Genomic DNA, 57,671 nt, shown 5'->3' on the forward strand with positions numbered 1-57,671 from the left:
TCTTCACTTAAATCAAGCATATGAGAAGTAAATAAAGGTCGTCCAGTTTTTGCAAAGTGTTCAGCTCCAGCTTCAATTAATCCATCAATCCAAGGTAAAAGCTTTTTAGCTGCGTGATCTGTATGTAAAATTACAGGTATTCCATAAGCTTTTGCCATAGTATGCACATGGTTAGCACCACTTATTCCACCTAAAACTGCAGCATCACTAGTTTTTAAACCTTTACCAGCATAAAATCCTGCTCCACCATTTGAAAATTGAATAATTACAGGAGAATTAACTTTAAGAGCTGCTTCTAAAACAGCATTTACAGAATCCGTTCCTACAACATTTACTGCTGGAATTGCAAAATTATTTTCTTTAGCATAAGCAAAAAGTTTTTTTGCTTCGCTACCTGTTAAAACACCAGCTTTTACGATATCTAATACACCCAAATTAATCTCCTTATTTGATTACGATTTTTGCATCTTTTCTTAAATCTTCAACTAACTCTTTGATTTTTTTATTAAGTGCATTTCCAATTAAAACTTGATTAATATTTTTTTCTACTTCAGCATAAGTGAAAGTTTTTGAAGGAAATTTATCTTTTAAATATATTACATGATATCCAAATTGTGTTTTCACAGGAGTTTTTGTATAAGTACCTTTTGCTAAAGTTTTAACTGAGTTTCCAAATTCTGGAACCATTTGTTCAACTGCAAATCTACCTAATGCTCCCCCAACTTTAGCAGAAGCTGTATCTAAAGATTTTTTTGATAATTCTTTAAATTTTTCAACTTTATTTGGAGCTTTGTCTAATTGAGAAATAATGTCTTTTGCTTCAGCTTCTGTTTTTACTAAGATATGACTTGCTTCAAAAGTTTCAGGTTCTACAAATTTTTCTTTATTTTTTTCATAGAAATCTTTTTTATCTGCTTCTGTAACCTTAACTTTATCAATTTCATTTTTTTGCCAAACTTCAAGAGCTAAATTACTTTTTATTCTTTTCATAGCTTCTACATATTTTGTATCTTTTTCAATTCCATCATCAATAGCGTGTTGTGCTATTAATTTCATATTTATAATTTGATCCAAAATTTGTGTTTTTGCTTCTTGAGGTACCTTATCAAAATCTATATTTGGATTTTGTAAAGCCATTACGATATCCTGTTTTGTGATGTTTTCACCATTCACTGTTGCGTAAGTAACATCTGCAGCATTTAAAACTGTCGCTAATGCAATAGATGCAACCAAACTCGAAACTATTTTTTTCATTTTATTCCTTAGAAATTAATTTTGTGATATTTTATCTTTTCATAGTTAATAAATAGTTGATTTTTATATGTAATTATTATTTTTTATTCAATAATTTTATAAATTTTATTATTTAACTTAAAAAAGCTTTAAATTTTCGATTTTTTATGTTATACTTCCGTCGAAAAATTAAATTTAACTTAAATTTAAGGATATTTATGAGAATCTTAATTATTGAAGATGAAATTACATTAAACAGAACATTGCAAGAAGGTTTAACAGACTTTGGTTACCAAGTAGATACTGCAGAAAATTATAAAGATGCAGAATATTTTATTGATATTAGAAATTATGATTTAGTATTAACTGATTGGATGTTACCAGATGGTGATGGAATTGAATTATGTAAAATTGTAAAAAATAGAAGTTCAAGAACTGCTGTTGTTATTATTTCTGCAAGAGATGATAAAGAATCAGAAATTGAAGCACTTAAATCTGGTGCTGATGATTTTATTAAAAAACCATTTGATTTTGATATTTTACTTGCTAGAATTGAAGCAAGATTAAGATTTGGTGGAACAAATGTAATCGAAATTGATGATTTAGTTATCAATCCAGATGAAGAAAAGATTGAATATGCTGGTGAAGAGATTGAATTAAAAGGAAAACCTTTTGAAGTTTTAACTCACTTAGCAAGACATAGAGATCAAATTGTTTCTAAAGAACAATTATTAGATGCTATTTGGGAAGAACCAGAATTAGTTACTCCAAACGTAATCGAAGTTGCGATTAACCAAATTAGACAAAAAATGGATAAGCCATTAAATATCTCTACTATTGAAACTATCAGAAGAAGAGGATATAGATTCTGTTATCCAAATGTAGCAGAGGATAGATAACAATTTTTAAATTATGGAAATAATGGAAAATAAAAGTATTTATAAACAGTTTTATAATAAATTGATTATAGCAACTTCTATTTTCATTATTGTTCTTTCTTTTATTTTTTATGAATACGCTAAAAACTCTTTTTATAATGATATTCAAGACAATTTACTTCGTCAAGCACAGCAAATAGAAAAAAATTATATTTCTCCAGATAAATTTACTCCAGTGAGAACTGACATTCAAACTATAAACTTAATAAAAAGCCAGAAATTCAAAGGTATTAATTTTTCTAATTTTAATAATAATGGAAAATACTATATTGAATTATTATATCCATTTGATTTAAAAGCAGGAGATTTTTTACAAATAACTAGAAATATAACTTTAGAAAGAGATCTATTATATTCAATAATATTCAAAAATCTTTTTATACTCGCTATTCCTGGATTTATTTTGATGCTTTTATACTCTTTTGTAGTTTCAAGAACTTTATTAAAACCAATTATACAAATAAATAAAAAATTAGCAAATATGGATGAAAATTCTTTATCAAAAATTGATAAAAAAGATTTACCAATTGAGTTTCATTCTTTAGCAAATTCTATAAATTCTTTAACTCATAGAATTGGAACTTATGTAAAATTTAAAAAAGAATTATTTGTGGGAATTGCTCATGAATTAAAAACTCCACTTGCCGTTATGAAACTAAAAAATGAAGTTTTATTGAAGAAAAAAAGGGAAGTGAATCAATATGAAGAAGCTTTAAAACTTACTATAAAAGAGATAGATGATATGAATATTATGATTTCGTCTATTTTAGATATAGGAAGAACTGAAGGTGCACAATTTGAACAAGCAACAGATTTAGATTTAGTGGAATATATTAAAAATAAAACAAATGATTATAAAATGCTAAGTGCACAAAAGAATATTGATATTTCTTTTTTCTCAAATGTAAATAAACTTGATGCTTCTATTCAAATAACTCTTTTTAATCAAATATTACAAAATTTTGTACAAAATGCCATAAAATTTACTCCAAATAATAAATCAATATCTATAAAATTAAGAAAAACAAAAGATGAAATAATTTTAACTGTTACAGATGAAGGTATCGGTATAGAGGGAAATACAGATTTATTTGCACCATTCAAAAAAATAGGAAATCAAAGTGGTGTAGGATTGGGACTTTATTTAGCAAAAATTGCTGCAGAAGCACTAAAAGCTAGAATTTCTATAAATAATAGAAAAGATGACAAATCAGGATGTGTTGCAAAACTTATTTTAAGCAACACATCAAAAAACAATTAATTAAATAAAGATTTATGCTCAATCTTTGTACATTTATTTTGTACGACATTAAGTCCTGATTCTTTTGCCTTTAAAGCAGCTTCATTGTTTGCTAGACCTAATTGAAACCAAACAGTTTTAACATCACCTCTTTTTATTGCTTCATCAACAATTAAAGCAATTGCATCAGGTTTTCTAAAAATATCAACCATATCAATACTAAACGGTATTTCGCTCAAGCTTCTATAAACTTTTTCTCCTAAAATAGTATCTTCTTTTGGATAAACAGGAACTATTTTAAATCCAACACTTTGTAAATAAGCTGCAACTATATTTGAAGCTTTAGTAGGATCTGGTGAAAGCCCAGCTACTGCTATTGTTTTTGTATTTTTAAAAATTTCTAAAATTTCTTCACTTTTTGAATTAATTGTCGGGAATTCACACTCCATTTATTCTCCTTTATGATAAATTATCTAACTTTTCTTGTACATATTTTTTTACTTCTAAAATATCTATTGATTCTTTAAAATCTTCAAACTTACAACCACTCGCATTTACGTGACCTCCACCATTTGCAAGTTTTGCAGCAAGAAGAGAAACATCAAGTTTTCCATCAGCTCTAAATGAAGCGTTTCCTTTTTTATTTATATCAATAAAAAAATCATAATCACTATTTGCTCTTAGAAAAGTATTTGCTGGAATTGAAATAGAGCCTAAACAGTAAGTTAGAAGCCCTTTTTGTCCTTTATAAAAAATTGTTAACTCATCTTTTATATCAGCTAAACATTTTACAAGATAAACAGCACTTAGATTGTCTAAAGTATCATCAATATCATCAAGTTTTAAAAACTCTTTTTTCATAAAATGTACTTCATTATCAAGTTTTATATGTCCATTTTCTTCATCCAAAAACTTTATAGCATTTTTAAGTAAATAAAATTTAAACTCTCTATTCAAATTTGCAAATAAAATATTATTTATCTCTTTAACTTTAGTTATCATAGACATTAACACTTTTCCAAATTCAAAATTCTTTGTTTCATTTTCAAGCCAAATATCAACTGCGTTTATAGCTTTAACTAAAGGAGCTAAATAACTAATTGGAGCATTAAACTCCTCAACCATATAGTCATAAACTATTTGTGTTGCACATCTTTTATCATCTAAATAATACCAAGAAAATTTCTCAGAACTTTTTTTACCAGTTATGTGATGATCTAATAATTGTAATTTTATATCAAATCCATCATTCAAAAGCTCATTTATATCTTTATCTAATTCTTCACTTTCTTGTAAAGTTAAATTTAAATCGCTAATAATAAAAAGTATTTTTTCATCTTTACAATTTTTTATATCATCAAGTACTTTTTTTATAGATAATTTTACTTCTAAACCATAATTTGCATTATAAAAAATAGCATCTTTAAAAAATTCATTAGTTACTAGTTGACAACCATAACCATCTAAATCTGTATGTGAAATATGAAATAACTTCATTATGCAATATCTTTTAGAGTTAATTTTGATAAAAAATCATTTACTTTAAATTGTAGATTATTTAATAAAGGCCAAATTGTACAAAATTTTGCTTTATTATTTGGACAACTTTGTAAAGATGGTGAACACTCAAAAACCATAGGCATTCTTTCTTCAGCAGCTTCAACTATTTCCAAAACTGTAATATCTTCCAAAGGTTTTTTTAATAAAAATCCACCATTTACTCCTCTATGAGATATTACAAGTTCGTGTTTTGCTAGATTTTGCATAATTTTTGCTAAAAATGATTTTGATATATCTAATTCTTTTGATAAAACATCAACATTCTTTGGTTCACTGCTTTTTGCAATAGATATCAAAGAAAGTAATGCATACTCACTCTTTTTTGTTAATAACATATTATAAATTCCAATCTATTTTATTTTGTCTTTATTTTACAAGAACTATTATTAATACTTCTTATTGAGGCAAAAAAAAAGGGATTGTAGAAAACTACAACCCCTTTTTTTAATAAGAAATATAAAATTATTTAGCTCTAATTCCTAAAGCACTTACAATATCAGTAAATCTAGCATAATCTGTTCTTTTTAAGTATGCTAATAATCTTTTTCTTTTTCCAACCATTTTTAAAAGACCTAATCTTGAAGAGTGATCTTTTTTAAACACTTTTAAGTGCTCAGTTAAAACCTTAATTTGTTCGCTTAATAAAGCAATTTGAACTTCTGATGAACCTGTATCACCATCTTTTTTTCCGTATTTTGCAATAATAGATGCTTTTACTTCCTGATCTAAAGCCATTTTGACCTCCTAATAGGTATATGTGAATTTTTCATTTACAAAAATGAAACTGGATTCTATAAAAAAAATACTTTATTTTCGTTTAATCAATTTAATCTTTGCCAAGCTTCATCCAAGGATTTAACTCTGTTAGCAAATAAAAGAATTAAAGCAATATTAAACTTCGCAAGTTTTAATGTATTATTATCTGGATTTTTTATGATATTTAATGATTCTTCTAAAGTTATATTATTAAACTCTTCTCGATAGTCTATACCAAAATCTTTTAAAGAAAAACTACTTTCAATGATATTTTTGTCTTCTTTCATCCAATATTTACCATCTTTAAAAACTTCTGGACTTCCCTCACTACCTTTTAAAACTACGACCTTTTTAAAGTGAGAAGAGAAAATATCTAAATATTTTTGAACATAAGGTTTGTGAAAAGCTGTAGTCACTCCATATTCACTTAGACTTGGATTTAAAAGTCTTTCTACTGTATTAAAAGCTGTTCTCAAACCTAACTCTTGTCTTAAAGCTGTCATATCACTTAATTCTTTTAAATATTCTACCCTATTAAAATAATGAATATATTGACCTTGATCAATATGTAAAAAAATATCTTTTGTTGTTATTCCAACTTTTGCAGGTTGTAAATAATCACCTGAAATAACTAAATTTAGTCTTTTTACATCTTGGTTATTTTTATAAAAATTTTTTAAAACTTCTTCATATAATGGAAATAAAAATGGATTTTCACATCTTCCATCAAAAGAGTATCCAAGTTCGATAGAATCTTCTATTTTTTTAAATTTCATAAATTTTCTAAGTGCTAAAATTGCACCTTTTAATTCTTCATTTGTTTCATATTTTGTTCTCCAACCTATCAAAAATGCTGCAGCTTGAGCAGGAGTTACTTTATTTAATAATATTTGTTCTATTGCGTCAGCAGTTTCATCTATAGTTAAATCTTTATTTCCTTTTGGACCTGTTGCTACAGCTTTTATATATTTCTTAAAATTCATCACATTCCTTATAATATAGGGGTTTATTAATATTTTGAAAGCATAATATAGTATTACTTAAATCACTATATACTTTTAATATATTCAATTTTATAGTTTTTATTTATTAAAAATTTTTAGATATAATTATTTAAAATGATTTATATAAGGAATAATTATTATGGCAAAAGTATATTTAACAGGAGCAGGTCCTGGAGATGTTGAACTTCTTACTTTAAAAGCCGTAAAAGTTATTCAAAATGCTGATATTTTAATCTATGATAGACTAGTAAATCCTGAAATTTTAGAACTTGCAAAAGAAAAATGTGAACTAGTTTATGTGGGAAAAGAAGATAAAAAACACACTCTTCCACAAGAAGAAATAAATGAATTAATTTATCAAGCTTCTTTAAAATATGAAAATGTAGTAAGGCTAAAAGGAGGAGATCCTTTTGTTTTTGGAAGAGGAGCAGAAGAAGCTTTATATTTAAAACAAAGAGGAATAAAATTTGAAATAATTCCAGGAATTACTTCAGCAATAGCTGTTCCAGCATATGCTGGAATACCTGTAACTCACAGAGGGCTTACAACATCATTTAGAGTTGTAACAGGACATGAAAATCCAAAGAAAAAGATATCTCAAATAGAGTGGGAAACTTTTTTAAATGATGAAACGATAATTTTTCTAATGGGCTATCACAATATTGAAATAATCTCTTCAAAACTTCTAGCCTTGGGAAAAAGAAAAGATTATCCATGTGCAGTAATTTCAAAAGGAACAACAAAAGAACAGCAAGTTGTAATTGGTACTTTGGAAAATATTGTGGAAAAATCAAAAAATCTACCAACTCCAGTTATGATTGTAATAGGTGAAGTAGTAAATCTAAAAAATCAAATAGCGTGGTTTAATATTTAATAACAAAAAATATTGAGTTATTAAAAAGCATAATTTATTTAAAACTCTTATACTTAGCTTTATTATGATACAATTATTTAACATCTAAAAATTATTTTATTGCTCTCTTAAAAATAGTAAGAGAAGGAGAACGTATGAAGTCTATTATCGAACCAAAAAATCTTTTAAAACTTATATCTGAATATTCCCCTGATATGTTATGGATAAAAGATTTGGAAGGTCGATATTTATACGCAAATACTGCAATTTGTGATGGCTTATTAATGGCAAATCCAGATGAAGTTTTTGGAAAGGATGATGCTTTTTTTGGGAAAAGAGTAAGAGAAAATCATCCTAATGAGTTAGAATATCACACTTTTGATTCATGTTCTAACTCAGATAAAGAAACTTTATCAGCCATGAAGCCCTTAAGATTTATAGAACAAGGTAATATAAAAGGTAAATTGACTTATCTTGAAGTGGATAAAGCTCCTTTTTTTGATGGAAATGGAAAATTAGTAGGAGTTATAGGAACAGCAAGAGACATTACTGAAAAAATCTTGCTAAAAGAAAAAAATGAAAAATTAGCTTATTATGATCAACTAACTGCACTACCAAACAGACAAAAAATTATTCTAGATATAAACACAAACTCTCCAACGGCCTGTATTGTTTTTAATATAGATGATTTTAAAGAGATAAATGACTTTTTTGGAACAGAAAATGCTGATAAAATTTTACAAGACATTGCAAGTAGATTTTTAGATTATAAATATATTGTTTATAGAATTGATGGTGATGAATTTGCTATTTTATTTTATGAAAATTTATCAATAGAAGAATTAAAATCTCAAGCACAAAAAATATTAACTTTATTTGATGAAGAACCTTTTCATGTTGAAGATCAAGTTATTTCAGTTGGTTTTTCTGTAGGTATTGCCAGAGCTAAAGATAATTTATTAACAAAAGTTGATATTGCAGTAAATAATGCAAAAAATTCTTCATCTGACATATCAGTTTATGAAGAGAGTGAAAATATAGAAAAAAAATATAAACAAAATTTGGAAATGGCTACTTCAATAAAAGAAGCCATCTTAGAAGATAGAATAGTTTGTCATTATCAACCATTAATTGATATTATATCAGGAGAAATTTACTCTTTTGAAACATTGGTTAGAATGATAGATAAAGATGGAAATATAGTTCCTCCTGTAAAATTCTTAGATTTCTCAAAAAAAGTAAAACTCTATTCAAGTATTACAAAAAAGGTTGTAAAAGAAGCTTGTCAAACTTTCAAACATAGAGATGAAAACTTTTCTATTAACTTAAATATTGCAGACATAAAAGATAAAGAGACTGTTAAAGAAATAATTAGAAATATCACTGAAACAAATACAGCATCAAGAGTAACCTTTGAAATTTTAGAATCAGAAGGTATTGAAAACTATGATGAAGTGATTAGTTTTATCAATCAAATTAAAGCATTAGGTGCAAAAATTGCAATTGATGACTTTGGTACAGGATATTCAAATTTTGAACATCTTTTAAGACTTGATGTAAACTATATAAAAATCGATGGTTCACTTATAAAAAATATAGCATCTGATGAAAAACATAGAATTATTGTTGAAACAATAGTAAGTTTTGCTAGAAGGATTGGTATTAAAACTGTTGCAGAATTTGTTGCTGATGAACAAATCTTAGAAATAATTAAAAAAATTGGTGTTAGTTGTGCTCAAGGTTATTATATAGGTAAACCTGAAAAACTGTAAATTTTATGAATAAGTTATTTTTTTTCTTATTGTTTTTGACAATTTCCCTTTGGGCAGTAAACTTAGAGATTCAAAAAGCTTTTGCTGTTGGGATTTTTCATGAAAATGAAACTGGTGAAAATGTACAACATACAACCACTACAACTCAAGATTATAATGGAACTTGTTATACTAAAATAGTAATTTTAGGAAATTACAATAAAAATACAAATGTTCAAGTTAAAATTGGTGATTCAATTGGAGTTTATCAAAGTTATATTCCAATTTACAACAAATTAACTAAAAAAATCTTTGGATATGAGTTAACATTTAAACATCAAAATGTATCAAAAGGATATTTTGAAGTAAAAGTAAATAATAAACTTTATGATTCAAAAGTTTTTGTAAAATAATTTAAATTTTTATCTGAATAATTATTCATTTTTTAAGTCTATTTAACTTATAATGTTTTATGTCTCTTAATATAAGGATATACAGTGGAAAAAAACAAAAAAATAATTATCTATGGAGCAATTTTAAGTGCTATTATTGCTACTGGATTGTTTTTTTACACAATGTATACTTCTTCAATGTTATCATATCTTTCTAGTGATCCTAAAGCCTGTATTAACTGTCATGTTATGCATTCAGCTTATACAACTTGGGATAATAGCTCACATAAAAATGTAGCAAAATGTATAGACTGTCACCTTCCAGTGGGAGATGAAGTCGCTAAGTATACTGCAAAAGCAATCGATGGATGGAATCACTCAGTTGCATTTACTTTAAATACTTACAAAAACAACATTAGAATAAGTGATAATGCAGCAGAACGTGTACAAGCAAACTGTGTAAGATGTCATGCTGGAGTGAGTGAAACTGTGCAAAAAAATGCGAGTTCTTATCACAACAAGGGAAATTTCGATAAAGATCGAAAATGTTGGGAATGTCACAAATATGTACCACATGGAAAAGTTAGAAGTTTAATTTCAACTCCATATAGTTTGGGAATAAAAGAACACTTAAAGTAAGAAGGGGAATATCATGAAAAAGTATAAATTTTTATTTGCAATTTCTATAATTGCGATAGGATTAATGACGGTATTATTGGCTTCAATCAATGAGAAAAAAGAAGAAAAAGAGAGTCTATTAGCTGTTCCAAAAATGGAAAAATGGGAAACAAAAAATGAAGAGTTTAGAAAGTTCTATCCAAGAGAATTTGATTCATGGAAACAAACAAAAAACTCAGATCAAATAGATGATATGTTAAAACTACATCCAGAAATGGTTGTTTTATGGGCAGGTTATGCGTTTTCAAAAGATTATAATGCACCAAGAGGTCACTTTTATGCGATTGACGATGTAAGTAATTCTTTAAGAACAGGTGCACCAACAGATAAAGAAAGTGGTCCTCTACCAAGTGCCTGCTGGACATGTAAATCGCCTGATGTTCCAAGAATTATGCACGAACAAGGAAACAATGAATATTTCACAGGAAAATGGGCAAAATATGGTGCTGATATAGTAAATCCTATAGGTTGTGTAGATTGTCACAATCCAGAAACAATGGAACTTCAAGTTGGAAGAAGTTATTTAAATGATGCTTTAAAAGCTGAAGGCAAAAGCCCTACTTTAGCAACAGCAACGCAACAAGATATGAGAACATTAGTTTGTGCACAATGTCACGTTGAATACTATTTCAAAAAAACTCCTTTAGAAAATGGTAAAACAGCTATGGCAGTAACTTTACCTTGGGCAAATGGAACTACAGTTGAAGATATGGAAAAATATTATGACACAATTGAATTTAGTGATTGGGTACATCAAGTTTCTAAAACTCCAATGATAAAAGCGCAACACCCAGAATATGAAACTTGGAAAACAGGAGCTCATGGAAGAAATAATGTTTCTTGTGCAGATTGTCACATGCCATATACTCAAGAAGGTGGTATAAAATATACGGATCATAAAATTGGTAATCCTTTAGAAAATATGGATAAAACTTGTATGAACTGTCACAGAGTTAGTGAAAAATCTCTATTAGCAAATATTCAAGATAAAAAAGCAAGAAAAGATGATCTTAACCAAAAAGCAATGGAACAAATTGTGGCTGCTCACTTAGAAGCTGGAAAAGCTTGGGAAGTTGGAGCAACACCAGAAGAGATGAAAGATATTTTGACTGATATTAGACATGCTCAATGGAGATGGGATTTTGCAGCAGCTTCTCATGCAGCATTTTTCCATGCACCAGAAGAGACTTTAAAAACTTTAGGAACAGCTATTGAAAAAGCAGGAAATGCAAGAATCAAATTAGCTAAAGTTTTAGCAAAACATGGTGTAACAGATTATAAAGCACCTACAATTATTGATAAAAAACAAGCTCAAGAATTGATTGGTTTACCAATGGGAAAACTAATTGAAGAGAAAAAACAGTTTACAAACGGTTTACTTAAAGATTGGAAAAATGAAGCAGAACAAAAAGGGCTTTACAATCCAAAAAGTAGAGAAGGCGTAGAAACTAAAACTTCATATTAATAAAATTAAGAGAAGACTTCTTCTCTTAATTCTTTCAAAAAGAGTACAAATGATTAATTTTTTAAAAAATATCTTTAGCATGCAAATTATGACTATATTTTTGATATTTATGGCTTTAGCTTGCGCAATTGCAACATTTGTTGAAAATGATTTTGGAGTTCTTGGTGCAAAATCATTTGTATATGGACAAACTTGGTTTGAATTTATTATGCTAATTTTAACAGTTGGAATAGCAGTTAATATTATCATTTTTAAAATGTATAAAAAAAATAAATTTTTTACTTTCTTAATTCATATATCAATAATTTTTATTTTTATAGGTTCATCAATGACTAGATATCTAGGTTATGAAGCTGTTATGACAATTCCTGAAGGAAGTATGGAAAATAAAGTTTACTCTACAAATGAATATATACAAATAAAAATTTTGGATAAAGATAGCGAAAAAAATTATGAAAAAGAGGTTATGATAACTCCTTTAAATCAAACAAAATTTGAATATGAAACTACAATAAACAATAAACCTTTATCTATAAAATATAATAATTATGTAAATAATGCTATTGAAAAATTAGTTCCAAATCCTAATGGAAAAATTTCAATGGATATTTTATTATCAGAAACAATGGGAGCAAAAAATATTTTATTACAAGATAAAGAGAAATTTGATTCTAATTTTTTAACTTTTACACTTAATAACAATATAAAAAATGAAACTAAACCAACAATAAATTTTGAAACTATAAATGATGAATTTTATTTGACTTCAAATTTGCAAACAACTTTATATTCTAATGATTTAGAAAATGAAAAAACTATAAATGCAAATACACAAACAAAAATTGAAAAAAATAAAATTTATAAAATTGGACAAACTCAATTTAAAATTTTTGAAGCTTTAATGAATGGAAAACTTGAAGTTGTAAATAGCGATAAAATGTTCGATAAAAGTGAACAAGTAAATGCTATTATTGTTGATTTAAAATATGATAATAAAATTTCGCAAATTCCTCTTTATAAAAAAGCTGATTCATCTTTAGGTGCTACTCAAACACTATTTATAGAAGATAAAAAAATTGAACTTCAATGGGGAGCAAAAGAGATAGTTTTACCTTTTTCAATTTTATTAAATGATTTTGTACTTCAAAGATACCCTGGTTCAAATTCACCTTCAACATATTCAAGTTTTGTAAAAATCTACGACCCAATAGAAAATACCTCTTTTGATTACACTATCTTTATGAATAATGTTTTAGACTACAAAGGATATAGATTTTTCCAATCTTCATATAAAATGGATGAAAGTGCTACTATTTTATCAGTAAATAAAGACCCAGGAAAAGTCCCAACTTACATTGGATATTTTCTACTTTTTTTAGGATTAATTCTTACTTTATTTGTAAAAAATAGTAGATTCTCAAAACTTATACATAAAAGATATACTTTAGAAGATATCAAAAAATCATATTATTTGAAAAAGAGTTTGTGTTTAGTTATCTTATCTTTTTTTATCTTTTTACCACAAAAAAGTTTTACTCAAGATTTAGAACTAATTTATAATATAGACAAAACTCATAGTCAAAAATTCGGTTCACTTTTAGTTCAGGATTACCAAGGAAGAATAAAACCTCTTAACTCTTTAGCAATAGAAATATTAAACAAAACAACTAAAAAAAGTTTAATTGGAAATTTAGACGAAAACCAATTTTTTATTAGTATGATGATGTACCCTGAAATTTGGCGAACAATTCCTATTTATAAAGTTAAAGATGAAAATATTAAAAAACTTTTAGGACTTTCTATAGATAAATCTTATTTCTCTTTTGATGATGTTTATGACAAATATGGTGGTTATAAATTAGCAGATGAACTTGAAATCAGCAATAATAAAAGTGCTTCAAACAGAACAACTTATGATAAAGAACTAATAAAAATAGATGAAGCTTTAAATATATCTTATTCACTATTTAATGGCGATTTTTTCAAAGTTTTTCCTCTAAAAGATGATTTAAATAATAAATGGTTAAATATAATTGAAGCGAATTCTTATGAAAATGAACAATCTTTACAAATAAACAATTTGGTTAAAAACTACTATTTTTCACTTTTAGAAAATAACTGGGAAAAGGCAAATAATTATCTTGATGAAATAAAATCTTATCAATATAATCTAGCTTCAAATATCATTCCAAGTAAGATTAAGATTCAAGCAGAACTTCTTTTAAATAAATTTGATATTTTTGAAAGATTAATGCCTTTTTATCTAATTTTAGGAGTTATTCTTTTATTTATTGTTTTTATAAACATCATAAATCCAAATATAAAAGTAAAAAAAATCACAAAATTAACTTTTTATCTTCTAACTTTTGGTTTCATTTTTCATACTTTTGGATTAGCTTTAAGATGGTATGTTGCAGGACATGCACCTTGGACAAATGGTTATGAATCTATGATTTATATCTCATGGGCAATTGCTATATCTGGAATAATTTTTTCAAAACAATCACATTTAGCTCTTAGTTGTACAGCCATTTTAAGTGGAATTACACTTTTTGTTGCCCATTTGAGTTGGTTAGAACCTCAAATTACAACTTTAGCACCTGTTTTAAAATCATATTGGTTAACTATTCATGTAAGTGTAATTACTGCAAGTTATGGATTTTTAGCACTTAGTTGTCTTCTTGGATTTTTTTCTTTAATTTTATATATTTTTGCAAATGCAAAAAATGAAAATGAAAGATTTTTTAGAATATTACTTAGTATAAAAGAAGCCTCTCGAATAAATGAAATATCTATTTTAATAGGTATCATACTTTTAGTAATTGGTAATTTTTTAGGTGGAATTTGGGCAAATGAATCTTGGGGAAGATATTGGGCTTGGGATCCAAAAGAGACTTGGACACTTATTTCAATAATAATCTATGTAATAATAATTCATTTAAAATATATAAAAGATGCTATCAATGATTATGTTTTAAATCTTTTATCCGTTATTAGCTATTTTAGTATCATTATGACCTATTTTGGAGTAAATTATTTTTTAAGTGGAAAACACTCTTATGCAGCTGGAGATCCTATAATAATTCCATCTTTTGTATATATTGTAATTGTTATTATTGCTTTAATTATATTATTTTCATTTAAAAATAGAAAAGTTTTATAAAAATAAAAATCTTTTTATTTCGTAGCAACAAAATAGCATTTTTTAAGTTTCAAAAGAGTATTATTTTATTGATCAAAGAGTTTTACTCTTACTTATCTCTCCTTAGTTAAAAATTTGTAGCAAATTTTTTTTAGGGTAAAACTCTGTTCAAAGGTCGTTCTATTTAAGTTTAAGTTTTATTCTCGTAAATGTTCTATAATCTTTTAATAAAACTTAAAAAAAAAGGGAAGCTTTAAAACTTCCCTTTTTTTATCTCTTAAAATTTACTCTTACAAATATTTTTTAAGCACTTCTGGAATTTTTACACTTCCATCTTCATTTTGATAATTTTCCATAATAGCTAATAGTGTTCGTCCAACTGCTAAACTTGAACCATTTAAAGTATGAGCTAAAATATTCTTTTTATCTTCTTTATATCTAATTTTTGCACGTCTAGCTTGAAAATCTCTTGTATTTGAAATAGAAGAAATTTCTCTAAATTTATTTTGTCCAGGTAACCAAACTTCTAAGTCAATAGTAACAGCTGCACTAAATCCTAAATCTCCACTACAAAGTTGAACTTTTTGATGACAAAGTCCTAAAGAACTTAATAAATCACTTGCACAATTTACCATTTTTTCAAAAATTTCATCTGACTGTTCTTGTGAAGTAATAGCAACCATTTCAACTTTATCAAATTGATGTTGTCTTATAAGTCCTCTTGTATCTCGCCCTGCACTTCCTGCTTCTTTTCTAAAACAAGGTGTATATGATGTAAGAAGAAGAGGTAACTCACTTTTATCAATGATTTCATCATTATAAAGATTTGTTAAACTTACTTCAGCAGTTGGAATTAGATATAAATCTTCACCTTCAATTTTAAATAAATCATCAGCAAATTTTGGAAGTTGCCCAGTTCCTTGAAGAGTATTTGAGTTTGCCATAAATGGAACATACCATTCATTAAATCCTCTTTGTCTATTAAAATCAAGCATATAATTTATCAAAGCTCGCTCAAGTCTAGCACCTTCACCTTTAATTGCTGTAAATCTTGATTTTGCTAGTTTTACACCTCTTTCAAAATCTAACCAATCACAAGATAAATCCCAGTGCTCTTTTGGTATAAAATTAAAAGTTGGTTTTTCACCAATAACTTCCAAAATCACATTTTCATTTTCATCAACTCCAAAAGGAACATTTTCATCAGGCATATTTGGAACACTTAAAATAATAGAATTAAGATCATCTTCTAAAGTTCTAACTTCATCTTCTAACTCTTGCTTTTTTGTTTTTAAAGCATTGATTTTTTCTTGAAGTTCACTTATATCAAGATTTTCTTTTTTATATCTTCCAAACTCTTTTGATAGAAGATTTTGTTCGGCTGTAACATCTTCCATCTCTTGTCTTTTTTGTTTTGTTTTTAAAGCTAAATCTTTTAAATTATTCAAAAGTGCGTTATCAACGCCTTTTTTTTGTAAAGCTTTTACTACATAATCAAAATCTTTTTGAAGTAATTTTATATCTATCATATTCGCTCTTTATGTAATTTTTGGGCAATTATATCTAAAAAAGTTACCATTCAAACTGAAAAGTTGTATGAACTATTTTAAATTTTTCTTTTAAATTGTGATTTATTTTATGTAAAATCTCTTCATAATCATCTAAATATTTTTTATCAATTTTCACATGGGCTGTCATATTATACATATCTTGAGTGATTTCCCAGATGTGTACATCATGTATTTCTAAAACTTTTTCATTTTTTTCAATATACTCTTGAACTTCTTTTACATCAATAGGAGAACTTTCAAGTAAAGTATTTGTTGAATTTTTCAAAATATCAATTGCCCATTTTGCAATCACAAAAGCTACAATAACAGCTAAAATAATATCTATAAAATACCATGAAGTAAAATAGATAACTATATAACCTATAATAATTGCAACTGAAGATAAAGCATCTGTTAGCATATGAATAAATGCTGATTTTAAATTTATATTATCTTTATCTCCTTGCATTAAAATAACACCAGTAATAATATTTACAATAAGACCGATAATTGCAACTATCATTGCTGTTTTTATATCAATAACTTGTGGATTTAAAAATCTTTCAATAGCTTCATAAATAATCCAAATAATTGATAATACGATAGTAATTCCATTTATAAATGCAGCTAATACCTCAGCTCTATAATAACCAAATGTTTTAGAAATCGGTGCTGTTTTACTTGCAATTATTATTGCGAATAGTGAAATAATCAAAGCAAAAGAGTGAGTAAACATATGAATTGCATCAGAAACTAAAGCTAACGAATTTGATAAAAATCCATAAAAAAACTCTAAAAACATAGTTATTAAAGTGATACTTAAAGCCCATTTTAAAACTTTTTTATCAGTTCCTCTATGATCGTGAGTATGTCCTGCTACTCCATGATCATGTCCGCAACTATGCTCATGAGAATGATTGTGTTCCCCATGATGATTATGCTCTGTTTCTTTATCTAAAAAAGGTTTATGTTCATTTAATCCAAATCCACAATTTGCCATTTTATATCCTTTTATTTTCCATATACTTTTATAATTTCAAGTAAATTATCAATTTGTGCTTCTGCATCTGCTTGAGTTCCATTTTTAATATTTTCTATCATATGCCCTTTTGCAAAATGTTCAACATATGAAGTAATCATTCCTGTAACAGCTCCTTTTATTGCTGTTAATTGTCTAATAGTTTCATAAGGATCCTCTTCTAATTTAAATTTTTCATCATCAAATTTATTTTTTAAAGAGTGTATTTGTCCATGAATTCTGCTTATTCTATTTTGTAATTTTTTTCTTTCTACATCACAACAATATGCCACATTAGTTCCTTTTTTTTATTTTATATACCATAAGGGGTATAGTATAACTTTAAAACTTAAATTTTTATTTAATATCCATTCTCAATTACTTTAAGATGCAACTAAGTTGCAAAATATATAATTTCATTGCAACTTAGTTGCATTAATTTATATTATAAAAGGAAAATAATGAAATCTAATCATACTAAACTCATAAAACTATCTCCTCTTCTTATCCCTTACATTTTATTTGCACAAACAACAGTTCTTGATGAAATAGAAATAAAAGAAAAAAAAGAGATAAAAACAAATTCTATGAATATTGATTTAGAAAAAACAGAACAAGAGCAAGCAAACTCTTTTAAAGAAATTTTTAAAAATAATTCATCAATTGAGATTGGTGGAGGAGCTATAAATGTACAAAGAATATATTTAAGAGGAATTGAAAGTTCAAATTTAGATATTTCTCTTGATGGAGCAAAACAAGGTAAAAATATGTTTCAACATCGAAGTAATGAATTAGGAATTAATACTGATTTATTAAAAGTTGTAAATATAAAAACATCACCTGATGCAACTAAAAATTCTGCTTTAGGTGGAAGTATAGAAATGACTACAAAAGATGCCCAAGATTTTGTAAAAGGAAATAAAAATTATGGAGCTATTTTTAAAACGGGATACAATACAAATGCCAATCAAAAACTTGGTAGTGCAACAGCTTATCAAGTTTTTAATGATAATATAGGAGCCTATGCAAGTATAAGTGGAGTAAATAGCGATAATTATAAAGATGGAAATAATAATGAAGAGATAGCAACAGCCTATCATGATAGAGATTATTTATTTAAAATAAGTATGTTAAATGCAAATGATCATGATTTAAGATTAACTATCAATCATAATGAAAACAGTGGAGATACAAGATGGAGGGGAACAGAATATAGACCTTTGCCATCAGAACTTGAAAAAATTGTTTCTTCTACTACAAACTATGCTTTACAACACAACTATAATCCTAGTAATTTAATAAATTTAGATACAGATTTAAATTTAACAGATATAAGTTTAGAAAGAGAAGATGAAAATCAAAAATATGAAAATCAGAATATTGGACTAAAAGTACAAAATCATTTTGATTTTGATATTTCTTCAACTTCTAATAGAGTATCAATAGGAGCTCAACTTCAAAAGGAAAATGGTGAAGGTCCACTTGTTCCTCATAATTTAGATAAAAATATCACTCAATATTCAGATTTAGATACATCAACAAAGTCACTATTTGTACAAAATAGAACTGAAATTGGCTCTTTAGGTATAGATTATGGTTTAAGATTTGATAAATATGATTTTGAAACTGGTTTAGGAAAAGCAAGTGATGATACATTTTCTCCAAATGTAGGAGTTGATTATTCAATAACTCCTAATTCTTTAATATACGCAAACTATGGAAAAGCAAGTAGAATGACAGGACTTATTCCTTTCACTTGGACTCTAAATACTAAAATAGGTTCGACTTATTCAAAAGATTTAGAAGCAGAAAAATCTACAAGATATGAAACAGGATATAAATATGAAAAAAGAGATACATTTTTAGATAATGATTACATAACTTTTAATGCGAATATTTTTAAAACAACAATAGAAGATTTAATAGTATCAAAAGACACTAATTGTGTAAATGGAATTTGTGGAAGTGGAGAAGGAGGAAGAACTTTACAAGATATCTATAATCGTTCAGATGATTTTGAATCAAAAGGTTTTGAATTAAAAGTTTCATATAGTTACGATATTTTTTCAACAACTTTAGGATATACACAAATTGATACAAATAATATAAATAGTGATACTGGTGGTGTTGTAGATATAAATGAAGATCAAAATATAAGAAGAGTTGGTGGATATGATAGTAAAAAATTTATTTGGAATAATGGTATTGAAATCACAAAAGATTTAGCTATGGATTATACTTTAAATGCTGTATCTGGAACTGATGTCCTAGATAGTAATAACAATGAAATAAGAAGAGCAGGATATACAACTCACGATATAAATATGAAATATAAACTAAATTCTGATTGGACTTTATTTTTAGCAGTTAATAACTTAACAGATAAACAATATGCAAAAGCTACAACAATATCTACAAAAAACCAAGCTGATGTTTATAGATATGAAATGGGAAGAGATTATAGATTTGCTTTAAAATATGAGTTTTAAAGTAAAGTTCCATTTGTCTTTGCAAGTTTAATTTTTGCTATTTTGGTTATAATTTCGCTTTTATATAAAAAAAGAGGAATTTTATGTTAGAAGTTTTAATTTTGGCATTTGCTCTATCTATGGATGCATTTGCCGTTTCTATTGGGCTTGGAATAAAAAATAAAGCCTGTTTAAAAACACTTGCTTTAAAAGCTGGTTTGTTTTTTGGTATTTTTCAAGCACTTATGCCATTTTTAGGCTTTTTAGGTGGAATTGGATTAAGAGAGTATATTCAAGGATACGATAAAATCGTAGCATTTGTCTTACTTCTTGCTATTGGTGGAAAGATGATTTATGAAGCATTTAATGAAAATGTAGAAGAAGAGATAAGTCAAATCACAAATAAAATTTTATTAACTTTAGCAATTGCAACAAGTCTTGATGCTATGGCTGCTGGATATAGTCTTCACTTATTTAATCTAAATATTTATTTATCACTATTTGTTATTGGGTTTACAACATTTATTATTAGCTATATTGGGGTTTATGTCGGAAGCCGTGGCGGTGAAAAATATGAAACAAAAGCTGAAATTTTAGGTGGAGTTGTTTTAATATTAATAGGTCTTAAAATTTTACTTTTTTAAAATATCTTTAGGTCGTATTTTAAACTCTTTATAAAAAGCATTAGTGAAATTATTTGCAAACTTATAACCAACTTGCAAAGCTATTTCATTGATGTTGTATTCACCGCTTTGAAGCATATTTTTTGCAAGGTTCATTTTATGAGATACTAAAAGTTGATAAGGAGAAGTTTTATACATTTGTTTAAAACCTCTTTTCAATTTTACCTCACTTAAATGAACCATTTTTGCTAAGCCAACAATCGATGGTGGATTTTGTATATTATCCAATAATATCTCTTTTGCTTTTAAAATTGCCCTTTTATCATAATCATTTAAAGTTATAATATCTTCATTATTCTGTAACTTTGAAATTTCTAAAGATAATAACTCAAAAATTTTACCTTGTTTGTATATGTTAGCTAACTCACCAACAAGACTGCAATTTAATATATCATTTAATAAAAATTGAGATTGAATAGAAGTCAAATTAAAATCTAATAGTTGTAAGTTTTGTTTCTTAAAAAAATATTTTTCAACTAAACTTTTCTGAAAATTTCTTCTTAAAAAACTTTCATTTAAAATAAATCTAACTTGATTTATCTGTTTATCTTTAAACTCTCTAAAACCTTGTGTATTTTCAAACAATGATATTGTTGTAAATCCCTCTTTAAAAGGTAAAACTTTTTTATCACTATTTATATAAGTTGTATTTCCTTTGAGTGATATAGTAATTACAAATTTTCTCTCTTCTTGTTTTGCTTCTAAAAAGATAGGTTTTTCTATATTATAGTTTGTTTTTAAAAATAAAAGCCCCTCTTGTATATGTATTTTTTCCATATAATCAGTTCCTATTTCAAAAGGAAAACTATTTTTTATGATGTTTTTTTCACAATTATAATTTGAACTAATCAAATCTTTTAAATAAAATTTAGTCATTTTTACCTTTTCGAATAGAAATAAAACCTTTTAGAATATTTTTGATATTGACTATCACTTTTTTGAAGTATATACTAGAGCAAATAAATTTTATATTAAAGGAGATATATCTTATGTTTAAATCAAAAACTATTAATCTCTCTTTTTTAGCTTTTATATTATTGACAAATAACCTAATAGCAAAAGAAGAAACTACAACTTTAGAAGCAATCACTGTAACAGCTCAAAAACAAGAAGAAAATGTACAAAAAGTGCCTATTTCTGTCTCTGTTTTTGATGAAATGTCAATAGAAGATAAATCTATTGATAGTTTGGAAGATATTGCAAAATATACTCCCAACTTGATGCTTTATAATACTGGACAAGAAGGCTTAATAGTTCCTTCTATTAGAGGAATAAGTGGAAATGTTTTATCTTATTCAACTCCTGTTGGGCTGTATGTTGATGGAGTTCCTACTACTAGTGCTTTTGGTTTTGATGATTCGTTAGGAGATATTGAAAGAATAGAAGTTTTAAGAGGACCACAAGGAACTTTATATGGTAAAAATAGCGAAGCAGGAGTTATAAATATCATAACAAAACAACCAAATAATGAAACAAAAGGAAAAATCTTCTCAACAATAGGTAATGAAGGAAGAAAAGATATTGGATTAAATGTAAGTGGTCCAATAATAAAAGATAAATTTTATGTAGGAGTAGCTTATAAACATCAAGAAAAAGATGGTTTTATAAAAAACAATCTTACAAATGAATATGTAAATGACAAAAAAAGTGATTATGGAAAACTCATTTTAAGAGCCACTCCAACAGATAATTTAGATGTATCACTAATATCTTCAATACATAAAGAAGACAATGGTGACCATAATTGGGTGAGTTCAACAAACAATAAAAACGAAGTTAATTCAAATTTAAAAGGAAGCTCTACTCCCAAAGATACAACTTTTGCTTTAAATGTAAATTATAATATCGATGAAAACTCTAAAATAAAATCAATAACTACGAAAAAAGAGTATAAAGATAAAGCTGTTGCTGATGCAGATTTTAGTCCTTTAACTTTAAGACATATTTACAAAAACAATGAATTAAATACAATCTCTCAAGAGTTTAGATATGAAACTATTTTAAATAAAACTCAAATTTTGTCTGGAATTTATTTAGATAAAAAAGATGATGATTTACATACTAAAATAGTAACTCCATTAAATCCAACAGGATTTGCAAATCCACAAGATATGAACTCAAAAAGTATAGGAGTTTTTACAAATATTATTCATCCATTAAATGAAGATTGGACTTTAAATGCAGGAATTAGATATGACAAAGAAAAAAAAGAGATACAAGTTAAAAACACAACTATTGATTTAGAAAATAGTTATAACAGCATTTCTCCAAAAATTGGAATCCAATACAATATAAATGAAAATCAAATGAGCTATTTCACAATAGCTAAAGGTTATAGAAGTGGTGGATTTAATCCTTATGCTCCCTCAAATAAACAAGCTTACGATGAAGAAAAACTAATTTCTTATGAACTTGGATATAAAGGAATGTTTTTTGATAATCGTTTAAAATTTAACACAAATATCTACTATATGGATATAAAAGATATGCAAGTGGAAGAAGCTCCAATAGCAGGAACAATTTATATGGTAAATGCTGCAACTGCAACTTCAAAAGGTTTTGAAATGGAGTTGGAAGGAGTAATTAGTGATGAATTAACTATGTTTGCAAGTGTAGGAGTAAATCAAACTACATTTGATAAATTTGAAGATTTAGCTGGTGATTATAGTGGAAATTATAATCCACTTGCTCCTAAATATAACTTCAATATTGGATCTTTATACAGAGCAAATAATGGTTTATATGCAAGAGCCGATTTTAATGGATATGGAAAAACATATTTTGACAAAACAAATACAAACTCACAAAAAGCTTATAGTTTAGTTGATACAAAAATTGGTTATGAAGCAGATGATTTTGATATATATTTTTATGTAGATAATTTATTTGATAAAAATTATGATGCAATTGGTGCATATTTTAGTGGAACAACAACTCTTGTAAGAGAAGAACGAGAGTTTGGTATCAAATTAGCATATAGATTTTAGAGGTTAAAAATGCAAAATATAAACAACTATTTATCACTACTGTTAGCTCAACAAAAAACCGAGATTTTAGAACTAGCTTTAGAGTTAAAAATCTTTAAATTAATAGAAGAGAATATAAATACGATTTTTATAATCTCTTCAAAAATAAACATAAATGAACATAAAACAAAAATATTATTGGATAGTTTAGTTTTTATGGAACTTTTGGACATAAATCAAGATAAATATCTCAATACAAAATTTGCTAAAGAATCGTTTATTTATGGAACTTCTTCATATTGTGGTGATGTTTTTTTACATAGAAAACAGCTAGCTGAAAATGGTAAAAAAATGATGAAATCAATATTTGAAGAAAAAAAAGAGTTAGAAGATATGAAAACTGCAAAACTTTGGGCAAATGCTTCAAAAAAGTTTTTAAAACAAGAACAAAAAAATCTAATCGCTCCAATGGCAGTTGATATTATAAAAAATTTAAAAGAGTTTTCTAGCTTAAATAACATGTTAGATCTTGGTTGTGCTTCTGGAGTTATTGGTTTAGAAATTACAAAAAATCATCCAAATATAAAAACAACTTTATTTGATTATGAAGAGGTTACAAACATAACAAAAGAACATATAAATGAGTATAACTTACAAAATAGAGTTTTTGTTTTAAGTGGAGATATTGAAAAAAATGACATTGGAAAAAATTATGATTTAATTTGGTGTAGTAATATTTTCTATTTCTTTAAAAATAAAAAAGAGGTAATAAAAAAAATTTATGATGCTTTAAATCCAAACGGTATATTAGTAAGTTGTCATGTTGAAATCGATACAAAAAATAGTCTTGATGAAAATAGTTTTTTTTACTTTTTATCTTTAAATTTACAAGGTAAAAATATCTTAAAACCTATGGAATTATCTGATATATTTGAAGAAGTTGGATTTAAATCAATAAATTCATACACAACATATAAAACACCTATGACACCGAGTCAAATCCATATTTGTAAGAAGTAAATTATGAATCAACTAACTAAAAAAAATATTCTGTTTTCAATTTTATTTACAGCAATTTTAACTCCTATGATTTTTTTTGTCATGGGACTTCCTATGATTTTACAAATAAAAGGTTTTGATGCATCATTAATTGGAATTTTTCAATTAGCAGGTTTACCGATGATATTTAAGTTTTTAATGTCTCCACCAATAGATAAAATAGTATTTGAAAAAAAACACTATAAGAAATGGACATTTTATATAGGAATATTATATATTTTACTTCTAATTATAATTAGTTTTTTATCTTTAGAAAATAGCATTTATTCTGTTTTTATAGCTATTTTGATAACTGCATTTATTTCAACTTTTATGGATATTCCACTTAATGCTTTGGCTATAAAAACTTTCACAAAAGAGCAAAGTTTAAGTGCAGGAAGTTATAAAATAAGTGCTTATAGTATGGCATCACTATTAGGTGGAGGAATCTTTTTACTTGTTTTTAATCATCTTGGTTGGAACTTAACTTTTATTTTAATGGCTCTTTTGGTTCTATTTTCATTATTTGCTTTGTATTTTATAGAAGAAAATGATGAAATAATATATGTAGAAAAAATCTCTTCAAAAAATATAATCACTTTTTTCAAACAAAAAGATATTGGTATTTGGATTTTTATTTTAAGTTTTTATTTTGTCTCAATAAGTGCTCTTTGGGTATTTATGAAACCATATTTGATTCACAAAGGTGTAAAACCAGATGATGTAGCTATTTGGGTTGGAATTTATGGAAGTTTCATAGCTATTTTAGGTGGAGCTTTAAGTAACTATATTGGGAAGAAGTTTTCAAAAAAGAATCTACTTATTATTTTTATGTTTTTTAATATTTTTAGTACAAGCCTTTTGATTTTTATTGAACAGTATAATCTAACATTTTATTATCTAATCATAAGTGTTACTTTTATAGCTTTAGCCATTGCTTTATCATCAGCTATAATTTTTTCTATGATTATGGATTATTCAAGAAAAGAATCACGAGCTATTGATTATTCAGTTCAATCAAGTATTTTTTCATTTACTAGAATAATTTCTGCTGTAATCGCAGGAATAATTGTTTCCAATTTTGGTTTTGACAAAATGTTTATTTTTGAACTATTTTGTTTAATTTTAGTCACTTTTGTTATCTATAAAAAGTATATTTAGTAGTTGTATTAACTTTTAACTAAGTTGCATTTAGTAATATTTCATTCAATTTTGCAATTTAGTCGCATTTAAAGGTCAAAAAATATGAATACTACTTCAACAACACAACAACTAAATCAAAGACTCTTTTCGATAGATATTCTAAGAGGTTTTGTAATGGTTATTATGATACTTGATCATGTAAGAGAAACTTTTTTCCTTCATTATCAGATGAGTGATCCTATGGATATTACATCAACAGATACTATTTTAATTATTTGTAGATTTTTAGCACATATTTGTGCCCCTACTTTTATATTTTTAACTGGACTTTCTGCATATTTATATATGCAAAAAGTTCAAAGTAAAAAAGAAACTTCTTGGTTTTTATTTACAAGAGGATTATTTTTAATCTTTTTAGAATTAACTTTTGTAAATTTCGCTTGGACATTTGAGTTCCCGATGGAAAAACTATATTTACAAGTAATCTGGGCTATTGGATTTAGTATGATTTTTCTTTCAGTATTGATTTATCTTCCAAAAAAGATTCTTTTTATTCTTGCTATTATAATCATCTTTGGACACAATTTATTAGATTCTGTACATTTTGAAAAAGATTCTATTTTTTATATACCTTGGGCAGTTTTACATGAAAGAACTTGGATAGAGTTTTCACAAGATTTTAAAGTTAGAACTTCGTATCCTATTTTACCTTGGATTGGTGTAATATCTCTTGGCTTTATAGCAGGAGAGTGGTTTAATAAAAATATAAATTTCCAAACAAGAAAAAACTATCTTCTAAAAACTACTCTTATTTTATTATCTAGTTTTATTGTGATTAGGTTTATAAATGTTTATGGAGATACACCATATATAAATTATGCCTCTATTTCAAATACTATTTTAAGTTTTTTTAATATTACAAAATATCCTCCATCACTACTTTTTATTTTACTTACTTTAGGAATTTGTACTTTTTTACTTATGCTTTTTGAGAAATATCAAAACTTAAAATCAATTTCATGGTTAAAAAATTTTGGTGCAGCTCCTATGTTTTTTTATCTTCTTCATTTGTATTTTTTAAAATTTTTATATCTTAGTGCAGTTGCAATTTATGGTTTAAATCAAGGTCTATATTTTGGGTTTTCTCATACATGGCAAATGCCTTTATTATCGATTCTTTTTGCATTTATTTTATATTTTCCTACTAAATGGTATGCAAATTTAAAACAAAAAAGAAGAGATATAAAATGGTTAAAATATCTATAAATAAATCTTATATGAGCTAAACTTAACAAATTTTTCTTAAGTTGCGACTAAGTTGCACTAAGTAATATTCTACTTTTATTTTGCAACTTAGTTGCTTTTTATACTTAAGGAAAACAGATAAAATGAAACCTATAAAAAATACAATTACTTATTCAATTTGCTTATCGATAAGTTTGCTATCACAAACTTTTGCTCAAGAGACAACAGTTTTAGATGAGATAAAAGTCTCAACTGAAAATAGCAATTATTCAACACAAAATGATAACTACTACAAAACAAAATCACAATCAGCGACAAAAACTGATACTCCTATTAGAGAAACTCCTCAATCAGTACAAGTTGTTTCAAATGAGATTATCAAAGAACTTAATGCAGTTAAAATAGAAGATGTTTTAGATTATACAAGTGGTGTATCAAGACAAAATAACTTTGCTGGTATGTGGGATAATTTTTCGATTAGAGGATTTGCAGGAAACGAAAATACTGGAATGAGTTTACTAAAAAATGGTTTTGCAGATAATCGTGGATATAACGCTCCAAGAGATACAGCAAATATTGAAAGTATAGAGTTTTTAAAAGGACCATCAGGTTCTTTATATGGAAATAGTGAGCCAGGAGGAACTATAAATATTGTAACAAAAGAGCCAAAGTTTACAAAAGAACATTCAATTAAAGCTGATGTAGGAAGTTATGATTTTTATAGAATGGCTTTAGATTCTACAGCTCCTATAAATGATAATTTAGCTTATAGATTAAATGTAGCTACAGAAAAAAAAGGAAGTTTTAGAGATCATATTGAAAGTCAAAGATATGTTGTTGCTCCATCTTTACTTTATTCTATCAATGACGATACTTTTGTATCTTATATGGGAGAATTTATTGAACAAAAAGCTCCATTTGATAGAGGAATTGCTTTAATAGATGGAAAAAATGTAATGAATCCTAAAAATTTTCTTGGTAATCCAGATGATGGTGATGTAACACTTAAAAATCAAACTCATCAACTAAAACTAGAACACTATTTTTCTGATAGTTGGAGCAGTAGAATGGGAGTTGCATATAAAAATAATAGCTTAAAAGGTTTTGGTTCAGAAGTTACTCCAGCAACAAAAATAACAACAGATAGCATAAATCTTCGTACAAGATATAGAAATTATACTTCAGATGATATTCAATTTCAAGCTGATTTACAAAATGTTACTGATATAAAAGATGCTACAAATACTCTTTTATTTGGAGTAGAAACATATCGTTTTGAACAAGATTCAATACTTTACACTAACAAAGATACAGTAAGAGTTGATAATATTCGTTCAAATCCTACTTATACAGTTTTAAAAACTGGATTAGGAAGTCTAAGCACAGACAAATATGAAGAGCAAAAAGGAATAGCTTTATTTGTTCAAGATGAAGTAGCTTATAAAGACTTTAGATTTCTTACGGGACTTAGATATGATGAAGTTAGAATGGATAATGTAAATCATCTTGATAGTAGCTCTGTAAAACAAAATGATTATGCAGTTTCTCCAAGAGTTGGAATTACATACCTAATAGATGATATGTGGTCTGTTTATACAACATCTGGAACATCATTTAGACCAAATACAGGAACAGACATAGATGGAAAAACATTTGAATCTGAAAGAAGTGTATCAATAGAAACTGGTTTAAAATTTGAATCCGAAGATAAAAAAACTGGTGGAACTTTATCTTTTTACCAAATTGAGAAAAAAAATGTATTAGCAAAAGACCCAAATGATGACTCATATTTTATTGCAACAGGAAAAGTTAAAAGTAAAGGTATAGAGTTTGATTTTAATGGAAAAATCACAGACAATATTAAAGCAAATTTCAACTATACATATACAGATGCAAAAGTTGTAGAAGATTCTACTTATGAAGGAAATGAACTTTTAAATATTCCAAAACACACTTCAAGTGTTCTTTTAATGTGGGAAGATTCATTGTCTCTAAATAGCTCTTATGGTATAGGAACTGGTGTAACTTATGTTGGTAGAAAAGCAGGAAATGTAAATAATGATTTTTATTTACCAGATTATACAACAGCAAAAATCGTTTCTTACTATAAAGTAAATAAAGAGTTAAATTTTAGTTTAAACATTGATAATTTATTTGATAAAGAGTATATCGCAAGTAGTTATGATGTATCTTGGCTTACAGTTGGTAATCCACGAACTGCAACATTAAGTATGACTTATAAATTTTAGTAACTTTCGATATAATCCAAATAAAAAAAGGATTATGATTTGAGAATTTTATCAGGTATTCAACCATCAGGAACTATTCATATAGGAAACTACTTTGGTATGATAAAAAAGATGATAGAGTCACAAAATGAAGGTGAACTTTTTGCATTTTTAGCATCATATCATGCTTTAACATCAGTAAAAGATAAAGAAGCTTTAGAAAATAATACTTATGAAGCAGCAATTAACTTTTTAGCGCTTGGAATGGACCCAGAAAAATCAACATTTTGGGTTCAACATGATGTAAAAGAGGTTCTTGAGTTATATTGGATACTATCAAATCATACTTCAATGGGATTACTAGAGCGAGCACACTCATACAAAGATAAAACTGCACGAGGAATTGTTGCTGGGCATGGATTATTTTCATATCCAGTTTTAATGGCAGCTGATATTTTATTATTTGACTCAAATATAGTTCCAGTTGGAAAAGACCAAATTCAACACGTTGAAATGACAAGAGATATTGCAACTTCATTTAATCACGCTTATGGTAAAGAGATTTTTATTTTACCAGAAGCAAAAGTTGATGAAGTAGTTGCAACAGTTCCAGGAACGGATGGAGCTAAAATGTCTAAATCATATAACAACACAATTGATATGTTTACATCACCAAAACAAAGAAAAAAACAAGTTATGGGAATAGTAACTGACTCAAAAGAACTTGATGAACCAAAAGAGTGGGAAAATTGTAATATTTATACTTTATGTAAACTATTTATGAATGAAGATGAATTAAAAGATTTACAAAAAAGATATGCAACTCCAGGTGAAGGTTATGGACATTTTAAAATGACATTGCTTGATAAAATAAATGAATATTTTGCACCTTATGAAGAAAAAAGAGAATACTATTTAAACAACAAAAAAGAGGTAAGAGAGATTTTAGCTTTTGGAGCAAGTAAAGCTAAAAAAATTGCAAGTGCAAAAATGGAACAAATAAGAGATATCATAGGATTAATATAAATCCTAATCTCTTTTTATACTCAAAAATAAATTTGGCTCACTAACAATATAAATATTTCCTTCTTTATCTTTTGTTATACCTTCTGGATTCATCATCCTTGAAGAGATTTCATTATCCATTAAATCCAAATATTTTCTAAAACTTTTTTTATCATCAACTCTTCCTAAAAGTGCTGATTCATCACTTAATACATATAGTTTTCTATCTACATCATCAAAATGAATAGCCGATAAATCAGCTAAATAAAAGTTATTTTCTAAAAGTTCATCTTTAACTTTTACTTCTATTTGGTTATTTTGCATAATGCCTTTTATAGATACTATTTTTTTAGGGTTTCTTTCATTTACTACATAAAATTTATCTTCAACTTTATCGTAACTTATACCTTCAAGTCCAAAATTCTCAAATTTCTTTATATCAAAAATAAACTTTTTTATACTATTTTCGATAGATATAGATTTCGTATCTTCATTTATATTTACAATAAAAATACCACTTAATTCTTCATCTAAAATAGCAAATGTATTCTCTTTTATAAAGGTTATATCTTCAGTATCTTTAAAACCTTTTAAATCTATTTTTCGTAAAACCTTACCATTTTTATCTAATTCATAAATATCTCTAGGAGAATTTGTTATAACAAATAAAGTATCAGAATTTTCATTGTATGTTATACCTGATAAATTTTTTTCAATTTCATTTATAGAAATTAACTCTTTTTTGTGTTCACCTTTTACTATTCCGAATTTTTCTTCCCAATGAAAAAACTTATATAAAAGTTTATCATCTATATCTGTTGAATGAGCAATAACAAAAATAAAAAATACTAAAAAAAATATATATAATTTTTTATTTACCAATAAACTGTTTTTCATCTACATCTTTAATAATCAATTTAGCTATATTATCAGTTGATAAAGCAATATCTTTTGTTTGAGATGTAACTTGGGCATTTTGTTGTGTTTTTTGATCTAAAATTGAAACAGCATTATTTATTTGTTCTATTCCTAAAAGCTGCTCTTTACTTGCATTTTCAAAATTTTTAATTAAACCTATTGTTTCTATGATATCTTTATTTAACTCTGTATAGCCATTTATCATCTCATTTGCTATTACTTTTCCATTATTAGCTTTTGAAGTTGCTGACTCAACAATCTCTTTTATTTCTCTTGCTGCTTCTGCGCTTCTCGAAGCTAGATTTCGCACTTCTGCAGCAACAACTGCAAATCCTTTTCCTGCTTCTCCAGCTGTTGCTGCTTCAACTGCTGCATTTAAAGATAAAATATTTGTTTGGAATGCAATTTGATCTATTACACTAATTGCTTCATTTATTGAAGTGATTTGTGAATTTATTTCTTCCATTGATTCAACAGTTTCATTAGCTAGTTTTTGACCATTTGTTGCTCTGTTTGTTACACTTGAAGCAATATTTGAAATCTTTTGTATATTTTCAGTACTACTTCTTAAATTTGAAGTCATCTCTTCTAACGAAGCTGCTGTTTCTTCAAGATTTGCTGCTGTACTTGTTGAACTTTCATTTAATTTTTCTACATTTTTCAATAAAATATCAGAACTATTTGATAATGTTGTTCCATTTGTTTTATTTTCTACAAGCATTTTTGTTATAGAATCACCAAGAATATTTACTCCGTCAGCAAGTTTTAAAATGTGATTTGAAACTTTTGTTGTATCAACTTTATCTATGTAGTTATAATTACTATATTCATCAATAACTTTTAAGACATTTACAATATTTTGTTCTAATTCACTCGCCATTTTATTCATAACAGATTTTAATTTTATTAAATTTGGATCATCTACTTCAACATTCAATCTTTGAGATAAATCACCATTTTGGAATTTACTTAAAATTTCTATTGTATTTTCAATAAACAAATTATTATCATCAATCTCTTTTCTTGCTATTTCTATATTTTTGTCCAAAGTTTTTGACATTTGACCGATTTCATCTTTTGAATAATTTTTTATTCTATGAACTTCTTTACTTTCTCCATTTAAATATTTGAAAAAAGTTTCTAATGTATCTTGAAATATATTCAATGGTTTTATAATTATTTTATTTATAGATGGAATTATTATAAATACTAACACTATACTAAGTAAAATTGTAACAATTATAGCTATCCAAAATAATGTATTAATATCTTTATTTATTTCAACATTTAACTGTTTTATCTCTCTTTCAATATCATCAGCATAAATTCCAGTAACTAAAACCCAATTAAATTCAGGAATATAAATAGATGATGCCATTTTTAAAACAACTTCTTTTGTTGCTGGATTTTTATAATAATATGTTACATATTTTTGTTCTTTTGCATATTTAATTAAATCTTCTCTAAAAGCATAACCTTTCACATCTGGTGCTTTTATATCTGTTTTTGTATTGTTTAAAGCTGGGTTTGCAGGATGAAATCCAAAATAATAATCATCGCCTCTTTTTTCATAAGCAAAAAAGTATCCACTTTTATCATCTAGATATCTAATTCCACTTAATAGTTCAATAACTTTTGCTTTTGCTATTTGCGTATCTTTTTCACTATTTATTATTGTTTGAATAAGTGTTTGAACAACTTCAAATTGATGTTTTATCAATCCTTGTTTCTCTTTTGTTATTGCAATTTCAAACTTTGCCAAAGTATCATTTAAAGTATTTTGTGTTTTTTCGAAATTGATTCCTGAGAGGATAAAAATACCAAAAATAAATGGTACCATTGTTATTATCAGCAATTTTAATTTTAACGAATTTTTATTCATTTGTCTCTCCCCTACTTATAAATAGATATTCATTATAGGTATTTAACTATTAATAAATAATTAAAATTATTTTTTGTTTATAATTTTTGCTAAATGTGTCAATTTTATACACAAAATAATTATTTAATCTATTTTTTACAAATAAATATCAATTTATCTGCTATTTCATCAGTATGAAGATTAAACTCTTTTATCTCTATTAGTTTAAATCCTGTCTCTTTTAGGACTTTTGTTAGAAACTCTTTTGAGTGATATTCTTGTATTATTGAATCTTGTTCTTTTGAAAACAATCCATTTTCCTGTTTTTCAAAAAGTGTAATATCAGTTTGAAGTTTGTTATTTTCAAAATTTGCATCAATTGCGATAAATTTATCTTCAACATCTATTGTTATTGTTCCTTGTGCAACCTCATCAAAACCAAAATATGAGTTAACATCAAAGATAAAATATGCACCTTGATTTAAGACTTCATTTGTTTCTTTTAGAAAAGTTTTCAACTCTTCTTTTGGAATATAATTTAATACATCAAATATTGCAGTTGCACAATCATATTTTTCTTTTACATCTTTTAAAGCAATTGCTTTTGCATTTAAACCTTTTTCTTCACAAACTTTTATTTGTTCAACACTTAAATCAATTCCAAAATACTTTTTTTTATTTACTTTTAAATTTTCTAAAAAATATCCTTGACCACAACCAATATCAATAATATTATCAAGGTCATTTACCATCACAAATCGTAAAAATTCTTTGTGTAAAGTATAAACTTCCTCTTCAAAGTCTAAATAAGGTTCAACTTTTGCATATAAATCTAAACCCATTATAAAAACACTTCTATTTTTTCTTTTAAATCTAAAATCAAATCTTTTTTTGCATAAAAAGAGTTTTTGTTTGATATTAAGTGAGCACTACTTTCCATAATTGTGGGTCCTACTTCAAGCCCGTTTTGTTTCATAGTTTCACCTGTTTCAACAATATCAACAATACAATCACAAAGTCCAACTAAAGGTGCAAGTTCAATAGAACCATAAAGTTTTATAATCTCAACAGCCATTGCTTTTTCTTCAAAATATTTTTTAGCTATTTTTTCATGTTTTGTAGCAATTGTAATTTTACTTTTATCAAAATTTAGTTTTTCACCAGCTCTAAGTCCAAAAGCAACTTTACATTTTCCCAATTTTAAATCTAAAAGTTTGATTAAGTCATACTCTTTTTCTTCTAAAACATCAAGCCCAACAACACCTAAATCAGCAGCACCATGCATCACATACGTTGGAACATCTTGATTTCTTACATTTAAAAAAGTAAATCCACTTTTCTTTAATATTAATTTTCTATCTTCAAAAACAAACTTTTCACCAAAAGCTTTTTCAAATCTATCAAGCGTCTCATCTGCAATTCTTCCTTTAGGCAATGCAATTGTTAGCATCAATTATCCTTTTCATATTTTCAAATATTAAATCTTTTTTATAAATACTATTTTCAAAATATTTACTTAAAAACTCTCCATCTCCACCTGTAAATATTATCTTCTTATTTAAACTTACTTCTTTTATAGGTAAAATGATAGATTTTAGCATAGCATATTGTATAGCATCAAACGTACGAAGCGGTATTTTATCTAAATTTATATTTTTTTCAAAATCAAATTTTAATTTTTTTGATATTTTAGGATAAGCATTTATAAAACTTTGAACTCCAAGAAGTATAAATCCTCCTTTGTGTTCATCATTTTCCATAATATCAACTGTTATTGCACTTCCTGCATCAACAACCACTACATCTTTTTGAAAACTACAAGCAATTTTTCTATCAATTCCTAAACCTTGATATTTTGTTTCAAAATTTAAAATCTCTTTTATATCTTTTGCTTTTGGATTTTTTTTAAGTAATTTTTTAGAAGCTTTTTCATTTACAGATACAAAATATATTTCCTCATCAAATTTTGGAACTTTTTCATCTAAAAAATATTTTTTATGTTTTCCATTTATCAAAAAGTGAAAAGTTGTATTTCCTATATCACATAAAATCAACTCTAACACTCCAATCATTTTGTTTTAAATACTCTTTTGCTTTTGAACATAATGGACTACTTATAAGTAACTCTTTTTTTTTAAAATTGTGTCCAAGATAACTTGTAAGTTTTTCACAAAGTTCCATTAAATCTGAAGCATTTTTTCGTATAAATCTACTTTTTGAATCAACTATAAATATTGCATAAAATTTAGAATCTATTGTAGTTGCACTATAAATATCAATTTTTTTTCTACTATCCAACTCTTTTGGTAAAATCTGTTTAATCTCTTTAAAAAGTATATTTTTATTCATATAGTATGTTGTTAGTTTTTTCATAAGTTTTATTATATCAAATCTTTGTATAATTCCAGAAAATCTATATATTAAGAAAAATTTATGGAAAAACTATCTTACCAAGAACAAACAATAATCACAAGAGGTATTATAAAAGCTGCTGTTTTAATGAGTGAATATGGAGCAGAAAGTATTTTAATAGAACAAATTGCCCAGAGATTAGGTCGTGCTTTAGGTGTTGATTCTGTTGAAATTTCAATGATTCCTTCAGCTATTGTATTAACAACTTTAAATAATGGACAATCAATAACAACAACAAGAAGAGTTCATCATAAACCAATAAATATGTCAATAGTATGTCAAATACAAAAAATTGTACTTAACATGGAAAAAAATGAACATGATGTAAACTACCTTTATACTATTTTAAAAAATTTAGAACCAAACTATTACAATAGATGGTTGGTTATTTTTGTAGTTGCTATTGCTTGTGGTTCATTCGCACATTTACAAGGTTCTGATTGGAGTGCTTTTTTTATCACTTGTTTGGCAGCTGGAACAGCTATGTTTGTAAGACAAGAATTAGCAAAAAAAAGATTTGTTATGATTATTACCTTTGGAATTACAGCATTTGTAGCAACTTTAATTGCCAGCATTTCTCAACTCGATGGTATTAGCCAAACTCCTCATATTGCTTTAGCTTCAAGTGTTTTATTACTCGCTCCTGGATTTGCATTTGTAAACTCATTTTTAGACTCACTAAAAGGTTATTTGATGATGGGTTGGGGACGATGGATGGAAGGTTTTTTATTAACTATTGCTACATCTCTTGGAATTATTTTAGCGATGGCTATTTTAAATATAAAAGGTTGGTAATATGGATTTTGTTTTAAAATTAATCGTAGAAGGTATATTTGCAAGTTTTGCTGCAGTTGGATTTGCAATAGTTTTTAATGTTCCAAAAGAGACTTTAAAATATTGTGCCATTGGTGGAGCAATTGCTTATGATGTTAGAACTATTTTATTGAATTTAAATTTAGGTATAGAGCTATCTACTTTTTTAGCTTCGACTATCGTAGGAATAGTTGCACTTTATTGGTCAAGAAAATATCTTATCCCAAGACCTGTTTATACGGTTGCTTCAATTATTCCAATAATTCCTGGAACTTTTGCTTTTAGTGCGATGATTAGCCTAGTTGATATGAACACGCATGGAGTAACTACAGAGTTAATTCAAATATTTTTATATAATGGATTAAAAGCTGTAGCAATTTTAGGAGCTATCACATTTGGATTAGCACTACCTTCTTTATATTTTATGAGATTTAATAGACCTATAATTTAGGTTATTAAATCTTTATCATAGTTATAAATAAAATTTATTTATAAATTCATCACTTACATCAATTATTTTTCTTTCTCTTAAAGACTCTATTACCTCTTTTGTACAATCAACATCATCAGGCCATCTTCTTTTAAAGTTATCATGAGCATTTTTATCTGTTGCATCTAAACACATTGTATGACCATCAATAAATAAATCTCTATTTGAATCGATATTATTACAAACTCTCCAAACTAACATATAAGAGTTAGTCACATCATTTTTAGCATTATCTACCATTATTAAAATTTTAATATGCTCAAATAGTGGTTTTAATTCTTCAAAAAGATATTTTTGATTTCTAGTTTTTTCTACACTAATTACACAAATTGGATTTTTTGTATCTTTGAAATATTGTTTTAAATCTTTTACTTCATTTGTAATATTTTGCATTTTTTGAAGTAATTCATCATCTTCTAAAAGTGTAATTCCAAGTTCTTTAACTTCATCACCTGTACAATCAAGTCCAAGTTTTCCACCGATTGCAAATTTTGGAGATGAGTGGTCAAGTGCATCTACAACACCTTTTGAGATTAGCATATCTTCAATATTTATTCTATTTAAAATATATTTTATTATCTCTTCATGTGAAGTCAATTCAGGTGCATCTTCATTTACAAAAATCGCATGTTTAACAAAACTCATCTGCCCTACTCCCCAAAACGCATGCATCATCTGACTTGCATGTCCAGGATATAAAGTTTTTATTTTTGCAATAATTAGATTGTGAAATACTCCATTTTCTGGCATATAATAATCAATCAAATCAGGTGCTGTTGTTTTAAGTAACGGTAAGAAAATTCTTTCAGTTGCAAACCCCATATATTTATCTTCCAAAGGTGGTTTTCCAACAACAGTTGCTAAATATGTAGGATTTTTCTTACTTGTGATTGCCGAAACTTCCATAAATGGATACTCTTCTTCAAGTGTATAATATCCAGTATGATCTCCAAAAGGTCCTTCAATTCTCATTTTTGAAGGGTCAACAAAACCTTCAATAATAAAGTCATTATCTTTTGGAACATAAATATCATTTGTAATTGATTTTACAAGTTGAGCATTTTTATTTTTTACAAAACCATAAAGCATAAGTTCAAAAATTCCTATTGGAAGTGGAGCTTGTCCACACCAAATATACATAGGATCACCTCCTATTCCAATTGATACTGGCATTTTTTTACCAGCTTTTTTGTACTCATGGAAAAAGTGATTTGAATCTTTATGAATTTGCCAATGCATTCCAAGTGTTTGGTCATCATAAACTTGAAGTCTATACATTCCAAGGTTTTTTAATTCACCATTCAAACTTGTCGTATAAACTTGCCCCATTGTTATAAAAGGACCTCCATCTTGTTCCCAAGTTGTAAGTATTGGTAAATCAGAAAGTTTTGCATCTTTCCCAAGTTTTATAACTTCTTGACACTCACCTTTTCCTTTTAATTTTTTAGGAATTGTATTTTTTAAAGCAAATAATTTACCAAAAGTAGAAAGTTTTTCACTAAATGTTGAAGGTGGTTTCATTTTAAGTAAACTTTCTATTTCAGCACCTATTTTATCTCCATCACCAATAAAAAGTTTTACAGCTTTTTCATTACAAAATACATTCATCAATACTGGAATATCAAACTTTTTATTACTTTTTTTATCAACAACATTTGTAAATAATAAAGCTTTTGAATCCTCTTTTTTTACTTCAATATAAGCAATATGTGGGATTTCTAAATAGATATCCAACTCATCATCAATAACTCTAAGTAAATCATTTTTTCTTAATATTTCAATAGCTTCTTTCATATTATCCTCTAAATCTAATTCTTCAGTTAATTAAGTTGAAATCTTATATCATTTTATCGATTAATAATAAATAAGGCTTTTTAATATGATTTATAATTTTGATGAACAAATAAATAGAAAAAATACAAACTGTGCAAAATATGATGGATTAAAAAAATATTTTGGATATGAAGATTTAAATCCTCTTTGGGTTGCTGATATGGATTTTAAAACTCCTTCATTTATAAATGATGCGATTATAAAAGCAGCTTCTAACTCTTTATATGGTTATAGTGTTGATACACCTGAACTTTATGCTTCAATAATTAATTGGCAAAAAAATGAACATAATTGGGAAATTGAACAAAAAGATATTTTTATGATAAATGGTGTAGTTCCAGCTTACAGTGCTTGTATTGAAGCATTCAGTGAAATTGGTGATGAAGTTATTGTTCAAACTCCAATTTATCCACCACTTTTCAAATGTGTTACAGCAAATGAAAGAAAAGTAATTGTAAATGAACTAAAAAAAGATGAAAATGGTTATTACACTATGGATTTAGAAGATTTAGAAAAAAAGATAACTTCTAAAACAAAAATTCTAGCACTTTGTTCTCCTCATAATCCAGTTGGTCGTGTTTGGAGTAAAGAAGAACTTGAAAAATTGGCAAATATTTGTATCAAGCATAATATCACAATAGTTTCAGATGAAATTCACAGTGATATTACTTTTAAAAAATTTACTCCTCTTGCTTCAATTTCAAAAGAGATAGCAAATCAAACAATAACGCTTAATAGTGCTGGAAAAACTTTTAATATAGCTGGACTTAATTGTGCATATGCAATAAGTAAAAATGCAGAAATTTTAGAAAAGTTTAAAAAAGTTGCAATCAAAAGAGAGATAAACTCTATTAACTTTTTTGGTTATGTTTCGACAAAAGCAGCCTATGAAAATGGTTCAGCTTTCGTAAAAGAACTAAAAGCTTATCTTATGAATAATATAATTTTTACAAAAGAATTTTTTGAAAAAAATAGTTTAAATATTGATTTTTTTATCCCCGAAGCAACATATTTATTGTGGTTGGATTTTTCAAAAATAGGACTTTCTCATCTTGCAATAAAGAATACTTTACTTACAAAATCTAAAATTGCTTTAAATGATGGTGTTTCTTTTGGTAGCAATGGAAATAAGTTTTTTAGGTTGAATACAGCTTTGAGTAAAAAGGCTTTAAATATAGCTTTAAATCAATTTGTAAAAAATTTTTCAAAATAGATTTTTATAAAGTATTACCTTTTTTCTCACTATCATTTATAATTACTTTGAATTTGAGGTAAAAACTTTGTTAACTTAAAAAAAAAAGTGTACAATCACCTTACGACTAAATTTTAAGTAGGGAAAAGAAAAATGTCAACGGAATTAATATTAGCTTCCACAATTTTCATTGCAATAGCAATAGTTCTTGCTAGTGTCTTTGTTTTAACAAAATTTATTGGTCCAAGAAATGAAAACTCTGAAATTAAAAACAGTGTTTATGAAAGTGGTATTACAACTCCAATAGGAACTACAAATATCAGATTTTCAATAAAATTTTATTTAGTTGCAATTTCATTTTTACTATTTGACGTAGAGATTATTTTTATGTTTCCATGGGCAATAAATGTTGTAGAATTAGGATATGCTGGATTATTTAAAATGTTTATTTTTATGGGATTATTATTTGCAGGATTAATTTATATTTATAAGAAAAAGGCTTTATCATGGGATTAGGAGTTGAATCAAAATTAGGTGATTCTATTGTTACAACTAGACTTGATCACGCTGTAAATTGGGGAAGATCATATTCTTTATGGCCAATGGCATTTGGAACAGCCTGTTGTGGTATTGAGTTTATGGCAGTTGCTGGTGCAAAATATGATGTTTCTAGATTTGGAGCAGAAGTTGTAAGATTTTCTCCAAGACAAGCTGATTTATTAATCGTTGCTGGAACAATTTCGTATAAGCAAGCACCTATTTTAAAGAAAATTTATGAACAAATGTGTGAACCAAAATGGGTTATCTCTATGGGAGCATGTGCCTGTAGTGGAGGTTTTTATGATAACTATACAACAGTTCAAGGAATTGATGAAATTATTCCTGTTGATGAATATGTAGCAGGTTGCCCTCCTCGTCCTGAAGCTGTTCTTGATGCTATTATGAGAATACAAGAAAAAGCAAAAACAGAATCAATTATAAAAGATAGAGTAAAAGAGTATAAAGGATTTTTAGATGCTTAATTGTGATATGTTAATTGATTCAAAAGAGTTAAAATCAACTATTTCAAAACTGAAAAATGAAGAAAACTACACTATATTATTAGATGTTACTGCTGTTGATTATTTAAAATTTCCTGACGTTACTCCTTCAAGATTTGCAGTTATTTATATTTTAAGAGATTCAACTTTTACAAAAGAAATTACAATAAAATCTTACGTAGATGATAATACTTTAGAAATTGATTCACTTTATGACTTATATGAATCAGCAGACTGGGCAGAAAGAGAAACTTTTGATCAATATGGAATAAAATTTGTTGGTCACCCAAACTTAAAAAGAGTTTTAAATCATCACCAATTTATTGGTCACCCTTTAAGAAAAGATTATAAAATTACAAAAGGTCAAATTTGTACAGAAACTGAAGATTTAATGGACGAAATGGTTCCAAAACTTGAATCTAAAGGTTACAAAAAAGAAGAAATTGATGATTTAATGCTTTTAAATGTTGGTCCATCACACCCAGCAAGTCACGGAACAATTAGAAACTTTGTTGCAATGGAAGGTGAAACAATCACAGCTTGTGTAACAGAAATTGGTTATTTACATAGAGGTTTTGAAAAAGCCTGTGAACATCATACTTATTCACAAATTATTCCTTATACAGACAGATTAAACTACTGTAGTGCGATTTTAAATAACATTGGTTATTCAAAAGCTGTTGAAGAGATGTTAGGAATAGAAATAACTCCAAGAGCAAAAATGATAAGAGTTATAATTGGTGAATTAAGTAGAATTTTGGATCACCTTGTTTGTAATGCTGCAAATATGGTTGACTTAGGTGGACTTACAAACTTCTGGTATCTTTTCTCACCAAGAGATATGGCTTACGATTTATTATCAAAATTAACAGGAGCTAGATTAACTAACACTTATACAAGAATTGGTGGTTTAGAGTTTGATTTATATGATGGATTTGATAAAGACTTAGAAGAAGTTTTAAAAGCAGTTGAAAAAGGTGTTGAAGATGCTTTATCTTTAATTGCTCACAATAGAATATATCATGATAGAACACAAGATGTTGGAGTTATAAAAGCTGATTTTGCTTTAAGAAATGGTATTTCTGGACCAAATTTAAGAGCAGCTGGTGTTGCTTGCGATTTAAGAAAAGACAAACCATATTACGGTTATGAAAATTTTGATTTTGATGTAGTTATAGGAAGTCATGGTGATGTTTATGACAGAATGATGTGTAGATTTGAAGAGATGAGACAATCTACAAAAATTATTAGACAAGCTATGAAAAATCTTCCAGATGGGGCAATCAATGTTTATGCACCAGGTGTTATTCTTCCTTCTAAAAAAGATGTTTATGGAAATATTGAAAGTTTAATGAATCAATTCAAATTAACTTTTGAAGGAATCCAAGTTCCAAAAGGTGAATATTATAGCTTTACTGAAGCTGCAAATGGAGAATTAGGATTTTTCATTGTAAGTGATGGAAGTGGTAGACCATATAAAGTAAAATGTAGACCACCATGTTTTTACTCTTTAGCAGCTTATTCAAAAATTGTTGAGGGAACAATGCTTGCAGATGCTGTTGTTACGATGGCTAGTATGAACTTTATTGCAGGGGAGTTTGATAGATAATGAATAGTTTTAAATATACAAGCGAAAATGAAATAAAATTCCAAGAATACGTATCAAGATATCCTAAAATAGATTCTTGTATGTTGCCTGCACTTTGGTTAGTTCAAGAACAAGAAGGTTGGGTTAGTCCAGAAGCTATGGTATATGTAGCTGATAGATTAGGAAAAACTCCTATTCAAGTATATGAAGTTGCAACTTTTTATACAATGTTTAACTTAAAACCAATAGGAAAATATCATATTGAATTATGTAAAACAGTTTCTTGTATGGTTTGTGGAGCAAAAGAACTTAAACAATATATAAAAGATGTATTAGGTTTAGAATCTGGACAAACAAGTGCTGATGGTTTATTTACATTTACAGAAGTTGAATGTCAAGGTGCTTGTGGTGATGCACCAATGATTGCATTAAATAATGTTTATCATGGAAAACTAACAAAAGAAAAATTAGAAAAAATAATTTGGGAGTGCAAAAATGCTAACTAAAATCGTAAGTAAAAATTTTGATATCCCAAATTCTCATAAATTAGAAGTTGCTCTAGCAAATGGAAGATATTCTTCTATAGATAAGTTGTTTACAATGAAACCTGAAGAAGTAACTGCTGAAGTTACAAAATCAGGACTTAGAGGAAAAGGTGGTGGTGGAGCTGCTTGTGGACCAAAATGGGAACTTATGCCACCAGTTGATGAAAGACCAAGATATTTAATAGTAAATGGGGATGAGAGTGAACCAGGTACTTTTAAAGATAGACAAATTTTCCAATATGATCCGCATATTTTAATAGAAGGAATTATTTGTACTTGCTGGGCAATACAAGCAAATCACGCTTATATTTACATAAGAGGTGAATATAAATTTTTTATAGATAGATTAAATGAAGCTATAAAAGAAGCTTATGAAGCAAAAATTATTGGTGATAAAATCATGGATAAATATGATTTTAAAGTTGATATTACAGTTCATAGAGGTGGTGGAGCTTATATTTGTGGTGAAAAATCAGCACTTATTGAATCTTTAGAAGGTAAAAGAGGTCATCCAAGACTTAAACCACATGGAAAAGAGTGCGAATGGTTCTTTGATAATCCTGCAACTGTAAATAACGTAGAAACTATCTCTTCAGTTCCAAATATTGTTGAGAATGGAGCAGAAGGTTATACAAAATACGGTACAGAAAAATCTCCAGGAACAATGCTTTTTGCTATTTCAGGACCTGTTAAAAATCCAGGTGTTTATGAAATAGCTTATGGAAATAAAATGATAGATTTTCTAAATGTTCTTGGTGGAGGAATGCTTGAAGGGAAAAAACTAAAAGCAATAATTCCAGGAGGTTCATCATGTCCAATTTTAACAGCTTCTGAAGTAGAAAAAGCTGTATTGGACTATGAATCAATGTGGGATATTGGTTCAACTTTAGGTACAGGTGGAATGATAGTAATTGATGAAGATACTTCAATGGTTGATGTAGCAAAAAACATCATTGAATTCTATCACCATGAATCTTGTGGACAATGTACTCCTTGTAGAGAAGGAACTGGTTGGATTGATAAAATTCTAAAAAAAGTTATAGCTGGTGAGGCTTCAGACAAAGATCTGAAAACTATACTAGATGTTTGTGATACTCTAAATGGAAAAACAGTTTGTGTTTTTGCACCAGCAGTAAAAGATATTATTGCAAGTATCGTAAAAAAATTCCCTGAAGAATTTAAAGCATATCTCAAAAACTAATTTAATAAAAAAGGAAAAAAAATGCCAAAAAATACAATGACTTTTACGGATAATAGAAATGGTAAATCTTATGAGTATAATATAGTTGATGGAACTAGAGGACCAAGCGTTGTAGATATTTCTACATTTTATAAAGATTCTGGAATGTTTACTTATGACCCAGGTTACACTTCAACTGCTTCTTGCGAATCAAAAATCACATTTATTGATGGAGAAAACTCTGAACTAAGATACAGAGGTTATGATATTGCTGATCTTGCAGGGAAACACTCATTTTTAGATGTTGCTCACTTATTAATGAACGCAAGATTACCAAATGAAGAAGAGTCAAAAAGTTTTGATTTAGAAATTAGACATAGATCATTTTTAAATGAAGGTATTATTAGATTATTTGATGCTTTACCAGATGGTGCACATCCAATGGCAACTATGGGAGCAGCTACTATGGCATTATCTGCTTTTTATAAAGATCACTTACATTTAGAAGATGAAGATGCATTCAAAATTATGAGAAGAAGAATTTTAGCTAAAATGCCAACTATTGCAGCTATGGCATATAGAAATTCTATTGGTACACCACTAATTTACCCAGATGTTAATAGATATTTTACTGAAAACTTTTTATATATGCTAAGAGCATATCCAGGTGGAAGAATGAAATATTTAGGTGATGGAAAAAATCAAGAAATCACACAAATTGAAGTTGATGCACTTGATGCAATCTTAACTTTACATGCTGATCACGAACAAAATGCTTCAACAACAACAGTTAGAAATGTTGGTTCTACTGAAGCTCACCCTTATGTAGCTATTGCTTCTGGTATCTCGGCTTTATGGGGAAGTGCACACGGTGGAGCTAATGAAAAAGTTATGGATCAATTAAAATTAATTGGTGATATTAAAAATGTTCCAACTTATATTGCAAAAGCAAAAGATAAAAATGATCCATTTAGATTAATGGGATTTGGACACAGAGTTTATAAAAATAGAGATCCAAGAGCTGAAACTTTAAAAGGATTACAAGATAAATTAAGAGAAAAATTAAATCTTGATTCAAAACTTCTTGATATCGCAGCTGCTGTTGAAAAAGCTGCTTTAAGTGACGATTATTTCAAAGAAAGAGGTTTATATCCAAATATCGACTTCTATTCAGGTGTAATTTTAACTGCTTTAAAAATTCCTGTTGAAATGTTTACACCAATCTTTGTTATTGGTAGAACTCCAGGATGGTTAGCTCAATGGTCTGAATTAAAACAAGATCCAAAACATAAAATTGCAAGACCAAGACAATTATATACAGGTAAGTAAAAAAAATTAAACAGAGTGTAAGGGGTATTATTTATGGCTGAAGTTGTTAATATTACAATTAATGGTGTTCAAATGCAGGCTACCAAAGGTAGTTTGCTTATTGATAAATTATTAGATGAAAATATTCATATCCCTCACTTTTGTTATCATCAAGCGTTGGGAAAAGATGGAAATTGTAGAATGTGTATGGTTGAGATTGAAGGTCAAAAAAGACCACAAATCGCTTGTGATACACCTGTGAAAGATGGAATGATAGTAAGAACAAAAGGTCAAAATATTGAAAAAGTTAGACGAGATATTTTAGAACTTGAACTTATAAATCACCCAATTGACTGTCCTACATGTGATCAAGCAGGGGAATGTAAATTACAAGACTACTATATGGAATCAGGATTTTATGATTCAAGAGTAAATCTTCAAGCAAAAAATCATGCAAGAAAAAGAGTAGATCTTGGTTCTAATGTAATGCTAGATCAAGAAAGATGTGTACTTTGTACAAGATGTGTAAGATTCTGTTCAACTATAACAAAAACAAATGAGCTTGGAGTTATAAGTAGAGCAGATCATTCTGTTATTGGAACTTTTCCAGGTCGTCCTTTAAATAATCCGTATGCTATGAATGTTGTTGATTTATGTCCAGTAGGTGCATTAACAAGCAAAGATTTCAGATTTAAACAAAGAGTTTGGTTTTTAGAAAGTTTTGATGCAATCTGTAATGGCTGTTCTAAAGCATGTAATATTTATGTTGATCATCGAAAAGAAAAATATAAAGACGATGTAATTTATAGATTTAGACCTAGAGTAAATAGAGCTATTAATGGTTGGTTTATGTGTGATGAGGGAAGATTATCTTATACAAAAGAGAATGAAAATAGATTTGAAACTCCTCTAATTAACAAAAATGAATCAGATATGAATAGCGTAAATGCTTCTATTTTTAAAGAGTTATCAACAAATAAAAATATTTTAATTTTACTAAGTCCAAGTCTTTCTTATGAAGAGATATTAAATACTAAAAATCTAGCTTCAAAATTAAATATTTCTGTTAGTGGATATTCTCCAAATACAATTGATGAAAATTTTGGAGATGATTATTTAAGAAATAGTGATAGAAGTGCAAATAGAGCTTCATTTAAAGAGTTAGAAATTGATGAAACTAAAGAATTTTTTGAAGAAAAATTAAATAATTCTTCTTTGGTTGTTATAATTGAAAATAGTTATTTTGAAAATAATCTAAAACTTCTTGAAAATAAAAAAGTTATCTCTTTCTTTAGTCATCATTGTTTAACAATTGGTTATTCAAATATAGCCGTTCCTGTTGCATCTTTTTATGAAAAAACTGGAACATATATAAATTGTGATGGAATTAAACAAAAAGTGGTTTCAAAAATGAATAAAAATGAACCAATAAAAACTATAACAACAATAATAGAAGATTTAAAATCAATGATTGAGAAGGGAACTCTATGAGTGATATAATTATAATTCTTGTAAATATTATTCTAGCCGTAGTTCTTGCAGTTGGACTAACTCCTCTTTGGGTTTGGTGGGAAAGAAGAATCTGTGGTTTTATTCAAGATAGAAGTGGTCCAAATAGATGTAATATTGGACCAATGAGATTAGGTGGGCTTATTCAAGCTCTTGCAGATATGCTTAAACTTGTGTTTAAAGAAGATTTCACTCCTTCTCATATAAAACATAAGTTTTTCTTTACAATAGCTCCTGTTATTGTATTTTTATGTTCTTTTTTAACTTTTGCAGTAGTTCCTTATGCAGATGTTTTAGTAATAGATGATAAATCTCATATTATGCAAGCAATTCCAAACCAATTAGGTATTATGTGGTTTATTGCATTTGCAGGACTTAGTGTTTATGGAATAATTTTAGGTGGATATTCATCTGAAAACAAATATGGTCTTCTAGGTTCAATTAGAGCTTCAGCACAAGTTATTTCTTATGAAGCTGCTATGGGATTAGCAATTATTTCTATGATTATCTCTTATGGTTCAATTCATTTAACAGATATGGTAAATGCTCAAAGTGGAACTTATTTAGGAATTATTCCAATGTGGGGAATTTTTATTCAACCACTAGCTGCTATTATCTTTATTGTTTGTTCTTTTGCAGAAACAAATAGAGCTCCTTTTGACTTAGCAGAAGGTGAATCTGAAATTGTTGCAGGTTATCATACAGAGTATAGTGCTATGAAATTTGGTCTTTTCCAAGTTGGAGAATATGCAGCTATGAGTGCATCAAGTGCAATCATTGTAACTTTATTCTTTGGTGGATATCAAATTCCTTGGATGGATACACAAACAATTCAAGCAAATATCAATTACGTAATTTTAGCGATTATTATTTTACTTCCAATTAAAATATTCATCTTTACAAAATGGATGAAAAAGAATAATAAAGCTATCGGTGAAGATAAATCAAGATTAAAAGAGACAAAGATATTAACTGTTTTATTTTGGTCAATTTGTATAATCGTTGTAGGTTTCTTAATCTCTTTTTTAGTTAATGGACTTGGAACAAATGGTGTAAATATAGCAACTGCTGTTATTCAAATTGGAACTTTTTTAATTAAGTTTTTTATGATGGTTTTTGTTTATATGTGGGTTAGATGGACTGTTTTAAGATTTAGATATGATCAATTACAAATGTTGGGTTGGAAAGTTTTAATTCCGTTAGCTCTTTTAAATATCGTAATAACTGCGATTATAGTTGTTGTAGGAAATTAATATGGGAATAAAAGTAGTACAAAGACACGGTAAATCGTTTAAAGATAGATTATATTTACCTGGTATTGCAGGTGGAATGAAAACAACTTTTAAACATTTTGTTAAAAATTTAAAAGATGTAGAAAGTATCAATACTTTACAATATCCAGAAGTTCAACCAACAGATATTACTGATAGATATAGAGGTGTTCATAGACTTACAAAGTTTGATGATGGTAGTGAAAAATGTGTAGCTTGTTTTATGTGTGCAACTGCATGTCCAGCTGAATGTATCTTTATTGAAGCTGAAGAAAGATTCGATGAACACAATGAGAAAAGACCTAAAGAGTTTAAAATCGATTTATTAGAGTGCGTATTCTGTGGATATTGTGTTGAAGCTTGTCCTTGTGATGCGATTAGAATGGATACAGGAATTTTTTCATTTACAGCGTCAAAAAGAGAAGATTTTGTATTAGACAAAAAAGCTTTAATGGCTAATGAAAGATCAAAGGATTTAAAATAATGGTTGATTTAATATTTATTGCTTTAGCATTTTTTGCAATCACTGGTGCTATTGCTATGATTGTATATAAAAATCCAATGTTTAGTGCATTAGGTGTATTAATTACAATGTTAAGTGTTGCAGGTATGTTCGCACTTTTAAATGCAACTTTCTTATTTTTAGTTCAAATTATAGTTTATGCTGGTGCAATTATGACTTTAATTCTTTTTATTTTAATGTTCTTAAATATTAAAGAAGAAGATTTACCACATGAACCAAATAAATATAAGTTAATAGCACTTGGTGCTGTTATTATGATTCCTTTGAATGTTTTAGTTTTAAAAGCAGTTTCAAATCTTCCTGAAAAAGATTTCAATATAGCTCAAGGTGATTTTGGAGATATAAAACCTGTTGGAATAGAACTTTATAATCATTGGATTGTTTCATTTGAATTAATATCAATTTTACTTTTAATTGCACTTGTTGGATCAGTTGTTCTTGCAAAAAAAAGAAAATCTAAAATTATAAGCAAGGAGGACTAATTTATGGTATCACTTACTTCTTATGCCTTTGTTTCAATGATGTTATTCTCAATCGGAGCAATAGGTGTTATAGCAAGAAAAAATATTTTTGTTATATATATGTCAATTGAAATGATGCTAAATGGTATAAACCTATTTTTAATAACATTTGCTAGATATCATTTTAATATTGACCCTCAAATTATTACAGTTATGGTTATTTCAATTGCTGCTGCTGAAGCTGCGATTTTCTTATCAGTAATAATTTTATTATTTAGATCAAAAAAATCTTTAAACACAGATGTATTTACATCTCTAACTCAAGGAGAAAACTAATATGAATACATCTGCTTTAGTTTGGATTATTTTAGCTCCTTTATTTGGTGCTATACTTAATGGTTCATTATATTTCTATCATATTAAAAAAAGTAAAATTTCAGAAAATTATTTTGCTTTAATTGGAACTATTACTCCATTAATTTCATTCTTAATTACTTTAAGTTTATTCCTAAGAATGCTTGAAGAAAAAATCATATTTAAACAACATATTTTTACTTGGTTAAATGTTGATAAATTAAATATTGAAATGGCATTTTTAGGTGATAATTTGTCAATCTTTATGTCTATGTTTGTAACTTTTGTTGGTTGGCTAATTCATATTTATGCAATTGGTTATATGAAAGGTGATGATGGATTTGGTAAGTTCTTTGCTTACTTTAACCTTTTCTTAGCTTCAATGTTAATTCTTGTATTAGCAGATAATCCAATCATTTTATTTATTGGTTGGGAAGGTGTTGGAGTTTGTTCATATCTTTTAATCAAATTTTATTATGGTAGTAAAGACAATGTTATTGCTGCAAACAAAGCATTTATAGTAAACAGAGTTGGTGATTTTGGATTTTTACTTGGTGTTGTAACTTTATTTTTTGCTTTAGGTCAAGTTGATTTATCATTTGGAACTATTGAAGCAAATATAGGAAATACTACAAATAGTTTATTGATTCTTTCAGGATTTTTGCTTTTTGTAGGAGCAATGGGAAAATCAGCTCAAGTTCCACTTTATGTTTGGTTACCTGATGCAATGGCAGGACCAACTCCAATTTCAGCTTTAATTCACGCTGCTACGATGGTAACAGCTGGGGTTTATATGGTTGCAAGATTCCACTTCTTATATGCTGGAATTGAAGAAATTGGATTATTTATAGCTTATGTTGGAGCAATTTCTGCCCTACTTGCTGCAGTTATTGCAACTAAACAAACAGATATCAAAAAAATTCTTGCTTATTCAACAATGAGTCAATTAGGATATATGTTTATTGCTGTTGGTTTAGGTTTTTATTCAACTGGACTGTTCCACGTATTTACACATGCTTTCTTTAAAGCAATGTTATTCATGGGAGCTGGTGGGATTATCATAGCACTTCATCACGAACAAAATATATTTAAAATTGCAAAACATAGAGCAAATCTTCCTATTATTGGATTAACATTCCTAATTGGGGTTATTGCAATTTCTGGAATTCCACCATTCTCTGGATTCTTCTCAAAAGATGCTATTTTAGCAGCAGCTTTCCAAGAAGGAGAATATTTAATTTATGGAATTGCTTTATTTACTGCATTCTTAACAGCATATTATATGTTTAGAATGTATTTCATAGTTTTTGTTGCACCAAATCATCATGATGTTGATTATGTTTATACTTCAAAAACTATCACTTTACCACTTCTAATCTTGGCTATTGGTGCAGTTGGAGCAGGATTCTTAAATCTTCCTTCTATTTTTGGAGGAAATCATTTTGTTGATACTTGGCTTGGACAATTAAATTCAAAAGTTATCCACTTAGATCATTCAACAGAATATATTTTAATGATATTATCTGTTGTTGTTGCAGCTTGTGGTATCTTTGTTGCATATAAAAGATATGCAAATTATGACCTATCAAAAGAAGAAACTGAAACTGGTTTTGTTGGTAGAAAACTTTATGTTGATGAACTTTATGACTTCTTATTTGTTAAATCAGCAAAAGCTATTTCGACATTTATAGATAAAGTTGTTGATGATAAAATAATTGATGCGTTTATTATGAAATCATCAATCTCTTTTGTAAATGTTGGTAAAAAAGTAGCTATGATACAAAATGCAAATGTTAGATTCTATGCTGTGTTTATGCTTATTGGAATGACTTGTATCTTTGTATATTTATATATTACACTAGGATTATAGTATGAGTTCAGATATACTTTCGTTTATTATATTTTTACCTGCTGTTGTTGCATTTGGTTTAATGATAACAACAAGAGATGTTAATACAATTAGAAATATAGCTTTTTTAACAACAACTGTTATTTTAGCTTTAGTTTTAAAAATCTATATTGAATTTGACCCAAATTCTAGTATGCAATTTGTTACAAATGTGTCTTGGATTGAAACTTATGGAATTAACTATTATGTTGGATTAGATGGTTTTTCTCTTACAATTTTAATGATGATTGCTATACTTATTCCTACTTCTTATTTATTATTATGGGAAGGTAAAACTAAAGGATATTGGATAAATATGCTTTTAGTTCAAACAGGAGTTACAGGAAGTTTATTAGCATTAGATGTAGTTTTATTCTATTTCTTCTGGGAAATTATGCTTTTACCAGTTTTTTTACTTATTGGACAATATGGATTTGGTAATAAGGTATTTACAACAATAAAAGTAACTGTTTATACAATGGCTGGATCACTTTTAATGTTAATAGCAATTTTATATCTTGGAGTTGCTTATTATAGTGAATTTGGAACTTGGTCGTTTGCATACGATAAATTAATGACAATTTCAACTCTTGATTATTCTACAAAAGCTTGGTTATTTTTAGCGTTTTTAGCTGCATTTGCAATAAAAATTCCAATTTTCCCATTACATACATGGATTATGGAAACTTATAAAAATGCACCAACAGGAGCAGTATTTTTACTATCTTCTATTATGGCAAAACTTGGAGTTTATGCAATTGTTAGATTTATGATTCCAATTTTCCCTGATATTTATGTAGAGTTTTCAACTTGGTTTGTAGCTATTGGTCTATTTGGATTAATCTATTTTGGAATTGCAGCACTTATGCAAGATGATATCAAAAGAATGTTTGCTTATTCTTCAGCGTCACACCTTAGCTTCATATCAGCAGGTATTTTTTCATTAAATGCTTATGGTATAAATGGTGCTTTATATTTAATAATTGCCCATGCTATTGCAACTGGTGCTTTATTCTTACTTGTAGGATTAATGCAAGAACAAACAGGATTTAAAACAATTAAAGATTTAGGTGGAATTGCTAAAAAAGCTCCTATTTTCACATTTATTTTTGCAGTTATGTTATTTGCAAACGTTGGACTTCCTGGAACAAATGGATTTGTTTCTGAACTTTTAATAATCTTTGGTATATATGAATTTAATGCTTATTTAGGGTATATTTCAGCACTTACAGTAATAATTGGAGCTTCATATATGTTATGGATGTTTCAAAGAGCTATTTTACAAGATAGACCAGAAGGTGCACCTGAACTTACAATGAGAGATTTAAAAATTAAAGAAATTATAGGATTAACTCCTTGGGTTATTTTAGTTTTTGTTATGGGATTTTATCCAGAAATTTTTATGGATAAATTTGAACCAACAGTTACACACTACCTACAAGATATTCTACAAATTGGAGCAGCAAAATGAGTCAATTTTTATATTTAGTACCAACACTTACTATTTTAGTTGGTGCATTAGTGCTTATGTTTATGAGCATGTATGATAAATTTAATATTAAAAATCATATTGTTGTATCTTCAATATTTTTAATTATTGCTTTACTATTTGCACTTAGTAATGTAAATAATTCATTTTCAGTTCAACCATATGAAAGTTTTTTAAATAATGTTTTAACTTTTGATAGTTTTTCAAACTTTTTCAATATTTTATTAATTGCTGGAACTTTATTAACGTTGTTAATTGGGGAACATTATTTCCAAAATAGAAGTTATTTTAAAGGTGAATTTTTCTCAATTTTATTATTTGCTCTATTTGGAATGATGATTTTAGCACAAGCGAATGAACTAATTACAGCATTTATTGCTTTAGAAATTGCATCATTTTCTATTTATATTATGGTTGGTTATAATTCTGATGATTCAAAAAGAGTTGAAGCAATTTTCAAATATTTAGTTTTAGGTTCATTTATTGGAGCTTTCTATCTTTTAGGTATGGTTTTAGTTTATGGAGCAACAACAAGTACAAATTTAGCTGATGTTTCAACATTTATAGCAACTGCAAGTCAACAAGATATGATACTTGTGTACATTGGTTTAACTTTAATTCTGTTTACATTTTTATTTAAAATTGCAGCATTTCCATTCCAATCGTGGCTTCTAGATGTTTATAGAGGTGCTCCTATGATTATTACAGCATACATGGCATCAACATTTAAAATTGCAATTTTTTCATTCTTCTTAAGAGTTATATTAGAGTATATATCTCCAATTATAGATTTCTGGGACACTATACTTTCTGTTATTGTAATTTTAACTTTAGTATTTGGAACTTGGTTAGCAGTAACACAACAAATAGTGAAAAGAATGTTAGCTGCATCTTCAATAGTTCATACAGGATACTTGCTTTTAGCATTTATTGCATTAGGTTATAAAGATGGGCATTTGATAAATATTGACTCAGCATATGCTGTAATGTTTTATTTAATTGCTTATTTATTATCTGCTCTTGGGGCATTTGGATTAACTTCACATATTATTTCAGAAACTAATGTAAAAGTTACATTTGATGATTTTAAAGGTTTAGCAAAACAAAGACCATTTTTAGCAGCTATGATGACAATATTTTTATTATCACTTGCAGGAATTCCTTCTACAATAGGATTTATTGGTAAAATTTATGTATTCACTGAAGCAATTGCTTCAGGTTATACTGTGCTTACAGTTATTGCAATAATCGCGACTATTGTTTCAGTATATTATTATTTTAGACTTATTGCGATGATGTATTTTTATCCTGCAACAAATAATTGTAAAACTGAAGAGTTTGATGATAAAAGAGTTTCAACTTATGCGATAATGTTTGTTGCAATTTTAACTGTTTTAGGTGGAATTGGTTCAGCAATAGTATTTTTCATTCCTGCAATGAATATTGATACTTTAATAAACTTCTCACAAGTAGCAGTACAATCTCTATTTATAAAATAATTGTGTTATAAAGTAACATAATTATTAATACTCATTATTAATAAGATATCTATAAAATCCCCCTTGGGGGATAATTTGTAACTTTTTTGCCTTTTTACACCAAAAAAACTGAAAAAATAGCCTTTCCATTGAAGTAATTTTAAACTTATATTTTGCTATTATTTACGAAATCTAAAATCGTAAGAAAGGATAGCAAATGAGTGACCTAATAGAAGGTTATTTAGGGAAAACGGAAGAAGGGAAGAAAAGTAGACTACCTGCAAAACTTGATTTTATCCAAAGTTTTACAGGTGGTTTCTTAGCTTTATTTATGTGGGCACATATGATGTTAGTTGCTTCAATTTTAGTATCTAATGATTTTATGTATGCAGTTACAAAATTATTAGAAGGTAGCTTTATTTTTGAAGGTGGAAATCCTTTATTAGTTACAATTGTTGCAGTTGTTATATTTACAATTTTTATCGTACATGCTGGTTTAGGAATGAGAAAATTACCTGGTAATTTTAAACAATACCAAGTTATAAAAGCACATGCAAAAAGTATGAACCACGATGATACTAAACTTTGGTTTATTCAAGCATTTACTGGTTTCGCAATGTTCTTTTTGGGTTCTGTTCATTTATATGTAATTATGACAAACTCTGCAGATATTGGTCCATATGAAAGTGCTGATAGAATTTGGTCAGAGTACATGTGGCCTTTATATATTCTTTTATTATTAGCAGTTGAATTCCATGGAACAATTGGTCTTTATAGATTATGTGTAAAATGGGGTTGGTTTGATGGAGAAAATCCAAAAGCAACTAGAAAAGCTCTTAAAAAAGTTAAATGGGTTTTAACAGTATTTTTCTTAGTTTTAGGATTTGCTTCACTTGCTGCTTATATGAAAATAGGTTATGAAAATGCTAAAAATGGAACAGTTGGTCAAAGATATACTCCGACTGCACAAATTATAAATTACAATATAACAAATAAAAGTGTTGGAGGAATCGCATAATGAAAATTAATTACTGTGATGCATTAGTTATTGGTGGAGGATTAGCTGGACTTAGAGCTGCTGTTGCTGCACAAAAAAAAGGATTAAGTACTATAGTTTTATCTTTAGTACCTGTAAAAAGATCTCACTCTGCTGCTGCACAAGGTGGTATGCAAGCGTCTTTAGGTAACTCAAAAATGTCTGATGGTGATAATGAAGATTTACACTTTGCTGATACTGTAAAAGGTTCTGACTGGGGATGTGATCAAGATGTTGCAAGAATGTTTGTACACACTGCACCAAAAGCAATTAGAGAGTTAGCATCATGGGGGGTTCCTTGGTCAAGAGTAAAAGCTGGAACAAGAGAAGCTGTTATTAATGCTAAAAAAACAACAATTACAGAAGATGAAGATAGACATGGATTAATTACATCAAGAGACTTTGGTGGAACTAAAAAATGGAGAACTTGTTATACTGCTGATGCAACTGGACATACAATGCTATTTGGTGTTGCAAATGAAGCTTTAAAACATAACGTTGATATTAGAGATAGAAAAGAAGCTTTATCATTAATTCATGAAAATGGAAGATGTTATGGAGCAATAGTAAGAGATTTAATTACAGGTGAATTAGAAGCTTATGTAGCAAAAGGTACATGTATAGCAACTGGTGGTTATGGAAGAATTTTCAAACAAACTACAAACGCAGTTATTTGTGAAGGAACAGGAGCTGCTATTGCACTTGAAACTGGAATTGCAACATTAGGAAATATGGAAGCGGTTCAATTTCACCCAACTCCAATCGTTCCATCAGGAATTTTATTAACTGAAGGTTGTAGAGGTGATGGAGGAATTTTAAGAGACGTTGATGGTCATAGATTTATGCCTGATTATGAGCCAGAGAAAAAAGAACTTGCATCAAGAGACGTTGTTTCAAGAAGAATGATTGAGCACATTAGAAATGGTAAAGGTGTTCCTTCTCCTTATGGATATCACGTATGGTTAGATATTTCTATTTTAGGTAGAGAGCATATTGAGAAAAACTTAAGAGACGTTCAAGAAATTTGTCAAATCTTTAATGGTATTGATCCAGCTGATGAAGGTCCAAAAGGTTGGGCTCCAGTTCTTCCAATGCAACACTACTCAATGGGTGGTATCAGAACTAAACCAACTGGTGAGTCTCAAAAATTAGCAGGATTATTTGCTTGTGGTGAAGCTGCTTGTTGGGATATGCATGGATTTAATAGACTTGGAGGAAACTCTGTTTCTGAAACAGTTGTTGCTGGTATGATTATTGGTAACTACTTTGCTGATTATTGTTTAGAAAATGATGTTACTATTCCTACTAAAACTGTACAAAAATTCTTAGATGAGCAAGAAGCTTATATCGATGAAATTCTATCTTATAATGGAAATGAAGATATCTTCAAAATAAAAAATAGAATGAAAGAATTAATGGATGAAAAAGTTGGTATCTTTAGAAGTGGAGAACCACTAAAAGAAGCTGTTGAAGAGTTAAAAGACTTATTAGCAAAAACTAAAAAAATCAACATTAAATCAAAAGAAAGATCTGGAAATCCAGAACTTGAAGAAGCATATAGAGTTCCAAAAATGTTAAAAGTAGCACTTTGTGTTGCTAAAGGTGCTAGAGATAGAACTGAATCAAGAGGAGCACATTACAGAGAAGACTATTTAAAAAGAGATGATGCAAATTGGTTAAATAGAACTTTAACATCTTGGCCTTCAAAAGATGCATTAGAACCAGAAATCACTTATGAGCCATTAGACATTATGACTATGGAAATGCCTCCAGCATTTAGAGGATATGGTGCTAAAGGTATGATTATAGAACATGATTTATCAGCAGTTAGACAAGCTCAAGTTGATGAAATAACAGAAAAAATGCAAGCTGAAGGAAAAGATAGACACGAGATTCAACATGCATTAATGCCTTTTGATTTACCAATGAACTACAAAGAGAAAAATGAAAGAGCAGGAGATAAATAATGAGCACACAAAAAGGTAGAGAAATTACAATATCAGTTCTAAAATTTAATCCAAGAAGTAAGGTTTCTAAACCTCACTTCGTTGAGTATAAATTAGAAGAAACTCCAGGGATGACTCTTTTTATTGCATTAACACAAATTAGAGAAAATTTAGATCCTG

The 57,671-nt window shown here is 27.6% G+C and carries 54 protein-coding genes (2 of these 54 only partly in view); 36 read left to right on the plus strand and 18 right to left on the minus strand.

Annotated elements, in window-relative coordinates:
- Nucleotides 1-434 carry the 5' end (the start) of a class II fructose-bisphosphate aldolase gene (gene fbaA / locus B0175_RS01785; RefSeq protein WP_108527009.1) on the minus strand. 634 nt of this gene lie to the left of the window's left edge, so 434 of the gene's 1,068 nt are visible here — the first part of the coding sequence; the start codon lies at nucleotides 432-434; its stop codon lies off the left edge, out of view.
- Between the two features lie 10 nt (nucleotides 435-444).
- On the minus strand, nucleotides 445-1,254 hold the full coding sequence (locus B0175_RS01790) for a foldase protein PrsA (RefSeq protein ID WP_108527010.1): 810 nt from the start codon (nucleotides 1,252-1,254) through the stop codon (nucleotides 445-447).
- 197 nt (nucleotides 1,255-1,451) lie between these two features.
- On the opposite strand from B0175_RS01790, the gene hsrA reads away from it, so the two are divergent.
- Together hsrA and B0175_RS01800 are read left to right on the plus strand one after the other, a co-directional pair.
- Nucleotides 1,452-2,132, plus strand: coding sequence for a homeostatic response regulator transcription factor HsrA (gene hsrA, locus B0175_RS01795; protein WP_108527011.1), 681 nt, complete (start codon nucleotides 1,452-1,454; stop codon nucleotides 2,130-2,132).
- A 22-nt stretch (nucleotides 2,133-2,154) separates the two neighbouring features.
- Complete coding sequence (locus B0175_RS01800) at nucleotides 2,155-3,432, plus strand: HAMP domain-containing sensor histidine kinase (protein ID WP_108527012.1); 1,278 nt, start codon at nucleotides 2,155-2,157, stop codon at nucleotides 3,430-3,432.
- Here B0175_RS01800 and B0175_RS01805 read toward each other — a convergent pair.
- The 5 genes from B0175_RS01805 to B0175_RS01825 all read right to left on the minus strand — a co-directional run bounded on the left by B0175_RS01805 (nucleotide 3,429) and on the right by B0175_RS01825 (nucleotide 6,710).
- Nucleotides 3,429-3,860, minus strand: a complete 432-nt coding sequence (locus tag B0175_RS01805) for a CoA-binding protein (protein WP_108527013.1) — start codon at nucleotides 3,858-3,860, stop codon at nucleotides 3,429-3,431. The two genes, B0175_RS01800 and B0175_RS01805, sit on opposite strands and share 4 nt — an antisense overlap.
- A 10-nt stretch (nucleotides 3,861-3,870) precedes the next feature.
- A complete protein-coding gene (locus tag B0175_RS01810; RefSeq protein ID WP_108527014.1) occupies nucleotides 3,871-4,908 on the minus strand; it encodes a DHH family phosphoesterase in 1,038 nt (345 codons plus the stop codon).
- Nucleotides 4,908-5,306, minus strand: a complete 399-nt coding sequence (locus B0175_RS01815; protein WP_108527015.1) for an RrF2 family transcriptional regulator — start codon at nucleotides 5,304-5,306, stop codon at nucleotides 4,908-4,910. The genes B0175_RS01810 and B0175_RS01815 overlap by 1 nt, the downstream gene beginning before the upstream one ends.
- Nucleotides 5,307-5,433: 127 nt before the next feature.
- Nucleotides 5,434-5,706 (minus strand): 30S ribosomal protein S15, encoded by a 273-nt coding sequence (gene rpsO, locus B0175_RS01820; RefSeq protein ID WP_108527016.1) that lies wholly within the window; start codon nucleotides 5,704-5,706, stop codon nucleotides 5,434-5,436.
- A gap of 86 nt (nucleotides 5,707-5,792) precedes the next feature.
- On the minus strand, nucleotides 5,793-6,710 hold the full coding sequence (locus tag B0175_RS01825; protein WP_108527017.1) for a glycosyl transferase: 918 nt from the start codon (nucleotides 6,708-6,710) through the stop codon (nucleotides 5,793-5,795).
- A gap of 160 nt (nucleotides 6,711-6,870) precedes the next feature.
- Here B0175_RS01825 and cobA point away from each other — a divergent pair, with 160 nt between their 5' ends.
- The 6 genes from cobA to ccsA all read left to right on the plus strand — a co-directional run bounded on the left by cobA (nucleotide 6,871) and on the right by ccsA (nucleotide 15,033).
- Nucleotides 6,871-7,605: a uroporphyrinogen-III C-methyltransferase gene (gene cobA / locus B0175_RS01830; protein ID WP_108527018.1), complete on the plus strand. Its 735-nt coding sequence runs from the start codon at nucleotides 6,871-6,873 to the stop codon at nucleotides 7,603-7,605.
- Between the two features lie 134 nt (nucleotides 7,606-7,739).
- Nucleotides 7,740-9,356, plus strand: a complete 1,617-nt coding sequence (locus B0175_RS01835) for a sensor domain-containing protein (RefSeq protein ID WP_108527019.1) — start codon at nucleotides 7,740-7,742, stop codon at nucleotides 9,354-9,356.
- A gap of 5 nt (nucleotides 9,357-9,361) precedes the next feature.
- Entirely contained in the window at nucleotides 9,362-9,748 is a 387-nt protein-coding gene (locus tag B0175_RS01840; RefSeq protein WP_108527020.1) for a hypothetical protein, read from the plus strand.
- An 84-nt stretch (nucleotides 9,749-9,832) separates the two neighbouring features.
- Nucleotides 9,833-10,366: a cytochrome c nitrite reductase small subunit gene (nrfH, locus tag B0175_RS01845; protein WP_108527021.1), complete on the plus strand. Its 534-nt coding sequence runs from the start codon at nucleotides 9,833-9,835 to the stop codon at nucleotides 10,364-10,366.
- 13 nt (nucleotides 10,367-10,379) lie between these two features.
- Complete coding sequence (gene nrfA, locus B0175_RS01850) at nucleotides 10,380-11,870, plus strand: ammonia-forming cytochrome c nitrite reductase (protein WP_108527022.1); 1,491 nt, start codon at nucleotides 10,380-10,382, stop codon at nucleotides 11,868-11,870.
- A 49-nt stretch (nucleotides 11,871-11,919) separates the two neighbouring features.
- Nucleotides 11,920-15,033: a cytochrome c biogenesis protein gene (gene ccsA / locus B0175_RS01855; RefSeq protein WP_108527023.1), complete on the plus strand. Its 3,114-nt coding sequence runs from the start codon at nucleotides 11,920-11,922 to the stop codon at nucleotides 15,031-15,033.
- Between the two features lie 269 nt (nucleotides 15,034-15,302).
- On the opposite strand, the gene serS is transcribed toward ccsA, so the two are convergent.
- From serS to B0175_RS01870, 3 genes are read right to left on the minus strand one after another with little or no spacing between them, the layout of a single operon-like run.
- Nucleotides 15,303-16,541 (minus strand): serine--tRNA ligase, encoded by a 1,239-nt coding sequence (gene serS / locus B0175_RS01860; RefSeq protein WP_108527024.1) that lies wholly within the window; start codon nucleotides 16,539-16,541, stop codon nucleotides 15,303-15,305.
- 43 nt (nucleotides 16,542-16,584) lie between these two features.
- Nucleotides 16,585-17,562, minus strand: coding sequence for a cation diffusion facilitator family transporter (locus B0175_RS01865; RefSeq protein WP_108527025.1), 978 nt, complete (start codon nucleotides 17,560-17,562; stop codon nucleotides 16,585-16,587).
- Between the two features lie 11 nt (nucleotides 17,563-17,573).
- On the minus strand, nucleotides 17,574-17,873 hold the full coding sequence (locus B0175_RS01870; RefSeq protein ID WP_004510401.1) for a metal/formaldehyde-sensitive transcriptional repressor: 300 nt from the start codon (nucleotides 17,871-17,873) through the stop codon (nucleotides 17,574-17,576).
- Between the two features lie 168 nt (nucleotides 17,874-18,041).
- Here B0175_RS01870 and B0175_RS01875 point away from each other — a divergent pair, with 168 nt between their 5' ends.
- Nucleotides 18,042-20,069, plus strand: a complete 2,028-nt coding sequence (locus B0175_RS01875; RefSeq protein ID WP_108527026.1) for a TonB-dependent receptor domain-containing protein — start codon at nucleotides 18,042-18,044, stop codon at nucleotides 20,067-20,069.
- Nucleotides 20,070-20,152: 83 nt separating this feature from the next.
- Complete coding sequence (locus tag B0175_RS01880; RefSeq protein WP_108527027.1) at nucleotides 20,153-20,692, plus strand: manganese efflux pump MntP; 540 nt, start codon at nucleotides 20,153-20,155, stop codon at nucleotides 20,690-20,692.
- On the opposite strand, the gene B0175_RS01885 is transcribed toward B0175_RS01880, so the two are convergent.
- Nucleotides 20,681-21,607, minus strand: coding sequence for a helix-turn-helix domain-containing protein (locus tag B0175_RS01885; RefSeq protein ID WP_108527028.1), 927 nt, complete (start codon nucleotides 21,605-21,607; stop codon nucleotides 20,681-20,683). The genes B0175_RS01880 and B0175_RS01885 overlap by 12 nt on opposite strands.
- A 113-nt stretch (nucleotides 21,608-21,720) precedes the next feature.
- Here B0175_RS01885 and B0175_RS01890 point away from each other — a divergent pair, with 113 nt between their 5' ends.
- The 6 genes from B0175_RS01890 to trpS all read left to right on the plus strand — a co-directional run bounded on the left by B0175_RS01890 (nucleotide 21,721) and on the right by trpS (nucleotide 30,377).
- Nucleotides 21,721-23,718 (plus strand): TonB-dependent receptor, encoded by a 1,998-nt coding sequence (locus tag B0175_RS01890; RefSeq protein WP_108527029.1) that lies wholly within the window; start codon nucleotides 21,721-21,723, stop codon nucleotides 23,716-23,718.
- Nucleotides 23,719-23,727: 9 nt separating this feature from the next.
- Nucleotides 23,728-24,717: a class I SAM-dependent methyltransferase gene (locus tag B0175_RS01895; RefSeq protein WP_108527030.1), complete on the plus strand. Its 990-nt coding sequence runs from the start codon at nucleotides 23,728-23,730 to the stop codon at nucleotides 24,715-24,717.
- A 3-nt stretch (nucleotides 24,718-24,720) separates the two neighbouring features.
- Entirely contained in the window at nucleotides 24,721-25,896 is a 1,176-nt protein-coding gene (locus tag B0175_RS01900) for an MFS transporter (protein WP_108527031.1), read from the plus strand.
- A gap of 84 nt (nucleotides 25,897-25,980) precedes the next feature.
- On the plus strand, nucleotides 25,981-27,144 hold the full coding sequence (locus tag B0175_RS01905; RefSeq protein WP_108527032.1) for a DUF1624 domain-containing protein: 1,164 nt from the start codon (nucleotides 25,981-25,983) through the stop codon (nucleotides 27,142-27,144).
- Nucleotides 27,145-27,266: 122 nt separating this feature from the next.
- The gene (locus tag B0175_RS01910; protein ID WP_108527033.1) at nucleotides 27,267-29,372 is read left to right on the plus strand and encodes a TonB-dependent siderophore receptor; all 2,106 of its coding nucleotides are present in this window, start codon (nucleotides 27,267-27,269) and stop codon (nucleotides 29,370-29,372) included.
- 39 nt (nucleotides 29,373-29,411) lie between these two features.
- Nucleotides 29,412-30,377 (plus strand): tryptophan--tRNA ligase, encoded by a 966-nt coding sequence (trpS, locus tag B0175_RS01915; protein WP_108527034.1) that lies wholly within the window; start codon nucleotides 29,412-29,414, stop codon nucleotides 30,375-30,377.
- Between the two features lie 3 nt (nucleotides 30,378-30,380).
- Here trpS and B0175_RS01920 read toward each other — a convergent pair whose 3' ends face one another.
- The 6 genes from B0175_RS01920 to B0175_RS01945 all read right to left on the minus strand — a co-directional run bounded on the left by B0175_RS01920 (nucleotide 30,381) and on the right by B0175_RS01945 (nucleotide 35,508).
- Nucleotides 30,381-31,253, minus strand: a complete 873-nt coding sequence (locus B0175_RS01920; RefSeq protein ID WP_108527035.1) for an SdiA-regulated domain-containing protein — start codon at nucleotides 31,251-31,253, stop codon at nucleotides 30,381-30,383.
- Nucleotides 31,228-33,156, minus strand: a complete 1,929-nt coding sequence (locus B0175_RS01925) for a methyl-accepting chemotaxis protein (protein WP_108527036.1) — start codon at nucleotides 33,154-33,156, stop codon at nucleotides 31,228-31,230. The genes B0175_RS01920 and B0175_RS01925 overlap by 26 nt, the downstream gene beginning before the upstream one ends.
- A gap of 128 nt (nucleotides 33,157-33,284) precedes the next feature.
- A complete protein-coding gene (locus tag B0175_RS01930) occupies nucleotides 33,285-33,977 on the minus strand; it encodes a class I SAM-dependent DNA methyltransferase (protein WP_108527037.1) in 693 nt (230 codons plus the stop codon).
- A complete protein-coding gene (gene hisG / locus B0175_RS01935; RefSeq protein ID WP_108527038.1) occupies nucleotides 33,977-34,585 on the minus strand; it encodes an ATP phosphoribosyltransferase in 609 nt (202 codons plus the stop codon). Before hisG ends, B0175_RS01930 begins: the two co-directional genes overlap by 1 nt.
- Complete coding sequence (locus B0175_RS01940) at nucleotides 34,563-35,207, minus strand: type III pantothenate kinase (protein WP_004510379.1); 645 nt, start codon at nucleotides 35,205-35,207, stop codon at nucleotides 34,563-34,565. Before B0175_RS01940 ends, hisG begins: the two co-directional genes overlap by 23 nt.
- Nucleotides 35,176-35,508 carry a hypothetical protein gene (locus B0175_RS01945; protein WP_108527039.1) on the minus strand — a complete coding sequence of 111 codons (333 nt, stop codon included), beginning with the start codon at nucleotides 35,506-35,508 and terminating at the stop codon, nucleotides 35,176-35,178. Before B0175_RS01945 ends, B0175_RS01940 begins: the two co-directional genes overlap by 32 nt.
- A 60-nt stretch (nucleotides 35,509-35,568) precedes the next feature.
- Between B0175_RS01945 and B0175_RS01950 the strand changes: the two genes are divergently transcribed.
- Both B0175_RS01950 and B0175_RS01955 read left to right on the plus strand, forming a co-directional pair.
- Nucleotides 35,569-36,342: a threonine/serine exporter family protein gene (locus tag B0175_RS01950; protein ID WP_108527040.1), complete on the plus strand. Its 774-nt coding sequence runs from the start codon at nucleotides 35,569-35,571 to the stop codon at nucleotides 36,340-36,342.
- A 1-nt stretch (nucleotide 36,343) separates the two neighbouring features.
- Entirely contained in the window at nucleotides 36,344-36,811 is a 468-nt protein-coding gene (locus B0175_RS01955) for a threonine/serine exporter family protein (protein WP_108527041.1), read from the plus strand.
- A gap of 21 nt (nucleotides 36,812-36,832) precedes the next feature.
- On the opposite strand, the gene B0175_RS01960 is transcribed toward B0175_RS01955, so the two are convergent.
- Nucleotides 36,833-38,644, minus strand: a complete 1,812-nt coding sequence (locus B0175_RS01960) for a menaquinone biosynthesis decarboxylase (protein WP_108527042.1) — start codon at nucleotides 38,642-38,644, stop codon at nucleotides 36,833-36,835.
- A gap of 85 nt (nucleotides 38,645-38,729) precedes the next feature.
- On the opposite strand from B0175_RS01960, the gene B0175_RS01965 reads away from it, so the two are divergent.
- From B0175_RS01965 to B0175_RS02050, 18 genes are all read left to right on the plus strand, one after another.
- Nucleotides 38,730-39,896 (plus strand): MalY/PatB family protein, encoded by a 1,167-nt coding sequence (locus B0175_RS01965; RefSeq protein ID WP_108527043.1) that lies wholly within the window; start codon nucleotides 38,730-38,732, stop codon nucleotides 39,894-39,896.
- A 132-nt stretch (nucleotides 39,897-40,028) separates the two neighbouring features.
- The gene (locus B0175_RS01970; RefSeq protein ID WP_108527044.1) at nucleotides 40,029-40,391 is read left to right on the plus strand and encodes an NADH-quinone oxidoreductase subunit A; all 363 of its coding nucleotides are present in this window, start codon (nucleotides 40,029-40,031) and stop codon (nucleotides 40,389-40,391) included.
- Nucleotides 40,382-40,897 carry an NADH-quinone oxidoreductase subunit B gene (locus B0175_RS01975; protein WP_004510372.1) on the plus strand — a complete coding sequence of 172 codons (516 nt, stop codon included), beginning with the start codon at nucleotides 40,382-40,384 and terminating at the stop codon, nucleotides 40,895-40,897. Before B0175_RS01970 ends, B0175_RS01975 begins: the two co-directional genes overlap by 10 nt.
- Nucleotides 40,890-42,524, plus strand: a complete 1,635-nt coding sequence (locus tag B0175_RS01980) for an NADH-quinone oxidoreductase subunit D (protein ID WP_108527045.1) — start codon at nucleotides 40,890-40,892, stop codon at nucleotides 42,522-42,524. Before B0175_RS01975 ends, B0175_RS01980 begins: the two co-directional genes overlap by 8 nt.
- Complete coding sequence (locus tag B0175_RS01985) at nucleotides 42,524-43,009, plus strand: complex I 24 kDa subunit family protein (protein ID WP_004510370.1); 486 nt, start codon at nucleotides 42,524-42,526, stop codon at nucleotides 43,007-43,009. The genes B0175_RS01980 and B0175_RS01985 overlap by 1 nt, the downstream gene beginning before the upstream one ends.
- Nucleotides 42,999-44,249, plus strand: a complete 1,251-nt coding sequence (gene nuoF, locus B0175_RS01990; protein ID WP_108527046.1) for an NADH-quinone oxidoreductase subunit NuoF — start codon at nucleotides 42,999-43,001, stop codon at nucleotides 44,247-44,249. The genes B0175_RS01985 and nuoF overlap by 11 nt, the downstream gene beginning before the upstream one ends.
- Before the next feature lie 21 nt (nucleotides 44,250-44,270).
- Complete coding sequence (locus B0175_RS01995) at nucleotides 44,271-45,557, plus strand: citrate synthase (RefSeq protein ID WP_108527047.1); 1,287 nt, start codon at nucleotides 44,271-44,273, stop codon at nucleotides 45,555-45,557.
- A gap of 33 nt (nucleotides 45,558-45,590) precedes the next feature.
- Nucleotides 45,591-47,027, plus strand: a complete 1,437-nt coding sequence (locus B0175_RS02000; protein WP_108527048.1) for a 2Fe-2S iron-sulfur cluster-binding protein — start codon at nucleotides 45,591-45,593, stop codon at nucleotides 47,025-47,027.
- Nucleotides 47,024-48,298, plus strand: coding sequence for a complex I subunit 1/NuoH family protein (locus tag B0175_RS02005; protein ID WP_108527049.1), 1,275 nt, complete (start codon nucleotides 47,024-47,026; stop codon nucleotides 48,296-48,298). Before B0175_RS02000 ends, B0175_RS02005 begins: the two co-directional genes overlap by 4 nt.
- A gap of 1 nt (nucleotide 48,299) precedes the next feature.
- A complete protein-coding gene (locus B0175_RS02010; RefSeq protein WP_004510365.1) occupies nucleotides 48,300-48,800 on the plus strand; it encodes a NuoI/complex I 23 kDa subunit family protein in 501 nt (166 codons plus the stop codon).
- A complete protein-coding gene (locus B0175_RS02015) occupies nucleotides 48,800-49,321 on the plus strand; it encodes an NADH-quinone oxidoreductase subunit J family protein (protein WP_108527050.1) in 522 nt (173 codons plus the stop codon). Before B0175_RS02010 ends, B0175_RS02015 begins: the two co-directional genes overlap by 1 nt.
- 3 nt (nucleotides 49,322-49,324) lie before the next feature.
- Nucleotides 49,325-49,636 (plus strand): NADH-quinone oxidoreductase subunit NuoK, encoded by a 312-nt coding sequence (gene nuoK, locus B0175_RS02020; RefSeq protein WP_004510363.1) that lies wholly within the window; start codon nucleotides 49,325-49,327, stop codon nucleotides 49,634-49,636.
- Nucleotide 49,637: 1 nt separating this feature from the next.
- Complete coding sequence (nuoL, locus tag B0175_RS02025) at nucleotides 49,638-51,524, plus strand: NADH-quinone oxidoreductase subunit L (RefSeq protein WP_108527051.1); 1,887 nt, start codon at nucleotides 49,638-49,640, stop codon at nucleotides 51,522-51,524.
- A gap of 1 nt (nucleotide 51,525) precedes the next feature.
- Nucleotides 51,526-53,013: a complex I subunit 4 family protein gene (locus B0175_RS02030; protein ID WP_108527052.1), complete on the plus strand. Its 1,488-nt coding sequence runs from the start codon at nucleotides 51,526-51,528 to the stop codon at nucleotides 53,011-53,013.
- Nucleotides 53,010-54,530, plus strand: coding sequence for an NADH-quinone oxidoreductase subunit N (locus B0175_RS02035; protein WP_108527053.1), 1,521 nt, complete (start codon nucleotides 53,010-53,012; stop codon nucleotides 54,528-54,530). Before B0175_RS02030 ends, B0175_RS02035 begins: the two co-directional genes overlap by 4 nt.
- Nucleotides 54,531-54,726: 196 nt before the next feature.
- On the plus strand, nucleotides 54,727-55,527 hold the full coding sequence (locus B0175_RS02040; protein WP_108527054.1) for a fumarate reductase cytochrome b subunit: 801 nt from the start codon (nucleotides 54,727-54,729) through the stop codon (nucleotides 55,525-55,527).
- Nucleotides 55,527-57,512, plus strand: coding sequence for a fumarate reductase flavoprotein subunit (locus tag B0175_RS02045; protein ID WP_108527055.1), 1,986 nt, complete (start codon nucleotides 55,527-55,529; stop codon nucleotides 57,510-57,512). Before B0175_RS02040 ends, B0175_RS02045 begins: the two co-directional genes overlap by 1 nt.
- On the plus strand, nucleotides 57,512-57,671 hold the beginning of the coding sequence (locus tag B0175_RS02050; protein ID WP_012012144.1) for a fumarate reductase iron-sulfur subunit. 572 nt of this gene lie beyond the right edge of the window; the window shows 160 of its 732 coding nt (coding positions 1-160); it begins with the start codon at nucleotides 57,512-57,514; the stop codon falls past the right edge of the window. The genes B0175_RS02045 and B0175_RS02050 overlap by 1 nt, the downstream gene beginning before the upstream one ends.

The sequence above is a fragment of the Arcobacter lacus genome (assembly GCF_003063295.1).
In the GTDB taxonomy this organism is placed as follows: domain Bacteria; phylum Campylobacterota; class Campylobacteria; order Campylobacterales; family Arcobacteraceae; genus Aliarcobacter; species Aliarcobacter lacus.

What these genes read in the sequence shown, in the direction of transcription:
- B0175_RS01875 (WP_108527026.1), top strand. Translation starts at nt 18,042, where the DNA reads ATGAAATCTAATCATACTAAACTCATAAAACTATCTCCTCTTCTTATC.
- B0175_RS01920 (WP_108527035.1), bottom strand. Translation starts at nt 31,253, where the DNA reads ATGAAAAACAGTTTATTGGTAAATAAAAAATTATATATATTTTTTTTA.
- B0175_RS01940 (WP_004510379.1), bottom strand. Translation starts at nt 35,207, where the DNA reads ATGATTGGAGTGTTAGAGTTGATTTTATGTGATATAGGAAATACAACT.
- B0175_RS01815 (WP_108527015.1), bottom strand. Translation starts at nt 5,306, where the DNA reads ATGTTATTAACAAAAAAGAGTGAGTATGCATTACTTTCTTTGATATCT.
- B0175_RS01995 (WP_108527047.1), top strand. Translation starts at nt 44,271, where the DNA reads ATGCCAAAAAATACAATGACTTTTACGGATAATAGAAATGGTAAATCT.
- B0175_RS01980 (WP_108527045.1), top strand. Translation starts at nt 40,890, where the DNA reads ATGCTTAATTGTGATATGTTAATTGATTCAAAAGAGTTAAAATCAACT.
- nuoK (WP_004510363.1), top strand. Translation starts at nt 49,325, where the DNA reads ATGGTATCACTTACTTCTTATGCCTTTGTTTCAATGATGTTATTCTCA.
- serS (WP_108527024.1), bottom strand. Translation starts at nt 16,541, where the DNA reads ATGATAGATATAAAATTACTTCAAAAAGATTTTGATTATGTAGTAAAA.
- B0175_RS01930 (WP_108527037.1), bottom strand. Translation starts at nt 33,977, where the DNA reads ATGGGTTTAGATTTATATGCAAAAGTTGAACCTTATTTAGACTTTGAA.
- nrfA (WP_108527022.1), top strand. Translation starts at nt 10,380, where the DNA reads ATGAAAAAGTATAAATTTTTATTTGCAATTTCTATAATTGCGATAGGA.
- B0175_RS01835 (WP_108527019.1), top strand. Translation starts at nt 7,740, where the DNA reads ATGAAGTCTATTATCGAACCAAAAAATCTTTTAAAACTTATATCTGAA.
- hsrA (WP_108527011.1), top strand. Translation starts at nt 1,452, where the DNA reads ATGAGAATCTTAATTATTGAAGATGAAATTACATTAAACAGAACATTG.
- B0175_RS01955 (WP_108527041.1), top strand. Translation starts at nt 36,344, where the DNA reads ATGGATTTTGTTTTAAAATTAATCGTAGAAGGTATATTTGCAAGTTTT.
- B0175_RS01800 (WP_108527012.1), top strand. Translation starts at nt 2,155, where the DNA reads ATGGAAAATAAAAGTATTTATAAACAGTTTTATAATAAATTGATTATA.
- B0175_RS02045 (WP_108527055.1), top strand. Translation starts at nt 55,527, where the DNA reads ATGAAAATTAATTACTGTGATGCATTAGTTATTGGTGGAGGATTAGCT.
- cobA (WP_108527018.1), top strand. Translation starts at nt 6,871, where the DNA reads ATGGCAAAAGTATATTTAACAGGAGCAGGTCCTGGAGATGTTGAACTT.
- B0175_RS01890 (WP_108527029.1), top strand. Translation starts at nt 21,721, where the DNA reads ATGTTTAAATCAAAAACTATTAATCTCTCTTTTTTAGCTTTTATATTA.
- B0175_RS01985 (WP_004510370.1), top strand. Translation starts at nt 42,524, where the DNA reads ATGAATAGTTTTAAATATACAAGCGAAAATGAAATAAAATTCCAAGAA.
- B0175_RS02030 (WP_108527052.1), top strand. Translation starts at nt 51,526, where the DNA reads ATGAGTTCAGATATACTTTCGTTTATTATATTTTTACCTGCTGTTGTT.
- hisG (WP_108527038.1), bottom strand. Translation starts at nt 34,585, where the DNA reads ATGCTAACAATTGCATTGCCTAAAGGAAGAATTGCAGATGAGACGCTT.
- B0175_RS01865 (WP_108527025.1), bottom strand. Translation starts at nt 17,562, where the DNA reads ATGGCAAATTGTGGATTTGGATTAAATGAACATAAACCTTTTTTAGAT.
- ccsA (WP_108527023.1), top strand. Translation starts at nt 11,920, where the DNA reads ATGATTAATTTTTTAAAAAATATCTTTAGCATGCAAATTATGACTATA.
- B0175_RS01790 (WP_108527010.1), bottom strand. Translation starts at nt 1,254, where the DNA reads ATGAAAAAAATAGTTTCGAGTTTGGTTGCATCTATTGCATTAGCGACA.
- B0175_RS01895 (WP_108527030.1), top strand. Translation starts at nt 23,728, where the DNA reads ATGCAAAATATAAACAACTATTTATCACTACTGTTAGCTCAACAAAAA.
- B0175_RS01900 (WP_108527031.1), top strand. Translation starts at nt 24,721, where the DNA reads ATGAATCAACTAACTAAAAAAAATATTCTGTTTTCAATTTTATTTACA.
- B0175_RS01825 (WP_108527017.1), bottom strand. Translation starts at nt 6,710, where the DNA reads ATGAATTTTAAGAAATATATAAAAGCTGTAGCAACAGGTCCAAAAGGA.
- B0175_RS01810 (WP_108527014.1), bottom strand. Translation starts at nt 4,908, where the DNA reads ATGAAGTTATTTCATATTTCACATACAGATTTAGATGGTTATGGTTGT.
- B0175_RS01960 (WP_108527042.1), bottom strand. Translation starts at nt 38,644, where the DNA reads ATGAAAGAAGCTATTGAAATATTAAGAAAAAATGATTTACTTAGAGTT.
- B0175_RS02010 (WP_004510365.1), top strand. Translation starts at nt 48,300, where the DNA reads ATGGGAATAAAAGTAGTACAAAGACACGGTAAATCGTTTAAAGATAGA.
- B0175_RS01885 (WP_108527028.1), bottom strand. Translation starts at nt 21,607, where the DNA reads ATGACTAAATTTTATTTAAAAGATTTGATTAGTTCAAATTATAATTGT.
- B0175_RS02005 (WP_108527049.1), top strand. Translation starts at nt 47,024, where the DNA reads ATGAGTGATATAATTATAATTCTTGTAAATATTATTCTAGCCGTAGTT.
- B0175_RS01910 (WP_108527033.1), top strand. Translation starts at nt 27,267, where the DNA reads ATGAAACCTATAAAAAATACAATTACTTATTCAATTTGCTTATCGATA.
- B0175_RS01965 (WP_108527043.1), top strand. Translation starts at nt 38,730, where the DNA reads ATGATTTATAATTTTGATGAACAAATAAATAGAAAAAATACAAACTGT.
- B0175_RS01805 (WP_108527013.1), bottom strand. Translation starts at nt 3,860, where the DNA reads ATGGAGTGTGAATTCCCGACAATTAATTCAAAAAGTGAAGAAATTTTA.
- B0175_RS01905 (WP_108527032.1), top strand. Translation starts at nt 25,981, where the DNA reads ATGAATACTACTTCAACAACACAACAACTAAATCAAAGACTCTTTTCG.
- B0175_RS01975 (WP_004510372.1), top strand. Translation starts at nt 40,382, where the DNA reads ATGGGATTAGGAGTTGAATCAAAATTAGGTGATTCTATTGTTACAACT.
- B0175_RS01925 (WP_108527036.1), bottom strand. Translation starts at nt 33,156, where the DNA reads ATGAATAAAAATTCGTTAAAATTAAAATTGCTGATAATAACAATGGTA.
- nuoF (WP_108527046.1), top strand. Translation starts at nt 42,999, where the DNA reads ATGCTAACTAAAATCGTAAGTAAAAATTTTGATATCCCAAATTCTCAT.
- nuoL (WP_108527051.1), top strand. Translation starts at nt 49,638, where the DNA reads ATGAATACATCTGCTTTAGTTTGGATTATTTTAGCTCCTTTATTTGGT.
- B0175_RS01950 (WP_108527040.1), top strand. Translation starts at nt 35,569, where the DNA reads ATGGAAAAACTATCTTACCAAGAACAAACAATAATCACAAGAGGTATT.
- rpsO (WP_108527016.1), bottom strand. Translation starts at nt 5,706, where the DNA reads ATGGCTTTAGATCAGGAAGTAAAAGCATCTATTATTGCAAAATACGGA.
- B0175_RS01945 (WP_108527039.1), bottom strand. Translation starts at nt 35,508, where the DNA reads ATGAAAAAACTAACAACATACTATATGAATAAAAATATACTTTTTAAA.
- B0175_RS02015 (WP_108527050.1), top strand. Translation starts at nt 48,800, where the DNA reads ATGGTTGATTTAATATTTATTGCTTTAGCATTTTTTGCAATCACTGGT.
- B0175_RS02040 (WP_108527054.1), top strand. Translation starts at nt 54,727, where the DNA reads ATGAGTGACCTAATAGAAGGTTATTTAGGGAAAACGGAAGAAGGGAAG.
- B0175_RS02000 (WP_108527048.1), top strand. Translation starts at nt 45,591, where the DNA reads ATGGCTGAAGTTGTTAATATTACAATTAATGGTGTTCAAATGCAGGCT.
- B0175_RS01840 (WP_108527020.1), top strand. Translation starts at nt 9,362, where the DNA reads ATGAATAAGTTATTTTTTTTCTTATTGTTTTTGACAATTTCCCTTTGG.
- B0175_RS01880 (WP_108527027.1), top strand. Translation starts at nt 20,153, where the DNA reads ATGTTAGAAGTTTTAATTTTGGCATTTGCTCTATCTATGGATGCATTT.
- B0175_RS02035 (WP_108527053.1), top strand. Translation starts at nt 53,010, where the DNA reads ATGAGTCAATTTTTATATTTAGTACCAACACTTACTATTTTAGTTGGT.
- B0175_RS01970 (WP_108527044.1), top strand. Translation starts at nt 40,029, where the DNA reads ATGTCAACGGAATTAATATTAGCTTCCACAATTTTCATTGCAATAGCA.